The following is a 57671-nucleotide window of genomic DNA, read 5'->3' as shown; positions in this document are numbered from 1 at the left end:
GAGCTGATCGACGCCGAGGTCCGCAAGATCGTCGACGAGTGCTACGCCGAGGCGCTCGAGCTGCTGCGCGCGCACCGGGCCCAGCTCAACTCGCTGGCCGGCAAGCTGCTGCAGAGCGAGACGCTGGACGAGGACGACGCGTACGCCGCGGCCGGCATCGACCGCGACACCGCCCCCGGCGCGGTGGCCCGCGGCGAGGCACCCGGCACCCACCCGGCGCCGGGGATCCCCGCGGCGCCGGCGTTCCCCGAGTCGGCCGCGCCCGCCCCGAACGGCACCGGCCTGCCCACGCCGTAACCGTCCCGCGAAGGCCCGCCCGCGCCGAACGGTGGCCCGCGGCGAGGCGCCCGGCACCCACCCGGCGCCGGCATTCCCCGCGGCGCCGGCAGTCCCCGAGTCGGCCGCGCCCGCCCCGAGCGGACCGCAGTGAACCGCCCGCCCCGGACGGCACCGTGCTGACCGCGCGCTGGTCGTGCTGGACAACGCGGCCGACCCTGAGGAGGTGCGCCTGCTGCTGCCCGGCGCCGGCAAGCTGCTGCCCGGCGGCAAGCTGCTGCCCGGCGCCGGCGAGTCGGCCGTCCTGGTGGGCCTCGACGCGGCGCCGCCGGTGTCGCTCGCGGCGCTGGGCGACGGCGACGCGGCGCTCCTCTTCGCCGGGCGGCCGGGCTCGGCCACGCCGAGGATGCCGCGCTCGGCGAGGTGCTGCGCCGTAAACGTCCCGCGAAGGCGCCCCGCGTCCCGTTCCGTGTCGGCTCTGCGGACGGAATAGCCGGCCAGAGGGGTGAAAGGCCGGGCCGTTTCACCGTCGCGGTGCCGGCGCGCGGGCGGCACACTGCTGGACCGTGCTTGATCACGTACGGCGTCTTGGTGCTTTGGCTTTGGTGTTTGCTGCCGCCGCGTGCGGGACGGGCGGCGGCGGGCTGGAGTCCGACTTCGCCGCACGGGACGGCTCGGCGTCCGCGCCGGCCGCGTCGGACCTGCCCGACCTCGCGGCGGTGAGCCCCTCCGCCTCCGCTTCGAGCGGCGCCTCGCCCTCGCCCTCGGGCAAGCCCTCCACCAAGCCCTCCCGGTCGTCGTTCTGGGGTGACCCGACGGCGGTCGAGAACTTCGACGGGCCGCTTTCCGGCAAGTGGGGCAAGTACGACACCCCGGACGCCAGCCCGCCGCGCAGCGGTGACCAGGTGTCCGTCTCCGGCGGGCAGCTGCACCTGACCGGCGGCGTCAACGCCCGGCTGGGCAAGGACGTCGGGGCCGGCGTGATGTTGCTGCACGACCAGAAGTACGGCCGGTGGGAGGTGCGCTTCCGCGTTCAGTCCGGCGCCGGCTACGCCCCGGATGTGCTGCTGTGGCCGAAGAACAACAGCGACTGGCCGGCGGCCGGCGAGATCGACCTGGCCGAGATGAACAGCCCGCAGCGCTCCGGCTTCGGCAGCTTCCTCCACCACGGCAAGGACAACAACATCGTCGGGCACGACACGAAGGCCGACTTCACCAAGTTCCACACGATCGCCGTGGACTGGCTACCGACCCGGGTCACCTACTACCTGGACGGCAAGAAGATCTTCAACGTCACCCCGGGCGACATCAGGACCGGCCTCCCGACGGAGTCGGTCATGCACCTGGCGCTGCAACTCGACCAGGGGTGCAGCGAGTTCATCCCGTGCCGGAACGCGAGCACGCCGGCCAAGGTCGTGATGGACGTCGACTGGGTGAAGGTCTACGCGGCGCCGCTGTAGTACTGGCACAGGCAGAACTCGTGGTCCTCGGGATCGGCCATGACGACGACCACGCCCTCGTCGTAGTCGTGGCGTTCGCCGGTGAAGCGGCCGCCGAGCGCGATCGCCTGGGCCATGCCCTCGTCGATGTCGTCGACGATCACGTCCAGGTGGATGCGCACCTTGCCCGGGTGTGGCTCGGGTACCGGCTGGAAAATCAGGCGCGGCAGCAGGTCGCCACGCCGGCCGAGGTAGACCCACCCCGCGGGGGACGGGCCCGGCTCCCGGCCGAGCAGCGCGCTCCAGAACCGGGCCACCCGCTCCGGGTCGAGACAATCGATCGTGACGCCGCCCCACACGTTTCCCATGCGCCGATTCTGCCCTGGGCGGGACGGGCCGCCGCTCCGCAACCGCCGCGCACCCCGGCGGCACCTTCCCGGCAACTGGCCGACCCGACAGTGTGCGCATGTCACGTCAGGTACGGGTAACGCTGCTCGGCGCGGGTCTGGTGGTCACCCACTTCCTCGCGCTGCGGTTGCTGCCCGCCGGCTCGCAGGCCGCGACGAACGTCAGCGTCGGGATGCTCATCCTCGGCGCGCTGATCGCCGCGGCCAGTGCCGTCCGCACCGCCCGCCGGTGCGCGGGCCGGGCCCGTTACGGGTGGGCGGTCCTCGCCGTCGGCATGGTCGGCTGGGCGTTCGGCGAGTCGGTGTGGGCCTACTACGTGACGTTCCGGGAGGGGAACGCGCCGTTTCCCAACCTCGGCGACTTCGGCTTCCTGACGATGGTGCCGGCCGCCGTCGCCGGCCTGGTGGCGGTCCTGGGCGTACGCCGGGGTCTGCTGAAGGTGATGCTGGACGGGCTCGTGATCGCCGGCTCCCTGCTTTTCCTCAGCTGGGTGTTCGTCCTGGAGGACGTGTACCGGGACGGCAGTCTCACGGCCGGGGCGAAGGCGGTGTCGCTGGCGTATCCGCTCAGCGACGTGCTCCTCGCCTCGGTGGCGCTGATCCTGCTGCGGCGGGCGGCGGCCGGGCACCGGATGACCGCGGCGCTGATGCTCGCCGCCGCTGTCGCCCTGAGCGTCGGCGACCTCGGGTTCGCGTACCTCAACCAGCACGCCACCTACAACTGCGGCAACCCGATCGACACCGGCTGGGTCGCCGGGTTCATCCTCATCGCCCTGGCCGCGCACCGCGCCCCGGCGAGCCGGCGCGGCGACGCCGGGCAGAGCGTGCCGTTCCTGCCGTGGCTGCCCTATGTGCCGCTCGCCGCCGCGGTCCTCGCCGCCGTCGAGCTGCTGGCCCGGGGCGAGAAGATGACCGCGTTCCTGGCCGTCCTGCTCGGCACGGTGATCCTGCTGGTCCTGGTCCGCCAGATGGTGGCGCTGCGGGACAACACCGCGCTGAGCCGCGACCTGCGCCGCGTCGTGGCCCAGCTGCGCGCCCGCGAGCAGGAGCTGCACCACCTCGCCTACCACGACGCGCTGACCGGCCTGGCGAACCGCGCCCTGTTCGTGCGCAGCGCCGAGGAGGCCCTCGACGGCCCCTTCGCGCTGCTGTACCTGGACCTCGACGGCTTCAAGCCGGTCAACGACCAGCACGGCCACGCCGTCGGCGACGCCCTGCTCGTCGAGGTCGGCCGCGTGCTGCGCGCCGAGACCCGCGAGGGTGATCTGGTCGCGCGGCTCGGCGGCGACGAGTTCGCGGTTCTCATGCCCGGCGTCACGGACCGCGCGGAGGCCGAGGAAGTCGGCGCCCGCCTGGCCGTCGGCCTCGCCGAGCCGTTCACGATCTCCGGTCGTCGCGTCGTGATCGGCGCGAGCGTCGGCGTCGCCGTGCGGGCGCCGGACGACCTGGACCTGGACGCGGTGGTGCGCCGCGCCGACGCCCAGATGTACGCGGTCAAATCCACCCGCCCCGGCCGCCGGCCGGTCCTGGACCCGGCGTAACAGTCACTCGACGAGAACGACGGCACCCGCCCTGGCGACCTCGACCGGGCCCGGAAAGCCGGCGGCGGCGACCGCGGCCTCGGGCGGCGTTCCCGGCATCAGGTGGGTGAGCAGGAGACGGCCGGCACCGGCCGCCGCCGCGTCCCGGCCGGCCTGACGCGCGCTCGACAGGTAGGCCCGCGAGTCCTCGGGCACCTCGTCGACGTAGCTGGCCTCGGCGATCAGCAGGTCGGCGCCGCGGGCCAGCGTGACGATCTCCGGGCTGGGACCGGTGTCGCCGGTGTACGCCAGCGTGGCGCCGCCGGCCGTCAACCGGATGCCGGCGTTGGGCACCCAGTGCGGCAGCGGCCGGGTCTCCACCCGGAACGGGCCGACCGCGGGCTCGAACGGGCGCAGGTCGTAGTCGAGCATCCTGGGCCGGTCCAGGGCCAGCACCGCGTCGAGCGCGCCCGGCGGCGCGTACACCGGGAGCGGCGGCGCGGGGGAGTCGCGCAGCGAGCGGGAGCGCAGCAGCGGGTTGAGGTCGGCGCAGTGGTCGGGGTGGCCGTGGCTGATGATGACGGCGTCGACCGTCTCGGGGGAGGGTAGCCGCGGCATCGTGGCGTACCCGAGGTCGAGCACCAGGCGGAACCCGTCGTGCTCGACCAGGAAGCCGCTGCAGGCCGCGCCCGGCGACGGCCACGCCCCGCACGCGCCCAGCACGGTGAGCCGCATCAACCGGCCGCGGTCTCGGCGGGCCGGCGCGACCACGCGTGCAGCGCCCACCACCAGCGGATCGTCTCCAGCACCGGCAGGCCCTCGGCCGGGGTGCCGAAGCCGGTCAGGTCCTGCAGGCGGCGCAGCCGGTAGCGGACCGTGTTCGGATGCAGGTGCAGCGCGCCCGCGGTCAGGTCGAGCCGCTGCCCGTGGTCGAGGTAGGCGAGCGCGGTGGCGACCAGCCCGCGGTGGAAGTCGTCGGCCGGGTCGAGCGCGCCGAGCAGCCCGCTGCTGAGGAAGCCGGCCAGCATCGGCTGGGCGCCGAGCGCGGTCTCGCCGGCCAGGTCGACCACGTCGCAGATGCCGGTGGACTCCCGGGACCGGGCGGCGTGCAGCGCGGTGCGGCACAGGCGGTAGGCGTTGCGGGCCTGGTCGAGCGTGACCGGCGGGGTGGTCACCACCAGGACGGACGGGTCGAGCGCGCGCCCGGGCGGCACCCGCGGCGTCAGGCCGCTGAGCCGGCCGCCCACCGGGGCGAGCACGCCGCCGCATCGGGTGAAGGCGTCCTCCAGCGACCGTACGCGGGCGGGATCGGCCACGTCGGTGACGACACAGTGGTACGTGCCGCTCGCGTGCAACCCGAAGCGGGCCGGGTCTTCCTCGGGGGCGGCCGGGGCGCCGTCGTCGTCGAGCAGCAGCCGGCGCAGCACCCGGATCCGTGCGGTCCGGTCGTCCCGGTTCAGCTGGCGCTCGGCCTGCCGGTAGCCGTCGATCACGTGGCGTTCCAGCTCGGTGCCGTATCGGTCCAGCTGGAGCAGGGCCTGCAGGAGCTCGTCGTACGGGATGCCGGATTCGCGGCCGCGGTTGATGGCGATCTCCAGGAGGCGGCTGCGGCCGCCGTGCACCCCGGCCATCAACCCCGCCACGGGTACGCCGAGGGCCGCCCGCTCGGCCCCGAACCGGCGTGCCTCGCTGAAGTCGAGATCGGACCCGAACTCACCGTCGGCCGCGGCCCGTTCGAACGCCGCGAACCCGGCGGCCAGCAGCGCCGCGACATGCCGCCGGCTCTCCGCGAACGGCAGCCGGGCGACCTCGGGGAACTGGGCCCGGGCCGAGGCGACGACGTCGTCGACCAGCTGCTCGTCCTGGGACATGTCGTGCACCAGGGCGGCGACCGTCCCGGTCAGCACGGTCGGTCCGATTGTCGCCCGACCACAAGGTGACGCTGCGGCATTGGGTGCTGCCCTCTATCGATGTCGATCGCTGGCTTGTTCCCATGGTGTTACCGAAAGGTAACAGTATCGACCCTGGCAGGGGAACCCGTCATGAGCGTACACATCGGACTTTTTAAAGGCGCCCTGGCCGCGCTGCTGGTCGTCGCCGGCACACCCACCGCGGCGCCCGCTGTTCAGGAAGTCATGTTCGTCGGCAACAACTGGGACGGCACCGTCGACGTGATCCACTCGAGCGGCGACTTCGCCAAGATCGGGCGGATCAACGTGGTGCCCGACAAGACCCAGCGGCTCCTCGAGATCTACCTCAACCCGATCAAGCTGGCCTACTACCTCGGCATCCAGCAGGGCCCGGGGGAGGGGCACGACCAACTCGTCGACGACATGTACACCACGCCGGCCGGGGACGCGCTGGTCGTCTCCCGGCCCAGCTTCGCCGACGTGGTCTCGATCGACCTGGCCACCGGCGCCGAGAAGTGGCGGTTCGCGGTCTCCGGCTACCGGGCCGACCACATGGCGGTCTCGCCGGACGGCACCAAGGTCGCCGTCTCCGCCTCCACCTCGAACACCGTGCACGTGCTGGACATCGTCACCGGCAAGCAGCTGGGCTCGTTCGGGGCCGGCGACAAGCCGCACGAGAACATCTTCACCAGGGACGGCAGATATCTCTGGAACATGTCGATCGGCGAGGTGAACACCTCGCTGGACGACCCGTCGATGGACTGGACCAAGGGCGACCGGCACATCACGGTCGCCGACGCCAAGACGTACCAGGTGGTCAAGACGATCGACATGCGGCCGCGGCTGGACGCCTTCGGCCGGTCCGACCTGTCCGACGCGGTCCGGCCGGCGGTCTTCACCCCGGACGAGTCGAAGCTGTACTTCCAGGTGTCGTTCTTCGCCGGCGTCGTCGAGTACGACGTGGCCACCGACAAGATCACCAGGGTCAAGGAGCTCCCGCTCAACCCGGCCACCAACCCGGACCGGACCACCTGGGTGAACGACTCCCGGCACCACGGGCTGTCGATGAGCCCGGACGGCTCGAAGCTCTGCGTGGCCGGCACGATGGACGACTACGCGACCGTGCTCGACCGGGCGACGCTCGCCCCGGGACCGCTGGTCACCGCGAGCAAGCCGTACTGGGCCACGGTGAGCGGGGACGGCCAGGACTGCGTGATCTCCGAGTCGGGCGCCGACCAGGTGACCGCGATCAGCTTCGCCACCGGGCAGAAGGTGACCTCGGTGGCGGTCGGCGATCACCCGCAGCGGGTCCGGATCGGGCACGTCCCGACCGGCTGGACGGCACCCTGAGGCAACCGTAGGCACGGCCGGCCGGTCGCTTTCCGGCCGGCCGTTCCTGTCGTACCGCTCTGCCATCCTCTCTGCCATGACTGAGCAGCGGGTGGCGGTGGTGACCGGCGCGAGCCGGGGCGTGGGCAAGGGGATCGCGCTGGCGCTCGGCGCGGCCGGATACGTCGTGTACGTGACCGGCCGGTCGACCGGCGATCGGGTGACCTTTCCGGTGCTGGGCGGCACGGTGGAGGAGTCGGCCCGGGCGGTGACCGCGGCCGGTGGCACCGGCGTGGCCGTGGCCTGCGACCACACCGACGACCGGCAGACGGCCGCACTGTTCGAGCGCGTGCGGGACGAGCGGGGCGGGCTGGACCTCTTGGTCAACAACGTGTGGGGTGGCTATGCGTCCTACCACGAGGACCGCCCCGCGGATATGCAGGGCCCGTTCTGGGAGCAGCCACTACGGGTGTGGGACGACATGTTCACGTCGGGGGTGCGCGCACACTATGCGGCGACCGTCCTCGCCGTGCCGGTACTACGGGCCGGCGCGCTTGTCGTCACCGTGTCGTTCTTCCCCGGCAGCTACCTCAACGGGACCGACCAGGTCGCCTACAGCGTGGCCAAGGCGGCCGACGACCGGATGGTCGCGGTGACCGCCGCGCAGCTGACCGCCCGTGACGTCACCGCGGTCGCGTTGTATCCCGGGTTGGTGCGCACCGAGAGCGTGCTGCGGGCGGCGGAGTTCTTCGACCTGTCCAACTCGGAATCCCCCGAGTTCGTCGGCCGGGCGGTCGCGGCGCTTGCGGCCGACCCCGACGTGCGGCGTCATACCGGCCGCTGCGTGGTCGCGGCCGAGCTGGCCGAGGTGTACGGCTTCACCGACGTGGACGGCTCACGACCGTCGTCGATCCGGCCGCACTTCACCGATCCCGTCTCGTGAAGCCCTTGGCGGGCAGCAATGGGCCGCCCTCCCCCGTGGAAGGGCGGCTCATTGCTTTCGGTCAGGAAACTCCGACCAGTTCCGGCGTTTGCTCTTCCTCGGAGGAGACGGCGCGGGGCCGCAGGAACCGTGGCGCCCACCAGTTCGCCGGGCCGAGCAGCGTCATCAGCGACGGCAGCACGACCGCCCGGATGATCGTCGCGTCCAGCAGGATCGCCGCGGCCAGGCCGACGCCCAGCTGCTTCATGTCGATCGTGCTGAGCGTCGCGAAGATCGAGAAGACGGCGACCATCACGATCGCGGCGCTGGAGACCGTGCCGGCCGAGCCCGTGATGCCGTCGGCGACCGCCTCCCGGGTCGGCACCCCGCGGCCGACCGCCTCCCGGATCCGGCTGACCACGAAGACGTGGTAGTCCATCGACAGCCCGAACAGGACCACGAACAGGAACAGCGGCAGCCAGCTGACGATCGCGCCGGTCGAGGTGAAGCCGAGCAGGCCCTCGGCCCAGTGGTTCTGGAAGACCAGGACCAGCAGGCCGTACGCCGCGGCCGCGGACAGCAGGTTCAGCAGGATCGAGGTCAGCGCGATGACGACCGACCGGAACGTCCACGCCATCACCAGGAAGGTGAGGGCGAGCACGAAGGCGGCCACGATCGGCAGGGTCTGCCAGACGTGCTTGGCGTAGTCCTCGTTCTCGGCGACGCCGCCGGCCACCGCGTACTTCGCGCCGGTGATACCGCCGAGCGCCGCCGGGGCCAGCTTCTGCCGCAGCTCGTGCAGCGAGTCGGCGCCCTTGTCGCTGCGGGCCGAGAACGGCGTGGCGATGTCCAGCACCGCGACCGTCTTGTCGGCCGACACGTCGATCTTCGGGCCGGTGGTCTCCAGCGGCGCGAACAGCGGGTCGCCCTGGGTGCTGTGGGCCAGCTTGGTCAGCGCCGCCTTGACCGCGGTGGCCTGGCTCGCCGGGGCCTCGACCGCCACGACGTGGGTGGTGCCGTTGCTCGGGTACGCCGCGGCCAGCCGGTCGTACGCCTGCATCGCCGGCGTGGTGCGGGGCAGGTCCTCGGTCCCTGGGAACTTCAGCTTCATGCCGAGCGCCGGCGCGGCCAGCGCGAGCAGGGCCAGCACGCTCACCGCGAGGGTGATCGCCGGCTTCTTGAGCGCCGGGGAGAGGATCTTGCGCCACATCCGGCCCTCGCCGCCGTTGCGGTTCAGGCGCCAGATCAGCGGCACCCGCGGCCGGTCCACCCAGCGGCCGAGCTTGGCCAGCAGCGCGGGCAGCACGGTCAGCGAGCCGATCACGGCGACCGCGACGACCAGGATCGAGCCGGTCGCCAGGGAAGAGAACGTCGAGTCGCCGGCCAGGAACAGCCCGGCCATCGCGATGATCACGGCGGTGCCGGAGACCACCACCGCGTGCCCGGAGGTCTCCGCCGCGATCTCCACGGCGTCCACGTGCCCGCGGCCCTTCGCCCGTTCCTCGCGTTCCCGTCGCACGTAGAACAGCGAGTAGTCGACGCCGACGGCCATGCCGATCAGCAGGATCACACTGCCCGTGGCGTCGCCCATCGGCACCAGGTGCGAGGCAAGTGTGGACAGGCCCATCGCGGCGACCACCGAGGAGAGCGCCAGCAGCACCGGCACGCCGGCCGCGATCAGCGCGCCGAAGGCGAGGATCAGAATGGCGAGGGTGACCGGGAGGCTGAGGATCTCGGCCTTCTGGAAGTCCTTGCCGAGGGTGTCGTTGAGCGCCTTCTCGATGGACGGGCCGCCGACCTCCTCCACCCGCAGCGCCGGGTACTGCGCCTGCACCTCGGCGGTGGCCGCGCGCAGCGGCTCGACGCGGTCGGGGGCGGTGTCCGGGTCGCCGGTCATGGTGATCGGGACGAGCAGCGCCTGCCCGTTGCTGGACGGCACCGGGTCGCCGACCTTCGCGACGCCGGTGACCTCGCCGAGCTTGGCCTGCGCGGCCTTCGCGGCCTTGGTCGCGGCGGCGACGTCGAGCTTGCCGGACATCGGCGTGATCAGGACGTTGTCCACGGCGGGCTCGTCGGCGAACTTGCCGTGCTCGATCATCACGTACGCCTGACCGGACTCGCCGATCGCGTCGTCCTGCGCGGTCGCCTTGTGGGTGCCGGCCATGTTGCCGCCCACGAAGCACACTGCCACGAACACCACCCAGAGCGCGATCGCGCGCCACGGGTGCTCGGCGCTCCACCGCGCCATGCGAACCGTCATCGGCCGCTTCCCCATCTTGGGGCCCCCTTCTCAGCTTTTCTGTGTCCTAGCTGAAATTAGGCAGAGCGGCCGCTGGGAACATCCGGGCCAGACCCCGGTCGCCCCCCGGTCCGTTTTGCCCAATCGGGTGGCGGGCACTCGGGGCTTCCCCCTAGGACCTCCAGATCAGCTTCGCGCCGGGCCCCGGGCGGTGTGAGGACCGACACGGTCGGTTCCGGACCAGGTTGGTCGGTAACGGACTACGATGGTCCGCATGCCGCGCCCCACCAAGCAGCAGATCGAGGACGAGATCCTCGAGACCGCGGCGACCCTTTTCGCCCGGCACGGGTTCAAGGAGACGTCGATCCAGCGGGTCGCCGACGCCGTGGGGTATTCGAAGACCGGCCTGCTGCACCGCTTCCCGACCAAGGAGGCGCTGCAGGACGCGGTGGTCGACCGGGCGCTGACCGACATGCGGGCGATCGCCGCCGAGGCCGAGGGCCTGCCGGTCGGCCCGGCCCGCGACCGGGTCGTGATCGCCGGTGTCGCGCGGCTCGCCCTGGCCCGGCCGGGCGCCGTCGCGCTGCTGCTCAGCGGCCTGATGAGCGCGCCCGACAGCGAGATGCTGCAGCAGGTCGGCGGGGTGGTCTTCGCGGCCTTCGGCGTCGACGACCAATGCGTCACCGAGGTCGAGCTGCCTCGCCTGCTGCGCATCGTCGGTGCCCTCGGCGCGCTGGCGGTGACCGCGGTCGCCCTGCCGGAGAAGGTGCACCTCGACGCGCTCGTCGAGGTCAGTTACGACGCGCTCGGCCACGGGCGCTGATCACCCACCCCTTCACAGAGGACCAGACCCTCATGGCAACCCTGCTGCATCGCCTCGGCCTGGCGGCCGTCCGGCACCGCATCGTCGTCACCGTCGCCTGGCTGGTGGCGCTGGTCGCGGTCGGCGTCGGCGCCGCCACGCTCTCCGGCCCGACCGTGAACTCGTTCTCGATTCCGGGCCAGGAGTCGACGATCGCCCTCGACCTGCTCAAGCAGCGCTTCGGCAACGCCTCGGCCGGCGCGACCGCCCAGGTGGTGTTCGAGGCCCCGGGCGGCGGCAAGATCACCGATCCGGCCAACGCGGGCCAGGTGGCGCAGGCCGTCGCCGCGTTCGGCAAGCTGCCCGGCGTCGTCGCGGCGACCAACCCGCTGGACCCGAAGTCGCCGATCGTGTCCCGCGATCAGACGGCCGCGTACAGCACGCTCAGTTACGGCGTACAGGCGTCGGAGATCACCGCCGACGAGCGCGACGCGCTGACGGACGCGGTCGCCCAGGCCCGCACCGGCGGGCTCACCGTCGAGGTGCGCGGCGACGCGACCAAGGAGTCGGGCGCTGACGTGGGCGGCCCGGCCGAGGGGATCGGCGTGGTGGTGGCGCTGCTGGTGCTCGCGCTGACCTACCGCTCGCTGGTCGCGGCCGGGATGAACCTGCTCACCGCGATCGTCGGCGTCGCCATCGGCGCGCTCGGCATCGTCACCCTGACCGGCTTCGTCGATCTCCAGTCGACCACCTCGATCCTCGCGGTGATGCTCGGCCTCGCGGTCGGCATCGACTACGCGCTGTTCATCTTCACGCGCTTCCGGCAGGAGTTGTGGCGGGGCCTGCCGGTGCCGGAGGCGGCGGCCATGGCGGTCGGCACGGCCGGCTCGGCGGTGGTGACCGCGGGCCTGACCGTGGTGATCGCGCTGGCCGGCCTCAGCGTGGCGGGCATCCCGTTCCTCACCGAGATGGGCCTGGCCGCGGCCGCCACGATCGTCATCGCCGTGCTGGTCGCCATCACCCTGGTCCCCGCGGTTCTCGGCCTGATCGGGCTCAAGGCGCTCCCGCGCAAGCGGCGGACCGTGCCGGAGCCACCTCGGCCGGAGCGCGGCTTCTTCAAGGGCTGGGCGAACCTGGTCACTCGGCGCCACTGGCTCAGCCTGGTCGTCGCGGTGGCCGCGCTCGGCGTGATCGCCATCCCGGTCACCAGGATGCAGACCTCGCTGATCCTGAAGCAGGTCCCGGGCAGCACCCAGGCCAAGGCCGACGCGATCATCGCCGAGCGGTTCGGCCCGGGCTTCGCCGGTCCGCTGCTGGTGCTGGTGGACGGGCCCGGCTCCGGCTCCTGGGCGAGCTCCGTCAGCCGGCAGGTCGCCACCCTGCCCGGCGTGGCGGTGGCAACCCCGCCGCGCCCGAACCAGGCCGGCGACGCCGCGCTCATCACGATCATCCCGGCCAGCGGCCCGGACTCCCCGGCCACCGTCGACCTGGTCCACGCGGTACGTGACAAGGTCAACGACGGACCCGGGGCCAAGGTGTACGTGACCGGCCAGACCGCGATCAGCATCGACGTGTCGCAGAAGCTGGACGCGGCGCTGCCGGTCTACCTCGCGCTCGTCGTCGGCCTCGCGTTCCTCCTGCTGGTGCTGGTCTTCCGGTCGATCCTGGTGCCGGTGGTCGGCGTGCTCGGCTTCCTGCTCACGATCGGCGCCGCGTTCGGCGCCACGGTCGCGGTGTTCCAGTGGGGATGGCTCTCCGATCTGGCCAACGTCCAGGTCAATGGGCCGCTGCTGAGCCTGTCACCGATCATCATCGTCGGCATCCTGTTCGGCCTGGCGATGGACTACATGGTGTTCATGGTGTCCCGGATGCACGAGGCGCACGCGCACGGCGCGGCGCCCCGGGTCGCGGTGGTCACCGGCTTCCGGCAGGCCGCACCGGTGGTGGTCGCCGCCGCCACGATCATGTTCTCGGTCTTCGCCGGCTTCGTGCCGCAGGGCAACGACACGGTCAAGCCGATCGCGTTCGCGCTGGCCATCGGCATCCTCTTCGACGCCCTGGTGGTCCGCATGATCGCGATTCCGGCGGCGATCTCGATCATGGGCAAGGCCGCCTGGTGGCTGCCGCGCTGGCTGCGGAAGCTCCCGGCCCTCGACGTCGAGGGCGCGGCGCTGGAGCGGGAGCCGAAGGAGCCCGTCCCGGTCGGCTGACCTGGTAAGATCGCCCGCTTCCTGGATAAAGCCGGGTTTATCCGGAAGGAAGCGGGCGAATCACCAGCGTGACGGCCGTCCGACTTGCTGCAATTGACGGTATGTGGCCGGATCATGCAGCGGAGCGGGGCGGGCAACCCGACGGCGAGGTCCGGGCTGCGCTCGAAACGTGGCGCGACGGGCTCGTCGACCTCACCGACGCCAACCGTCTGCTCAACTTCGGCCGCACTCCGTCGGACGCCGTGGAGATCACCGGCCCGTCGCCGAAGATGCTGATGAAGGTGCTGCAGGACGACGGCGGTTTCGGCTTCCCCGGCGAGGACACGGACCAGTACCGGCCGCTGCTGCACACCGGACTGGCCGAGCACGACCTCGGCGCGCTGCTGCACCGGTTCTACCGGCGGTCCCGGCAGGAGATGCTCGACCGGGGCGTGTCCTCGCTCTACCTCGCGGTCGGGATGTTGCACTGGACCGACTACCGGAACATCCCGTACCAGAGCCCGATCCTGCTGGTCCCGGTCGAGATCGACCCGGCCGGTCCGGTGCTGCGGGCCCGACACGACGACCCGATCGTGAACCCGGCCCTGGCGCTGCGGATGAGCGCGCTCGGCATCGAGCTGCCCGCGGTGGGCGCGCTCGCCGACCTCGACGTGACCGTGCTCTGGGCGCACATCGACGTGGCCATCGGCGAGCGGCCCGGCTGGTACGCCGACGAGGCCGTGGTGCTGTCCACCTTCGGCGTGCACCGCGAGGCGATCCACGCCGACCTGATGGAGAGCGAGCCGCACATCGTCGAGCACCCGATCGTGCGCGCGCTGGCCACCCGGGACGCGGCCCGGCGGTTCGCCTTCGAGCCGCCCGACCCGACCCGGATCGACGAGATCGCCCCGGCCGAGGACGTACCGCTGCTGCTCGACGCCGACGCCACCCAGCGCGCCGCGATCGCCGCCGCGATGGCCGGGCACAGCTTCGTGCTGGACGGCCCGCCGGGCGCCGGCAAGTCGCAGACGATCGCGAACCTGGTCGGCTGCCTGCTGCACGCCGGCAAGCGGGTGCTGGTCGTCTCGGAGAAGGCCGCCGCGCTCGACACCGTGCAGCAGCGGCTCGCCGAGTCCGGGCTCGGCAACTACCTGCTGCCGCTGCACAGCAACTCGACCGGCCGGCGGGAGGTCGCGCGAGCGCTGGCCGACGCGCTGGACACCGACCCGGCGCCGCTGGCCACGATGGACCCGATCGACCGGCGCGCGACGCGGGAACGGCGGGAACGGCTCTCGGCGTACGCGGAAGCCATGAACCGCATCCGGCAACCGCTCGGCCGCAGCCTGCACGAGATGATCGGCATCTGCGCCACGATGCACGCCGTGCCGGCCGCGCCGGTGCCGTACGAGATCCCGGCCGAGCTCACCACGGACGGCCTCGACCAGATCCGGGCGGCCGTCGGCCGGCTCGGCCGGCTGCGCAGCGAGACCTACCTGTGGCGGGACGCGGTCGAGCGGGAGCCGATGGAGGGCGCGCTCCAGCAGGCGCTGACGGCGCTCGGCCGGCTGGCCGAAAGCGTCGTCGCCAACTCCACCCTGGCCGACGCGTTCGACCTGCACGAGCCGGCCGGTGCGGGCACGCTGGCCGCGCTGGCCGCGCACGCCGCCCGGCGGCCCGCCAAGATCATCGAGGAGTGGCTCACCACCGCCGCCCTCCAGCCCGTGCGGCAGGCCGCCGCCGAGCTGACCGAGCACCTGGCCGCCCTGCGCTACGGCGGGATCCCGTGGACCGAGCTGCCCTCGGCCGCCGACCTGGGCAGCATGCCCGACCTGTCGCACCTGCGGCCCGAGCCGATCGACCTGCTTCCGCTGAACGTCGCGCAGGCCGAGCACCTGGCCAACAAGTTCGCCGAGGAGGCCGACCTGCTGGAGTCCCGGCTGGAGGCGCTGGACCGGGTCACCGCCCGGCTCGGTCTGCCGCCGGTGGTCGACTTCCCGGACGCCGCCCAGGTGATCACCATCGCCGGCCTGATCGCCCGGGACGCCAAACCGGAGGCGGCCTGGTTCGCCGAGGGCGGGATGGCCGCCGCGCACGCCGCCGCCCGCGCGCTGCGCCGGGCCGTCGAGGCGGTCAACGACGCCGAGGAACAGGCCCGCCTGCACTTCGACGAGGGCGTGCTCAACGAGCCGATCGCGGAGATGGCCGAGCGGCTCGCCGCCCGGCGCGGCCCGCGGAAGCTGCTGCTGGGCACCCGGAAGGCCCGGAAGGCCACGATCGAGGCGGCTCTGCCCGAGGTCAGCGCGGAGGAGGCGCTGGCGAACGTCGAGGACGCGGCGGCCTGGAAGGTGGCCCTCGACCACCTCGACGACCTGGCCGAGGAGCACGCCGAGATCCTCGGCCGGCACTGGGACGGGCTGGACACCGACTTCGCCGCGATCCAGGAGGCGCTGCGCACCGCGGACGACGTGATCCGCGAGACCCCGGCCGAGGCGCTCGCCGCGGTCGTCGTGCACGTGACCGCGCCCCGCCCGAACGGCGCGCTGCTGCGCATCGTCGGCGAGGCCCGCGACGGGTTCGACCGGTTCCGCGCCTCGTTGCGGGAGGCGCCGGCCCGCGCGCCCCGGCCCGAGCTCGGCGAGGGGTCCATTCAGGACGCGGTGACCTGGCTGCGGGCGCACGTCGCGCCGCTGCGCGCGGCGGCCGAGATGCTCCGGGCGTACGGCGGGCCGACCGGCCGGAACGATCTCACCCTCGCCGAGGCGGTCGAGATCGCCCAGCAGCGGCAGGCTGCGGTCGAGGCCGAGGCGGCGATCTGGGCCAGCGCCCGGCCGCACGCGGCGGTGCTCGGCTCGATCTACCGCGGTACCAAGACCAACGACGTTCTGATGAACGAGATCCTCGACTGGACCGCCGAGGCCCGCCGGCTGCACCGCGGGCACGACGCACCGCTCACCGTCGAGCAGGCGCACGCGCTGGCCGAGGCGGAGCCGAGCGACGGGCTGGTCGACGCGGTGGCCGGCTGGGAACACGCCCGCGAGCAGGTGCTGGCCGCGTTCGCCCCGCGGCGGCGGATCGAGCTGACCGGCCACCTCGGCGACTACGACACCGCCCGGGACCTGCTGGTCGATCTGCTGCACGACTCCGCCGGGCAGCAGGAGTGGTTCGTGCACCAGGACGCCCGGGACCTGATCCTCGGCTACGGGCTGAGCGATGCGATCGAGTTCTGCGCCGCCCGCGAGGTCGCCCCCGAGAGCATCTGGCCGGTGCTCGAGCGGGCCCTGTATCGCGGCTGGATCGACCAGATCCTGCGCACCGACCAGGGCCTGATGCCGGTCGACGCGGGGGACCGGGTGCATCTGGTCGAGGTGTTCAAGCTGCTGGACAGCGAGCTCAACTCGGCGGCGCTGGCCGACATCGTGTACGCCGTGGAGGCCCGCCGCCCGTCGTCCACGACGACCGGCGAGCCGGCGCTGATCCGCCGCGAGGGCAGCAAACGGACCGGTCATCTCGCCGTACGCGAGCTGATCGCGCAGGCCCGGCATGCGGTGCAGGCACTGAAACCGTGCCTGCTGATGTCCCCGCTCGCGGTCAGCCGGCTGCTCCCGCCGGAGATCGAGTTCGACGTGGTGATCATCGACGAGGCGTCCCAGGTGACCACCGCCGACGCGATCAACTGCGTGTACCGGGGGAACGCGCTGATCGTCGTGGGCGACGAGCGGCAGCTGCCGCCGACCAGCTTCTACGACCACGTCGAGGACGACGTGCTGGACTACCCGTCGATCCTCGACCTGGCTCGGGAGACTTTTCCGGTCCTCGGGCTGTGGTGGCACCACCGCAGCCGGCACGAGGCGCTGTTCGCCTTCGCCAACCTCGCGTACTACCACGGGCGGCTGGTCAGCCTGCCGCGCGCGTACGCCCGAGAGCCCGACCACGGCGTGCAGCTCTACCACGTCGACGGCGTCTACCACCGGACGACCACTTCGGACAACCCGATCGAGGCCGAGGCGGTCGCCGCCCGGGTGCTGCACCATCTCACCCACCGGCCGGGCCGGACGCTCGGCGTGGTCACGCTGTCGGTGGCCCAGGCCGACGCGATCGCGGCGGCCGTGCAGGACATGATCAGTGAGCACCCCGATCTGGAGCACCTGATCGACGACGCCGACCGGCTGGACGGCTTCTTCGTGAAGAGCCTCGAGGCCGTCCAGGGCGACGTCCGCGACGTGATCATCCTGTCCGTCGGCTACGGCTACGACGAGAACGACAAGATCAGCACCAACTTCGGCGTGCTCAACCGCCCGCAGGGCTGGCGACGGCTGAACGTCGCGATCACCCGGGCGAGGCAGCGCATCGAGGTGGTCTCGTCGATCCGCGCCCCCGACGTCCAGGACATGGGCAACGAGAGCATCCGGCATCTGAAGGCGTACCTCGAGTACGCCGAGCGGGACGCGGCCACCCTGGGCCGGGAGGTCACCGACCGAGAGGGGATGACCGCGTTCGAGCAGTCCGTACTGGACACGATCAAGCAGTGGAACTTCGCCGTACGCCGGAAGATCGTCGCCTCCGGCCAGGCGATCGACATCGGCGTCCTGCGCCCGGACCACCCCGACGAGGCGTACGCGCTGGGCATCGAGTTCGACGGCCCCGGCTACCGGGAGATCCCCTCGACCCGGGACCGCGACCGGCTGCGCGAGCAGGAGCTGCGCGATCTCGGCTGGCACCTGCACCGGGTGTGGTCGACGCACTGGTACGCGAACCAGGCGGAGGAGGCGGGCCGGCTGCTGACCGCGATCCAGCGGGCGATCACCGACCCGGCGCCCGCCTTCGACCGTCTGCCGTCGCGCCGATCGGGCACGCCCTACCGGCCGGTGGTCCGCGAGCTGGTTCGCCCGTCACCCGAACGGGTGCGGGGCCGCCATGCGCTGCCCGACGACGACGACCGCTGACCCGGCGTGCGGGGCGGACTACGTCATCCCCGGTACGCCCGGGCCACCCGCCGCGACTCGATGGCGACCTGACGAAGCATCCCGCCCAGGGTGACGTCGTACCCGACGAAGAACAGGCCGGGCCGGGCGGGCGCCCCGCCGTGCACCAGCGGCACGCCGGTCTCGTCGAACAGCGACGGGTCGTCGAACAGCTCCCGCAGTCCGGTCCCGTACCCGGTGGCCGCGATGACCACGTCCGGCCGCAGGGTGGAACCGTCCGCGAGGCGCACCGAGTCCTCGGTGAAGCCCTCGACGGCGGCGACCGGGCGCACCCGGCCGGCCACCACGTCCCGGACGATGCCGACGTCCTGTACCGGGACGTAGCGGTGGGTGCGCAGGCGGGTCTTGAGGCCTTCGGACGGGCGGGCGATCCCGTACCGGCGGAGATCGGGCATCTCCAGCCGCGCCATCGCGGCGGAGAGCGTGTTGAGGGCCGGCTCGGGCAGGCGGCCGAGCAGCAGGCCGTTCATCTGGGCCGGCCAGCCGGCGGTCTCGCGGCGCACGATGTGCGGCGGGGTGCGGATCGCGAGCCGCACCGCGGAGGCGCCGCCCTCGGCCAGATCGGTGGCGATCTCGGAGCCGCTGTTGCCGGGGCCGACCACGAGAACGTCCTTGCCGCGGAACGGCTCGGGGTTGCGGTAGTCGGCCGAGTGCAGCAGGGTGCCGGTCCACTTCTCCTGCCCGGGCCACTGCGGCACCACCGGGGTGTGCAGGTAGCCGGTCGCCACGATCAGGGTCCGGGTGGACAGTTCCGTGCCGCCGCCGATCTGCAGCGTCCAGCCGTCGGCGCCGGGCTTGACCCGCTCCACCGGCGTGCCGGTCCGCACGTCGATGCCGAACCGCTCGGCGTACGTCTCCAGGTAGCGCACCAGGTCGTCCCGGCCGACCCAGCGGCCGTACCGGCGGGGGATGGGAAAACCGGGCAGGCCGGACAGGCTCCGGATGGTGTGCAGGTGCAGCCGGTCGTAGCGGCCGCGCCAGCTGGTGGCGACGCCCGGGCCGCGCTCGAGCACGACGCAGTCCACGCCGCGCGCTTTGAGCTGCCGGGCGACGGCCAGCCCGGCCGCACCGGCCCCGAGCACGATCACCTGATCCATGCGTGCAGTGTGCCCTGCGGGACGCATCGGCGGAATGCCGTCAGCGGTCGCGGCGCCGGCCGCGCCCGAACGGGCGCAGGAAGATGAAGAAGAACAGGAACCCGGGCAGGACGAAGTGCGCGCCGGTGAGCGCCCACACCCCGACCAGAGCGATCACCCCCAGCACCACGGCGGCGACCAGCGCGGCCTTCCGGCGCCGGTCCCGGACGACGGCCGTCCTCGCCGCTTTTCTCGCCGCCGGCAGGTCGGCCAGCGCGTACCGCCCGTTCTCGGGCAGGTCGGCGGTCAGCTCCGCCAGGTCGTCGCGGTGCACGGCCTGGTAGACCGCGCCCAGGCGTTGTTCGCCCTCGTCCAGGGTGAGCCGGCCCTCGCCCATCGCGGTCCGCAGGATGTGGGCCACCTGCTCCCGCTCGGCATCCGAGGCGCGAATCCGTCGTCCGTCGAACCCGGGTGTCTCCTGCGATGCCATGCATCCAGCATGACACCGAGCGACCCGACGGGCCCCGCTCGGCGTGCGCCGTCGCCCGGTCCAAACCGGCTCCGGTAGCCGAACCGGGCTACCGGAGCCGGGCGGCACCGCGACCTCAGCCCACGGCCGCCTTGGCGCCGGGCAGCACGTGGATGCCCGCGCCGAACTCGACGATCTGCGCGTTGGTCCAGCCGCTCGCGTCCCAGATCTGCACCTGCAGCCAGACGCCGTTCTTCTGCTGCACCCACAGGTTCTTGGTCTGACTGTCGTCGATCGTCGCCGGCCGGCCCGTGCCCGGACCCGACGGGATGACGTGCGCGGGGGCGTGTTCCGGCTCGTTGATCACCCCGTGCAGGCCGCCCACCTGGACGTCCGTGCCCTTCGGCGTCCGGTGGTCGTCGGCCGACTGGAGCCCGATCGCGATCTTCCCGACGAAACTGTTCGGGTCCCGGTCCTTCTCGCCGATCGGGGCGATGGTCAGGACGGTGGCGTCGACACCCTGGACCTCCCAGCCCGCCGGGACCTTGTCGATGGTGAAACCGGCCGGCTGCTTACCCTCGTACGCGACCAGCCTGGCCTGCTTGACCGAGGCCGAACCCGGGGCCGGCGCGGACGTCGCCGGGGCCGGCCGTGCCGTCGGCTGCTGCGGCTTCGCGGCCGACGCCGTCGAGGCCACCACCACGGCGGCCGCCGCGGCCACCGCGAACACCGACGCGCCCGTACCCAGCGCGGCACGCCGGCGACGCAGTGCCCGCCGTCCGCGGGCCAGGTCGGCGTCCGCGTCGGCGGGGCTGACCCGCACCGCGGGACCGGCGATCAGATCGAGGCGATCACGAAGCTCCATCACTGCACGACTCCAGTCAGGGTGGGAAAGTCTTTCAGCGACACGCGCAGGCGGTCCAAGGCCCGCGCGGTCTGGGATTTCACAGTTCCGGCCGTACAGCCCAACGCGTCGGCGGTGTCGGCGATGTCGAGGTCGTAGAAGTAGCGGAAGACCACGGCGGCGCGCATCCTCGGCGGCAGGTCGCGCAGCGCCGCGCGCAGGGCGTCGTCCACGTCGTGCTCGGCCGGCGCGTCGGCGCCCGGCCGGTCGGGCAGCGCCGCGACCGGGCGTTCGTGCCGCCGCCACCAGCGCCGTCGCTCGTCGGTCAACGCGTTGACCAGCGTCCGGCGCAGATAGCCGTCCGGATTGTCGGCTCGGCGGAAGGCGGGCCAGGCCACGTACAGCTTGGTCAGCACCGACTGCACCAGGTCCTCGGCCAGGTGTCCGTCACCGGCCGTGAGCAACGTGGCGGTCTGGACCAGGGAAGCCCGGCGGCCGAGCACGAAGCTGTGGAACTGCTCGTCACGCTCTGTTCTCATAAGCACTCCTCTCACTCTCACCCCCATGACGATCGCGGGGAGCGCGAGGTTGCATGGTGCCGCACGGCGTTTCGAGCGGGCGGCGAGGACCCCGGTCAATGGACGACGGGGCAGGGCGACGGTGCGGATGCCCGGCCCGGCGGCCGCCGCCGGCGCAGGATACCGGCCGTGCCGGAGGTTGTCCCGGGAATCGCGGTCACCGCCGGATCCCAATGGGCGCGATCTATCTTGGCGTTTGTCGGGGCGTGACAGCGACGTCGGAGGGCCGGACATGAACCTCGCCGCGCGGACCAGCAGGCGGACCTGGCTGCGGGGGGCTGCGGCCGCCGTTGTCGTCCCGGCCGCCGCGACCGCGTTCGGCCACGACCCGGCCGAAGCCGGCCGGGCCAAGGGGCGTACGGCGATGCCGCCGCCGTCCAAGGACTACACCGCGAACCGGATCGGCAGCACACCGGACGACTTCTCCCGGGTGGGTTTGTCCCCGAGCTATTACCAGCAGTGGGAAGACGGGTTCCGCACCGCCGCCGTCAACGACGACCCCGACGCGTACGAATGGTGGTATTCCGAGTTCACCGGTGACGACGGCACCGTCGTGTCCCTCGCCCTGCGGACCCGGCCCGGCAACGGGTTCGAGCCTGACACCACCGAGGCCGAGCGCGTGCCGGGGGTCAGCCTCGTCGTCGCCGACCCGGACGGCGCCGCCCACTCCATCGTCCGGGACTACACCTGGGACGACTTCGCCGCCGGCACCGACCGCTGCGACGTGCGGGTCGGCCCGTTCACGCTCACCGGCGACCTCAGCACCTACCGCATCCAGGGCGTCGACGGCGATCTCGCCCTCGACCTCACGCTGGTCAACCGCGTGTCGCCGTTCCGGCCCGGTACCGGTTTCCTCTACCTCGGCGGGACCGACAAATACCAGGCCTGGTTCGCGGCCGTGCCCGCCGGGATGGCGTGGGGCACCCTCACCGTGAAGGGCAGGCGACGGCGGTTCGCCGGCCGCGGATACCACGACCACAACTGGGGCAACACGTCCTTCGCCAACTTCGTGGACCACTTCCGCTGGGGCCGCGGCACCGTCGACCGGTACGCCGTCATCGCCCTCGACCTGCTCCTGCGCCCCGAGTTCGACTCCACGTCCCAGCCGGTCCTGCTCGTCGACGACACCTGGACCGGGCAACGGCTGATCGCCTCGTTCGATCCCGAGGCGATCAACGCCACCGAGTACGAGCCGCGGCCGCACCCGAACCCGGACTACCCGGCGAACTACTACGCCACGGTGGACTGGCAGTACACCAACGGCACCGACAACGCCCGGGTCACCATGACCGACACCGAGCTGATCGGTTCCCACCGGTACCTCACCGACCCGAGCCCGGCCCAGCAAGCCACCCTGACCAGTCTCGGCATCGACCAGATCTGGCACACCCGCTACGCCGCCACGATCGCGTTCGGCTTCGACGCCGCCGGCCGTACCGCGACCGGCAACGGCGCGGGCACCTTGGCGAACGCCCAGTTCGGCACGGGTAGTTCCCCGCCGAAGAACACCCCCACATCCTCGTCCCGCTGACCGAACGCCTCGTTCGAAGGCGCAGCCCGAAGCTGCTCGGGTACTATTACCTCATTAAGGGAAAAATGGCTCTAAATTGCGGCGGGGCACGCCGGAGGGGCCACGTCGGCGGCGGGCGAGGCGTCCCTTTGCTTGACACTTGCGCGAAGAAGACGATGCATGCAGACCTTGCGGCGAGTTCGCGCGGGAGCGCGGCTCAACGGCCTGTTCGGCCTCGTCGCGCTGCTGTTACTCATCATGATCGGCGTTGCGGTGGTGAGCGTGCTCGCGCAGCGCAAGGCGGACCTGCAGGTCACCCAGTCCGACGGGTTGCTGCGTGACGCCCTCACCGCCAAGTACCGCACCGCCGACTTCAACGGCTGGCAGACCGGGTACGCGTTCGACACCATCCGAGGTGTTCCGGGCGCCACCGAGGACGCCGTCGGGCAGCGCGCGCAGTTTCTCGCCTCGACGGCGGCCTTCCGCGAAGATCTCGCCCGGATCAGCGCCTACCCGCTGACCCCGGACCAGCGGCGGCTGCTGGCCACCGCCGAGGACGCCTTCGCCCACTTCATGAACGTCGACGCCCAGATCGTGGCCGGGTACCGGTCCGGAACGCCGGAGGCGATCGCGGCCGCCAACGCGCTGGTCGCCGGCGAAGAGCTGCAGTGGTTCGACAAGGCGGCCTTCGCGGTCGACCAACTTGCCGCGCAGGCCAAGGCCACCGCCGACGCGGACACCGCGGCGGCTCGGGCGATGAGCTCCCGGGCGCTGATCATCCTGCTCGTGGTCGGTGCGGCGTGCCTGCTGCTGGCCGTGGCGCTGGCGGTGCTGGCGACCAGGGCGGTCGCCGCCGCGGCGCGACGCAAGGCGACGCTGGCCGCGATTCTCGAACAGTCCGCCGATGCCACCTTCGCCCTCACCATGGACGGGATGATCTCCGCTTGGAACAGCGGCGCCGAGCACATCTACGGCTACACCCGGGACGAGATCATCGGCCGCTCGGCGTCGACCCTCCTGTTACCCAACCGCCAGGGTGTGCTCGCCAGCGTGCTCAGTGGGATCGGCGAGGGCCGCCAGTTCCACATCGACGAAGCACCGCGCCGGCGCAAGGACGGCAGCCGGATCTATGTGTCGACCATCGTGTGGCCGCTGCGCAACGACGAGGGACTGGTCATCGGTGGCGCGGCCACCGAACGCGACATCACCGCCCGCAAGCAACGCGAGGCCGAGCAGAGACTGGCCGACGAGACCGCGGCCCGCACCGCTCGCCTGGAGAGCCTCGGCCAACTCGCCGGCGGCGTGGCACACGACTTCAACAACCTGCTGGCCGTCATCCTCAACTGCGCCGAGCTGATGGCCGAGGAAGCGGGCGACCACGCGCCCGAGGATCTCGCCCGGATACGCGCGGCCGCGCAGCGCGGCCAGGACCTCATCGGCCAACTGCTGCTGTTCGCCAAGCGGGATTCCAGCCAGGCCGAGGTCGTCGACCTCAACGAGGTCGTCGTCGAGGCAACCGGCCTGCTGAGTCGCACCATCGGGCCCGGCATCACCCTGCTCTGCCGCACCCGCCCCGGAGTCGTGGCGGTGTGCGCCAACCGCGGCCGACTCGACCAGATCCTGTTCAACCTGGTCATCAACGCCCGCGACGCGATGCCGCAGGGCGGTGCGATAACCGTCGAGACCAGCATCGCCCGGCTGCCCGAGGACGCCGGCCATCCGCTGCCCGCCGGCAGCTACGCCCAGCTGACCGTGACCGACACCGGCACCGGGATGAGCGCCGAGGTCAAGGACCGCATTTTCGAGCCCTTCTTCAGCACGAAGCCGGAGGATCGGGGCACCGGGCTCGGCCTGGCCACCGTCTACGGCATCGTCGGTGATGCCGGCGGCACCATCACCGTGGAGTCCACACCCGGCATCGGCACCACCTTCCGGATTCAGCTGCCCACCGCCGACACGCCACCGGACGCCGAATGTCGCCGGCCGCCTGCGGCCGAAGCGGATGCGCGTCAGTCCTGACCGGGGATGGGCAATCACCCGTCCGTGTCTGTCCACCGGGAACGCGAATGGCGGACTTAAAGGACGAAACGTACATTGCGGAGACCTGACCCGACCGAGAAGGATTCCGCATGCTGAAGTCACTGGCCACCGGAGCTGCTCTGCTCGCCTCGCTTGCCGCGACCGGCGTACCCGCATCGGCGTCGCCGGCGGCCGGGCCGAGCGACTCCATGGTCATCGACGTGGCCGCGGCGAACGGCTCGGGTTGTCCGCTGGGCACCGCGGAGGTGACGGTGTCGCCGGACAGCAAGGCGTTCACCGTCACCTACAGCCAGTTCACCGCGCAGGTCGGCCCGGGTACGAAATCGACCGACTTCCGCAAGAACTGTCAGCTGGCCCTGAACGTGCACGTCCCGCAGGGCACCACGTACGCGATCGCCGGCGCTGACTACCGGGGCTTCGCCCATCTCGAGCGCGGCGCTTACGGGGCGGAGACCGCGAACTACTACTTCCAGGGTGAGCCGCAGTCCACCCGGATCCAGCACGGCTTCAGCGGGCCGGTGGACAGCGACTGGCAGCACACCGACAGCGTCGCGATCGGCTCGCTGGCCTACCTGCCCTGCGGTGAACAGCGCTACCTCAACGTCAACACCGAGCTGCGGGTCGGTCAGGATCCGTCCGGCCCGAAGGCCGTCAGCTTCGTGACCATGGACTCGACCGACGGCCGGCTCGACACCACGTATCACGTCGCCTGGAAGAAGTGCTGACGCCGTCGGCCGAACGGCCGATCGCTTGATCATCCGCGGAGCATCGTCGACCAGCCACTAAGGCGAATTCCTTATAACGCGCTTAACGGTTGGAAAGTACATAACGGACGCGTGCCGCCCGGATGACGAACCCAACGGAGAGGGATCACCATGCTCAAGCCTCTGGCCACCGGCTTCACCCTGCTCGCCGCGCTCGCCGCGACCGGCGCGCCGGCCTCCGCGGCCCCCGCCCCCGGACCGCGCGACCACATGGTCATCGACGTGGCCTCCGCGAACGGCTCGGGGTGCCCGCTGGGCACCGCGGACGTCACGATGTCGCCGGACAACAAGGCGTTCACCGTCACCTACAGCCAGTTCACCGCGCAGACCGGGCCGGGCGCGAAACCGATCGACTTCCGCAAGAACTGCCAGCTCGCGCTCAACATGCACGTGCCGCAGGGCTACACGTTCGCGATCGCCGGCGCCGACTACCGCGGCTACGCCCACCTCGCGCGCGGCGCGAGCGGTACGGAGAGCGCGAACTACTACTTCCAGGGCGAGCGGCAGTCGACCCGCATCCAGCACAGCTTCACCGGCCCGGCCGACAGCGACTGGCAGCGCACCGACACCGTCGGCATCGCTTCGCTGTCCTTCCTGCGCTGCGGCGAACGGCGCTACCTCAACGTCAACACCGAACTGCGCGTCAACCGTGGCCTGTCCAGCTCCTCGGCCACCAGCTTCCTGACCATGGACTCCACCGACGGCCGCATCGACACCACGTACCACGTCGCCTGGAAGAAGTGCTGACGCCGGATCGAGCCGAAAGCCGGCCGCGGGCCCGGAAAGGGGCCTCGGCCGGCTATTCCGGGTGCCGCGGCCAGGCGAGGTCGTCGACCGCGAGCCAGGGTTCGCCGGCCACCGTCGCCGGGGTGATCCCGGTGCAGGCCATGACGTCGCGATGCAGGTGGGACTGGTCGGCGTAGCCGCACTCGGCCGCGACCCGGGCCGGTGCCGCACCCGCGGCGAGCCGGTGCGCGGCGTGGTCGAAGCGGACCAGCTCCGCGGCGCGTTTCGGCGGCAGCCCGATCTGCGAGCGGAAACGGCACCACAGGCGCTTACGGCTCCACCCCACCTCGGTCGCCAGCCGGTCGATCCGGAGCCGGCCGCGCCTGGCCATGATCCGGCTCCACGCCCAGGACACCTCGGGGTCCACCGGCGAGGCAGCCGCCCGCCGCCCGGCGAGCACCGCGTCGGTCAACGCGAACCGCTCCGCCCAGGACGAGGCCTCGCTCAGTCGCTCCCGGACATCCGACGCCGACCGCCCCCACAGGTCGTCGAGGGTCGCGACGGCGCCGTTCAGGTCGGCGGGGGAGACGCCCAGCACCGCGTGCGCGACCACCGGGGACAGGCGCACCTGCACCGCCTCGAAACCCTCGCCCCGGACCCGGAGCGCGCCGAACCCCAGGCCGGCCACCAGGCTTCCCCGCTGCGCACCGACGGCCTCATCCGGCGGGGACTGAGCACCGCCTTCGCGCCCGGATTCACGGCTCCGCAGCAGGTCGTCGACGATGCCCGGGCCATGACGTACCACGCCCTGATCGCCACCTCGCGCGCGGCCGAGGACTACCTCGGGCAGCGTCCGCTCCCGGACCGGCTCGCGCCGCTCGCCAAGCCGCTGCTGGTGATCTTCGGCGAGCGGGACCGGAGATGGCGAGCCTCGTCCGCCGAGTCGTACCGGGCGGTCGCGGGCGCGCGCGTGGAGGTGATTCCCGGCGTCGGGCACTCCCCGATGCTGGAGGATCCGCCGCGGACCGCCGATCTGCTCCGCGCCTTCGCCGGTTCCGGGCCCGTCCAGAAAATTCTCGAGGGTCGTGTCGATCGGGGGCCGGGCCGTTCGACCTTGCCGTGAAAGGGTCGGAGAGGACCCCACTGACGAGGAGAGACGACCATGGCGAAGTACATGCTCATCATGCGCGGCACCGACGAGACGAACGCCAAGATGATGGCGACGCCGTTCGAGGACATGCTGGCGACGGTGGGCCGCTTCAACGAGGAGCTGATCCGGGCCGGGGTGCTGGTCGCCGCCGAGGGCCTCGACGACCCGTCGCAGGGCGTGGTGGTCGACTACTCGGGCGAGACGCCGGTGGTGACCGACGGGCCGTACGGGGAGACGAAGGAGCTGTTCGGCGGCTTCTACATTCTCGACGTGGCCTCGAAGGAGGAGGCGATCGAGTGGGCCAAGCGGATGCCGGCCTTCCCGGGGTCGAAGGCCGAGATCCGGCGGGTGCCGGCCATCGACGAGTTCCCGCAGGACAACGAGTGGATCGTCAAGGAGCGGGCGTGGCGCGAGCGCACGGGTCAGCTCTGAGAACGGTCGAGGCGGTCTGGCGGATGGAGTCGGCCCGGATCGTCGGCGCGCTGGCCCGCTACACCAGGGACTTTCCGCTGGCCGAGGACGTGGCGCAGGAGGCGCTCGCCGAGGCGCTGGTGTCCTGGGAGCGGGACGGCGAGCCGGCCGACCCGGTGGGCTGGCTCCTGGCCACCGCCCGCCGGCGCGCGATCGACGCGTTCCGGCGGCGGTCGGCCCTCGACGAGAGGTATCGCCAGATCGCCGAGAGCGACGAGGTCCACGAGGAACTGCCGTGGGATCCGGATCGGATCGACGACGACATCCTCGCGCTGATCTTCATCGCCTGCCACCCGGTGCTCTCCGCGGAGGCCCGGGTGGCGCTGACCCTCCGGACAGTCGGCGGTCTGTCCAGCGAGGAGATCGCCCGCGCGTTCCTGGTGCCGGTACCGACGATCCAGGCGCGGATCACCCGGGCGAAGAAGACGATCGCCGCGGCGAAGGTGCCGTTCGAGCTGCCGCCGGCCGGTGAGCGCCGGCAGCGGCTCGGCGGGGTGCTCAGCGTGCTCTACGTGATCTTCACGGAGGGCTCCCAACTGCTCAAACCCGAGCTTGCGTACGAGGCGATCCGCCTCGCCCGCATGCTCGCCACGCTGCTGCCCGCCGAGCCCGAGGTGCACGGCCTGCTCGCCCTGGTCGAGCTGACCGCGGCCCGGTTCCCGGCTCGGACCGGCCCGGACGGCGAGGCGATCCTGCTGGCGGACCAGGACCGGCGCCGCTGGGACTTCTCGGCGGTCCGCCGTGGCCTGGCCGCCCTCGGGTATGCCGCGAAGGCGGGGCGCGGCCTGGGCCCGTACGGCTTGCAGGCGGCCATCGCGGCCTGTCACGCCGCGGCGCCCTCCGTCGAGGAGACCGACTGGGAGCGCATCGTCCTGCTCTACGAGGCGCTCGGCCGGGTCGCGCCCTCGCCCGTGGTCGAGCTCAACCGGGCGGTGGCCGTGGCGATGGCGACCGGCCCGGCGGAGGCCCTCCGGATCGTCGACGAACTGGACCTGCCGGGCTCGCACCTGCTGCCCACCGTGCGCGGCGAACTGCTGATCCGCCTGGGCCGCAACGACGAGGCGCGCGCCGAACTCGAGATCGCCGCGCGCCTGTGCCCAAACGTACGGGAAAGGTCAGTTCTTCTCGGGAAGGCTCGTCGCCTGCGCTGACTCGCGGGCGCGCTCCTTCTCGGGAAGGCTCGCCGCCTGCGATGACTCGCGGGCCCGCTCGAACGGGTCGCCCCACTCGTGGATGGCGAGCCGCCCGAAGGCCTGCTGCTCCGTCGCCACCCGCTCGGACCGGCCCCGGCCCAGGAAGCTGACCGCCCAGTGCAGCACCGCGGTCACCCGGTTCTTGAAGCCGACCAGGTAGAACAGGTGCACCCCGACCCAGATCAGCCAGGCCAGGAAACCGTCCAGCCGCAGCTTCCCGACGCTCGCGACGGCCGAGAACCGGGAGATCGTGGCGAGGCTGCCCTTGTCGAAGTACTTGAACGGCCTGCCCGCGGGCTTGCCGGCCAGCCGGTTCTTGATGGTGCCGGCCGCGTACTTGCCGCCCTGGATGGCGACCTGCGCGACGCCGGGCAGCTGCTGCCCCTTCTCGTCGTTCAGGTTCATCATGTCGCCGAGCGCGAAGATCTCCGGGTGGCCCGGCACGGTCAGGTCGGGCTCGACGAAGATGCGCCCGGCCCGGTCGGTCTTCGCGCCGGTCGCCTCGGCCAGCCTGCGGGCCAGCGGGGGAGCGGCGACGCCGGCCGCCCAGACCTTGGTCATCGACGGGATCCGCTCGTGGCCGCGCTCGGTCTCCACCTCGATGCCGGTCGCGTCCATGCCGACAACCTTGGTGTTCAGCTCGACCTCGACGCCGAGCAGGTGCAGCTGGCGCAGCGCCCGGGTGGACAGGTGGTCGCCGAACGTGTTGAGCACCGCCGGCAGCGCGTCGACCAGGATGATCCGGGCGCGCCGCGGGTCGATGTGCTTGTACTGACCCGGCAGGTTGCGGTGGGCCAGCTCGGCGATCTGGCCGGCCATCTCGGTGCCGGTCGGGCCCGCGCCGACCACCACGAAGGTGAGCCAGCGGTCGACGTCCTCCGGGTCGGTCTGCAGATCGGCGATCTCGAACGCGCCGAAGATACGGGCGCGCAGCTCGAGCGCGTCGTCGATGTTCTTCATGCCGGGCGCGAACTCGGCGAAGCCGTCGTTGCCGAAGTAGGACTGCGTGGCGCCGGCGGCGACGATCAGCGTGTCGTACGGGACCTCGTAGTCGATACCCGGGCCGTCGACCTTCACGACCTTGTGCTCGACGTCGATCTCGCGGGCCCAGCCGAGGCGTACGTCGACATTCTTCTGTCGCTTGAGCACCTCCCGGATCGGCGGCGCGATCTCGCCCTGCGACAGGATGCCGGTGGCGACCTGGTACAGCAGGGGCTGGAACAGGTGATAGGCCGTTCCATTGATGAGGGTGATGTCGACGTCGGCCTTCTTGAGCGCCTTGATCGCGAACAGACCGCCGAAGCCCGCGCCGATGACCACCACACGATGCCGCTGCATCATCACTCTCCAAGTGCTCGGTGTTCCGGCATGTACAGCGCCCTGATCAGGGTGATTATGCCGTGACTCCGAGCACCTGGAAGGGCCCGGAGTGCAACGTCACTCCGGGCCTTTCCCTAGATCACGCCGTCCACACCACGTTGGGGTTCACGTGGCCGGTCCAATCGAAGATGGCCATGTTGTCCCAGCCGTCGCCGGTGCCGTTGATGTTGGCGGGATCCCAGCCGTTGCCGGCTATCGCGTACCAGGTGGGCTCCCAGTAAAAGACGCCGACCGCACCGGCGTTGCGGGCGGTGTTCTGTATCCAGGTGAACTCCGTCGCCTGGCCGGCCCAGGTCGCCGGGTTGTTGTCGCAGAGGGTGGTGCCCGGCACGGAGTTGCTCGTGCTGTCCGCGTTGGCCGTGGTGAACATGTACGCGGTCTCGGCGATCACGACGGGCTTGCCGTAGCGGGACTTCACGTCGGCGATGACGTTGTACAGGTTCGACAGCGAGCCGTGCCACATGCAGTAGTAGGACAGCGCGGTGACGTCCCAGGAGACGCCCTGCGCCTTGATGCCGTCGTAGAACCAGCGGGCGTTGGCGTCGCTGTCCGCGTCGGCGGTGTGTATCCACACCTGGGTGGAGCTGTTGCACGCCTTCGTCGCGTTGTAGCCCTGCTTGAGCAGCGCGGCGAGGGGCGCGAAGTTGCTGCTGACCACCTGGCCCTTCGGCCACAGCATGCCGACGTTGATCTCATTGCCGATCTGCACGCTGTCCGGCGTCGTGCCCTGGGATTTCAGGGCGGTGCATACGTCGTACGTGTAGTTGTAGACGTCGGTCTGCAGCTGGCTGAGCGAGTGCGAGGCCCACGCCGCGGGCGGATACTGCTTGCCCGGGTCGGCCCAGGTGTCCGAGTAGTGGAAGTCGATCAGCAGCTTGAGGCCCTTGGCCTTGATCGCCTTGGCCTGCTGGAGGACCTTCGCCTTGTTGTTGTAGCCGCTGGCCGGGTTGTTCCAGATGCGCAGCCGCATGTAGTTGGCGCCCGCGGACTTGAGGATGTCGTACGGGTCGGCCGCGGTCCCGGACTTGTTGTAGTACTTCGCGCCGAGATCGAGGCTGCGCTGCAGCGACGAGACGTCCGCACCGAGCATGGTGAGGCTGTTCGCCGCGTGGGCGGGGGACGAGATCGCCAGTGGGACCGCGAGGACGATCGCGGTCACGACGGCGGCTTTCAGGGACGGTTTCATGGCGCTCCTTGGGTAGGGGAAAGAGCGTTTGGTGCATAACCGAAATATCAGGAATATCAGGCGCGCCAGCGCCGGATATTCCGTGATGCGGGCCGGGGAGGGCCGGGGGGACGGGCCGGGGAGGGCCCTAGACCGCGGGCGAGGAGTCCCGCAGGACCAAGGAGGTGGGCACGGTGATCGAGAGCGGGGTACGCCCGGCGATCACGTCGGTGAGGAGGCGGACCATCTCCTCGCTGATCCGGTCGAGCGGATGCCGGACCGTGGAGAGCGGCGGGTCGAGCGTCGCCGCGAGCCCCGAGTCGTCGAAGCCGACCACCTGGACGTCGCCGGGGACCTGGCGGCCGGCGTCGCGCAGCACCGGCAGGGCACCGGCGGCCATCGCGTCCGAGGCCGCGAACACGCCGTCCAGGTCGGGCGCCTGCTCGAGCAGCCGCCGCATGCCGGCCGCGCCGCTGGGCCGGCCCCAGTCGCCGGGTACGATCAGCGCCGGGTCGACCGGCAGGCCGTGCGCGAGCAGCGCGTCCTGGTAGCCCTGCAACCGGTCGACGCCGCCGACCATGTCCTGCGGGCCGGTGATCGTGGCGATCCGGCGGCAGCCGGCCGAAGCGAGGTGGTCGACCGCCGAGCGGGCGCCGGAGCGGTCGTCGGCCATCACCGAGCTGATCGACTGCTCGTAGCCGAGCACCCGGCCGCAGGCCACGATCGGCACCTCGGCCTGCACCAGGTGGCTGAGCAGCGGGTCGCCGGAGTGCGGCGAGACCAGCAGCACGCCGTCGACGTGGCCGCCGGAGAGGTACGCGATCGTCCGGTTCCGCTCCTCGGGGGTCGACGCGATCATCAGGATCAGCGTGAGCTCCCGGTCGGAGAGGGCCTGGGCGACCCCGCGCAGCAGCACGGAGAAGTTCGGGTCCTCGAAGAGCAGGTGTTGCGGCTCGGTGAGCAGGAACGCGATCGAGCCGGACTTGCCGGTGGCGAGGGAGCGGGCGTGCGGGTTCGCCGTGTAACCGGTCCGGGCGATGGCCTCCCGGACGGCCCGGACGGCCTCGGGGCTGACCCACTCCCGGCCGTTCAGGACGCGGGAGACGGTCGCGTAAGAGACCCCGGCCTCGCGCGCCACGTCGCGGATGGTGGGCCGCTTGCGCCCCGTACCGGGCGGTGTCGGCACGTGGGGGATCATAGTGCTCATCAGGCCTTCACCGCGCCCGCGCCCAGGTCGACGCGCCAGTAACGCTGCAGCGCGAGGAACAGCACGACCAGCGGCACGATCGACAACAGCGCGCCGGTGACCACCGAGATGTACATCGAGGGCTGGTTCGCCCCCTGGTTCAGCAGGCCGTTGAGGCCGACCGTCAGCGGGTACAGCTTGTCGTTGCCGAGCATGATGTAGGGCAGCATGAAGTTGTTCCAGATCGCCACGAACTGGAACAGGAACACCGTGATCAGGCCGGATCGCATCATCGGCACCGCCACGGTGACGAAACTCCGCCAGTCGCCGGCGCCGTCGATCCGGGCCGCCTCCAGGACCTCGGTCGGCACGGCCGCGGCCGCGAAGATCCGGCAGAGGTAGATCCCGTACGGCGTGATCATGCTGGGCAGGAGCACGGACCAGTACGTGTTGGTCATCCCGACCTTGGCCAGCAGCAGGTACTGCGGGATCGCCAGGATGACGCCGGGCACCAGCACCCCGGCCAGGATCAGGTTGAACACGAACCGCTTGCCCGGGAACGTGTACTTGGCCAGCGCGAACCCGGCCATCGCCGACACGACCGTGGACGCGAAGGCGCCGACCCCGGCGTACAGGGCGGTGTTGGCCATCCACCGCCAGTACAACCCGCCGCGATAGTGGGACAGGTCGCGGACGTTGTCGACCAGGTGGCTGCTCGGCGCCAGCGTGAACGTGCTGAACAGCTCGCCCGAGCTCTTGGACGAGGCGATCACCACCCAGAGCACCGGGAACAGGCAGTACAGCGCGCCGAGCAGCAGCAGGACCGTGGCGGCCGGGCTGATCCGGCGGTTGCCCCGGCCGCGGGCGTGTTCCCGGGCGGGGGACTGGGCGGTGGCCGGGACGGCCGGCACGACGGTGGAGACGCTCATGTCAGTCCTCCTGGTTGAAGGCCCGGTTCCCGACGAGCTTGAGGAACCCGAAGGACAGGACGAAGGTGGCCAGCGCGATGACCACCGAGGTGGCCGCCGCCGAGTAGACGTCGTTGCGGGTGAAGGCGTCCCGGTACACCTTCATCAGCGGGGTCCAGGTGGTCGAGATGGTGTTGCTCAGCGGCCGCAGCGTCATCGGCTCGGCGAAGACCTGCAGGGTGGCGATCAGCGAGAAGACGAACGTCATGATCAGCGACGGCAGCACGATCGGGATCTTGATGCGGACGGCGATCTGGACGTCCGACGCGCCGTCCAGCCGGGCCGCCTCGAACAGGTCGGTCGGGATGGCCCGCAGCGCGGTGTACGGCACGATCATGTTGAAGCCGGTGCCGCCCCACACCGCGATGTTCGCCACCGCGTACAACACCCAGGAGTCGGAGAGCAGGTCGGGCGGGGTGATCCCGAGATGGGTGACCGCGTCGCTGAGCGGGCTGACCCGGGGCAGGTAGAGGAAGCCCCACAGCAGCGAGGCCACCACGGCGGGCACCGCGTACGGCAGGAAGATCGCGGTCCGGGCGAACGTGCCGACCCGGGTGCGGCCGGCGTCCAGCAGCAGGGCCATCAACAACGCCAGGCCGAGCATGGTGGGCACGACGATCATCCCGTACGCGAGGACGCGCTGGACGCTGGGCAGGAAGTCCGGGTCGGTCAGCGAGCGCACGTAGTTGCTCAGGCCGGCCCACACCTCGTGCCGGGAACCCGCGCCCAGGCCCAGGCCGGTGACCTTCGTGCGGCGCAGGCTCAGGTACGCCGAGTAGAGGATCGGCGCGAGGAGGAACAGACCGAACAGGACCAGCGCCGGCGCCAGGAACAGGTACGGCGCCCCGGCCTTCCGGCCACCGCGGGACTCGACGCGAGGCGTACGCGTGGAAGTGGGAAACACCGTCAAAGCCGTCACCTTCCGTCCGGAACGTGGGGGCGCGGCGCGGGCCGCGCCCCCGGTGGGTCAGATCAGCCGGCGACCTTGAAGCCGGTGTTCTTCATGTCGTCGACCGTGGTCTTCTGCATGGTGACCAGCGCCGCGGGGAAGTCCGCCGCCTTCTTGGACTGCGCGGCCTTGCCGAACGCGTCGTTGTAGCTGGAGTACGCGACGTTGACGTTCGGCCCGTAGGTGAACGGCTTGGTGATCTTCGCGGACTCGGCGGCGATCGAGTAGAAGTCGGTCTGGTCGGCGAGGAAGGCCGGCGGCGAGGTCAGCGCGGCCGAGGAGTCGACGCTGGCCGGGTAGACGTTGGCCTGGGTGACCAGCGCCTGGATGCCCGCCGGGTCGGTGTTGAGCCAGGCGATGAACTGGGCCGCCTCGGCCTTGTGCTTGCTCTGCGTGGTGACGCTGGTGGCCGACCCGCCCCAGTTGCCGTTGGCCGGGCTCGCGGCGTCCCACTGCGGCATCAGGGCCGCCTTCCACTTGCCCTTGGTGTTCTTGGCGCTGCCCTCGAGCACGCCCGGCCCCCACACCGAGCTGACCCAGCCGACCTGGGTGCCGTCGTTGAGGGCGGCGTTCCACTCGGGCGTGTACATCGGCTTGTTGTCGATGACGCCCTCCTGCACCAGGCCGCCCCAGTAATTGGCGACCTTCTGCGTGTTCGGGTCGTTGATCGCGACCGACCAGGTGTCGCCGTTGATGCCCCACCAGGACGCGCCGGCCTGCTGGGAGAGGCCGGCGAACCAGCCCGCGTCGGTGGCCGAGAAGGTGCCGAGGTACTGCTTGGCGTTCGCGGCGTGGATCTTCCGGGCGGCCGCGGCGTAGTCGTCCCAGGTCTTCGGCGCCTGGAGGCCGAGCTTCTGGAAGACGTCGGTGCGGTAGTAGAACATCATCGGGCCGGAGTCCTGCGGTACGCCGTACAGCGCCTCGGAGCCCAGGGTGACCGCGTTCCAGGCGGAGTCGGGGAACTTCGCCTTGAGGCCGCCGGACTCCTTGCTGATGTCGGCGACCGCGTTCGCCGAGACCAGGGTGGGGATCTTCTGGTACTCGGCCTGCATGATGTCGGGGGCGCCGCTGCCGGCCTTGATCGCGGTGAGCAGCTTGGTGACGGCCGGGTCGCCGCCGTCCTGCTTGTTGACGGTCACGTGGATGTCGGGGTGCGCGGTGTTCCAGCCCTCGACGACCTTGTCCATGTTGGGCGCCCAGGTCCAGTAGGTCAGCTCGACCTTCTCGGCCGGCTTGGCGCTGCTGCCGGAGGAGGCGTTGTCGTCGGAGCCGGAGCAGGCGGTGGTCATCATCAGCGCCGCCGTCAGAACCCCGGCGAGCGGCAGGAATGTCTTCTTCATGGATCCTCCTCGATCGGACGGCCGCGGGAGGGATGCGGCCGCGGTCGCTGCCGGGGGAGACGTGCGTCACCGAACAGGACCTGTGACCGGTTACAGTGCTGCCCGGCCTGGAAATTGTCAAGCCCTTGCGTCGCGGCGGTTAACAGCCTGTATCGTGCGGAGCCAGGCGCCTGTGACCGGTTACAGTCGCTCGTCGCGCAACCGAGGAGTCACCGTGCTGAACGTCGCCCACCATGACTGGTCGTCGCCCCTGCGCCGGCCCGCGATGAGCAACGACGAGGACGCGCGGCCCGGTGTCTCGCTCACCAGCCGCTACCTGACCCGCCACGGGGTGCCGGTCATCCCGGTCTCCGGCGAGATGCACTACAGCCGGATCCCGCGGGCCCGCTGGCGGGAGCGGCTGCGGCAGCTGCGCTCCGGCGGCGTCACCGTGGTGTCCAGCTACGTGTTCTGGCTGCATCACGTCGAGCACCGCGGCGAGCCGCGCTTCGACGGGAACCTCGACCTGGCCGCGTTCTTCGACCTCGCGGTCGCCGAGGGCTTCGACGTGATCCTGCGGATCGGGCCGTGGTGCCACGGTGAGTCGCGCAACGGCGGCTTCCCCGACTGGGTCCAGCAGGCTCCGGTGCGCCACCGCACCGACGACCCGGGCTACCTTTCCCTGGTCCGGGAGTGGTTCGGGCAGATCGCGCAGCACCTCGACGGGCGCCAGGGGCTCGGCATCCAGCTGGAGAACGAGCTCTACGACCAGCCGGGGCACCTCGTCACGCTCAAGCGGCTCGCCCGCGAGGCCGGGATGTCCGCGCCACTGTGGACCGCGACCGCCTGGGGCAGCGCCGATCTGCCGGCCGAGGAGGTGCTGCCGCTCTACGGCGGGTACGGCGACGGCTTCTGGGTCGACGCCGACGCGCCGTGGGACCCGACCTTCCGCGACCACTACTTCTTCTCGCACGTCTGGGACGACCCCGGGATCGGGGCCGACCTGCGGCGCCTCCAGCTCCAGGGGATGCGCGCGGACCGGTCGCATCCGCGTACCCCCTCGGAGCTCTTCCCGCCCGCGACCTGCGAGCTCGGCGGCGGCATGGCCACCGCCTACCACCGCCGGCCCCGGCCGGCGGCGCTCGACATCGCGGCCATCGCGCATTGCAAGATCGGGAACGGGTCGGCCTGGCAGGGCTACTACATGTACGCCGGCGGGACGAACCCGCCGGGCGAGCAGGGAACGCAGGAGTCGCACGCGACCGGCTATCCCAACGACATGCCCCGCCTGGGATATGACTTCCACGCGCCGGTGGGCGAGGCGGGGGTGCCGGCCGGGAGCCACGCGGCGCTGCGGTCGCAGCACGCGTTCCTGGCGGCGTTCGGGTCGTCGCTGGCCGAGATGCCGTCCAGCCTGCCGTTCGTCCGGCCGAGCGGGGTCGAGGACGCGCAGACGCTGCGGTGGGCGCTGCGCAGCGACGGGAACAGCGGGTTCCTGTTCATCGCCTGGCATCAGCCGCACGTGCCGCTGCCGGTCTACCGGGGTGCACGGTTCTCGGTCCGGCTCGACTCGTCGACGGTGGAGCTGCCGGCTGCGCCCGTCGACATTCCGCCCGGGACCCTCGCCCGGTGGCCGCTGCGGTTGTCCCTGGGCGGGGTGCGGCTCGACTGGGCGACCGCGTCGGCGCTGACCGTGCTGCCGGGCGAGGTGCCCACGCTGGTGCTGGTCGCGGAGGCCGGCATCGAGGCCTCGTACTCGGTCGGCGGCTGCGTCGCCACCGTCGAGCCGGGCCTGACGCCGGTCCGGCTCCGGCCGGGCGGCGGCGAGCTCGACCTGCTGGTCCTGCCGGCCGCCGTCGCCGCCGAGATCTGGGTCTGCCCGGACGGTCCGGAGCGGCGCCTGTTGCTCTCCCCGGACGAGCTCGCCTGGGGTCCCTCCGGTCGGATCGAGTCGTCCGGGCCGCGGGTGCAGGTCTACGACCCGGCCGTACGAGGCTTCCGTCAGCTCACGCTGGAGGCGGCTCCTCCCGCCGACCGCGTCCACAAATCGGATTTGTCGGTCATCGGGGTTCGGCCCGCCGGGACGGCCGTCCCCGTCGCGTACGGCAAGTTCGACGGCCGGCAGTCGGCGCCCTCCCCGGCGGCCTTCGACGAGCTCGCCGCCGTCTACCAGGTCCCGTTGCCGTCCTGGGCCGCCGACGGCTCGGTCGACGCGTTCCTGCACCTGCGCTGGGCCGGCGACGTCGGCCAGCTGCGGGTCGACGGCCGCCCGGTCACCGACCGCTTCTGGGACGGCTCCGAGTGGATCGTCAACCTTCGCGACGCCGGCGTGCGCCCCGGCGTCACCCTCACCCTGCACCTGCTGCCGCTGGCCGCCGGCTCGACGATCGCGCTTCCGCCGGACGCCCGCGACCGCCTCGCGACGGCCGACGGCCAACTGCTGGCGATCGACTCCGTCCGGCTCCGCGGCCGCGCGGTCTGGCGGGAACCTCATCCCGTACGCCGCTCCGCGCGCCGCATGCCCGACGGCCGCGAGATCGTCTACTTCGACGACACGCCGCCGTTCCGCGACCGCGAGGCCGTCGACCTGCGCTCCCTGCCCCCGGCCGCGGCCGCCCCGGAGATGCGCCGCGACCCGCTCACCGGCGAATGGGTCACGATCGCCGCGCACCGCAACGACCGCACCTTCCTCCCGCCCCCCGACCAGGACCCGCTGGCGCCCACCGCCCCCGGCGGCTTCCCGACCGAGATCGCCGAGCCCGCGTACGACGTGGTGGTCTTCGAGAACCGCTTCCCGTCCTTCTCGCCGCGTGCCGGGGGCTCGCCGGACCTGGTCGACGGCGATCCCCTGTGGCCGGTCCGGCCGGCCGCCGGGCGTACCGAGGTCGTGGTCTTCTCGTCGGCGCCGCAGGGGTCGTTCGGCAGCCTGACCCCGCACCGCGCCCGCACCGTGATCGAGGCCTGGGCCGACCGGACCGCCGTGCTGAACGCGTCACCCGACGTCGAGTACGTGTTCCCGTTCGAGAACCGGGGCCGCGAGATCGGCGTGACGCTGCCGCACCCGCACGGGCAGATCTACGCCTTCCCGTTCGTGCCGCCGAAGGCCGCCCGCATGATCGAGATGGCGTCCGCGCACCCCGGCGGCAACCTCTTCGGCGACATCCTGGACGCCGAACGGCGGGCCGGCACCCGGATCGTGGCGACCTCCGCGCACTGGACCGCCTACGTGCCGGCCGCCGCCCGCTGGCCACTCGAGGTGCACCTGGCCCCGCACCGGGACGTACCCGACCTGCCGGCGCTGACCTCGGCCGAGCGCGACGACCTGGCCCTGATCTATCTGGACCTGCTGGGCCGCCTCGACCGCTACTTCCCGGGCGTCGAGATGCCGTACATCTCGGGTGTCTTCCAGGCCCCGGCCCACGCCTCCCGTGACCTGTTCCGCCTGCACCTGCAGGTCTTCTCGATCCTGCGCACCCCCGCAAAACTGAAGCACCTGGCCGGCGTCGAGTCCGCAATGGCCGCCTGGATCAACGACACCCGCCCCGAAACAGTCGCCGCCCGCCTACGCTCCCTGGCCTGACTCCCGCCGCTCCGCCGCTCCGCCGCTCCGCCGCTCGCGCCGCTCCCGCCCCCACTCTCCCTCTCGCGATCTTGAAGGAAGGGGGTTCGGGGCGGACGCGAAGTCATCGCTGTTGCCGCGCCTTGCCCGATCTTGGTGACTTGGCGCGCGGCGGGCACGACCTGCTGGGCGATAAACCCGAAATGTCGCCGCGCTTAGCCGAAGCTGGCCGAGCTGAGGGGAGGAGCGTCGCGGCGGTGCGGGTGGGGCGTCCGGCGGTGCGGGTGGGGCGTCCGGCGGCGCGGGCTGGGGCGTCCGGCGGTGCGGGTGGGGCGTCCGGCGGTGCGGGTGGGGCGTCCGGCGGTGCGGGTGGGGTGGCGGCGGTGCGGGTGGGGGCGCCGGCCGGAGCCATCGCCGGCGCCCCGTTTCCTCCGGCGGTCAGCCGGTGATCTTTCCGGTGCCGGCGCCCGCGGTGACGATGGACTTCACGGAGGCGGCGGTGTCGACCGTATAGGAGTAGGGGATCGCGGCCACCGAGCCGCTGGTCAGCACCGTGCCCGAGTTGACCAGGTAGTTGTTGCGGGCCACCACGCTGCCGGCCGAGGAGTCGCCCTCGCCCAGGTGGACCGGGTCGGTGATGTTCTCGAAGTAGTTGCTCTCGACCAGGATGCCCGCGTTCTCGGTGCTGGCGATCGCGTAGCTGTAATCGAAGGTCTGGCCGTTGTAGTAGTAGTTGTTGTACACGTGCACCGGGTTGGCGAAGCGGACCCGAGGGTTGCGCTCGGCGCAGTTGATGAACGCGTTGTGGTGGTAGGTGACGCGCAGGTGCCCGGTGTCCTCGGAGGAGTTGCTGTCGCTGTGGCCGACGAGCGAGCACTTGATGTGGTCGTGGATCCGGTTCCAGGACACCGTGATGTAGTCGGCGGCGTGGGTCAGGTCGAGCAGGCCGTCGTAGTAGTCGGTGCCGTGGCTGGTGTCGCTGGACAGGTCGTTGTGGTCGATCCAGATGTGGGTGCCGCCGTCGACGTGGATGGCGTCGCCGTTGCCGTTGCCCGCGAGGACCTTGCTGATCTGCAGGTTGCGGACGATGACGTTGTTGACGTCCTTCATGTTCAGGCCGCAGCCGGTGAGGCCGGAGCCCGAGCCGACCCCGATGATCGTCTTGTTGGCGGCCACCCGCACGTCGTCGGAACAGCTGAAGTTCCCGCTGACCCGGATGGTCTGGGTGGTGGTCGCCTTCGCCTGGGTGGTCAGGTCGGCGAGGCTGGTGACGGTGACCGTGGAGCCGCCGGCGCCGCCGGTGGTGCCGCCACCCTGGGTGGCCCAGCCGACGAGGCTGTTGTCCGCGGGCGGGTTGCTGGTCGGCGACGTGGTCGGTGACGTGGTGGGCGAGGTGGTCGGCGACGAGGTGGTTCCGCCGCCGCCGCCGTTGTCCACGACGACGTCGTCGAAGCGGCCGGCCGCGTGTTCGGTCAGCAGGCCGATCCGGCCGGCGCTGATCGTGGTGTCGGTGGCGCTGCCCACGCTGGTCCCGTTGATCGTGCCGCTGATCGTGCTGCCGTTGAGGGTGAGCTTGAGCGTGTAGAAGGTGCTGGTCGAGATCGTCTGGGAGAGTGATCCGAGTACGGTGATCGACGAGCCGTTCATGGTCTCCAGCTGCACCTTGTTGCCGCCGGTCAGCGACAGCCGGTACATCTTGGTCGAGCCCGACGCACGCGCGGTGAGCGCGACGACGCCCGCGGTGGAGGCGAACGAGGTGGCCTTGACCCGGGCCTGGACGGAGTAGTTGGTCCAGCTCGTGTCGCCGGCGAACTCGCGGGCCCGCTCGCTGCCGGAGTCGGACTGCTGGAAGACCTGGCTGCCGTCGGTGACGATCGACCAGGTGCCGCCGGACTTCGACCAGCCGCTGGTGCTGCCGCTCTCGAAGTCCGCGCTGAAGACGGTGGCCGCCTCGGCGTTCGTGACGGTGACGAACAGGCCGGCGGCGACCACGGTGGCCAGGCCGCCGGCGAGCGCCAGTCGTCGCAGGCGTTTTGCGGGTGCCATGCGCATTTCTCCTTCTCGCAATTCGGGGAACCGCCCGGGGGAGCGCCTTTGCCAAAAGAGGACGCGCTGATTCGCCGCGCGGGACAGCACGGGGGACTCGGCTGACCCGTACGATTAAATGGTTTTCGGACGGTTGGGTTATGGCGAATGTCCCACCGGCCATAAACGAGAGTCAATGAATCCTATTTGCAGGTTTGTTGCAGAGCGCGCTCGAACCGGGCCTGGTCCCAGCCGCCGGCCACGGCCTCGCGTACCAGATCGGCCTGGGTTTTCGGGGCCAGGCCGCCGACCGGCTGATGGGTGTCGAGGTTGGTGGGGAAGGCGTAGCCCTCGGCCGACGCCGCGATCACGTTGTCGACGGAGCCGCGGTAGTGCCGCAGCACCGGGTAGAGCACGCGCAGCATGGCCGCCCGATCGACCGTCTCCATGGCCCGGCCGAACGCCGACGACACCTGGAGCAGGTTCGCCATCCGCCGGACGCCGGCCGAGCGGTTGGCGCCGGCGCCGTGGAACAGGGCCGGGTTGAAGAACGCGGCGTCACCCTTGGCCAGCGGCAGCTGCACCCGGTGGCGATCGAAGTAGGCGGTGAACTCCGGCTGGTGGTAGGCGATGTACCCGGCCCGATACCGCTGCGAGTACGGCAGGTACAGCGTCGGCCCGGTCTCCACCGGCATGTCCACGTGCGCCACGGCGCCCTGCAAGGTCAGCACCGGTGACAGGGCGTGCACGTGGGCGGGGTAACGCTGCGCCTGCGCACGGGACATGAACCCGAGGTGGTAGTCGCGGTGCGCCACCTGCGCCACGCCGCCCGGGTTGACCACGTTGACCTGCGAGGTCATCTGGTACGCGGCGCCCAGCCAGGCCCGGCAGATCAGCGCGAGAGTGTCGTTGTCGTAGTAGGCGGCGAACGCGGCCGGGTCACGCAGCGCGAACTTGTCCAGCGCGCCCCACACCCGGTCATTGGCGCCGGGCTTCGCGAAGTGGTCGCCGCCGGTCACCCCGGCCGCCTTCTGCACGGCGATCAGATCCTCGAAGACCGCGGTCGCCCGATCGACCACGGCCGCGTCGAAGGCCCCTCGGAAGACCACCACGCCGGGCCCGTCCATCAGCGCCCGCACCAGCTCCGACTGGATCTCGAGACCCTCCGGAAGCCGGCCGGGGTAGATCAGCACGTGGTCGGCCACGTCGATCGCGTGCGGGTAGTCGCTCAGCTCCGTCTTCTGCTCGCAGACCGACCGAAAGTCCTCCAGGTCGGCGTCCGCGGCGGTGAACCAGGTCGTCATGCCGTCACGCTAGGTCACCTCGGGGCATCGAAGAACCTTGAAAAACCCTCAAAACAACCTCATCGTGTACGAGTGAAGCACCCGTACCGGATCCGCGAGATCGCCGCCCAGGCCGGCCTCAGCGAGGCCACCGTGGACCGGGTGCTGCACGACCGGCCCGGCGTGCGGCCGAGCACCGCACGCGAGGTCCACCAGGCGATCGCCGACCTCGACCGGCAACGGACGCAGGTCCGACTCGCCGGTCGTACCTTCATGGTCGACGTGGTGGTGCAGGCGCCGGCCCGGTTCTCGGCGACGATCCGGGCGGCGCTCGAGGCGGAGCTGCCGGGCCGGCGGCCCGCCCTGCTCCGCGCCCGGTTCCACCTGCTCGACGGGGCCTCGCCGCGGGACACCGTGGCGGTCCTCGGCCGGGTGGCCAGGTCGGCGTCGCACGGGCTGATCCTGAAGGCTCCCGACGTACCGGACATCGTGGCCGCGGCCCGCCGCGTGCCGGTCCCGCTGGTCACCCTCGTCACCGACCTGCCCACCGCCCCGCGGATCGCCTACGCCGGGCTGGACAACCGCGCGGCCGGCGCGACCGCCGCGTACCTGATCCAGCAGTGGCTCGGCGACCGGCCGGGCGACGTGCTCGTGGTCCGCGGCCGCGGCGAGTTCCGGGGCGAGTCGGAGCGGGCGGCCGGCTTCCGCGCCGAGCTGGGTGCGGGCCGGCGGCTGCACGAGGTGATCGACGCGCCGGACCGCCCGGACGCGATCGGGCCGGTGCCGGCCGCGGTGCGGGCCGTCTATTCGATGTACGCGGGAGCCGGCGGCAACCGGGCCGTCGTCGCGGCGTTCGAGGGCCGGAGGTACGACGTGTTCGTCGCGCACGATCTGGACGCCGAGAACGTGGCGCTGCTACGGGAGCGGAAGATCTCCGCCGTGCTGCACCACGACCTGCGGGTCGACCTGCGCCGGGCATGCCACGCGATCCTGCAGGCGAACGGCGTGCTGCCCGGCCCGGTGCGGACCAACCCGTCGGCGATCCAGGTGATCACGCCGCACAACGCGCCGCCGGTCGAGTTCTGACCCACACCGGATCTGCGCAAGTCCGCCGGCCGAGTGGTGATCCGCACCAGATCTGCCGGCCGCCTCGCTGGTGCACACCACGGCGGTGCGGCTGCTCTGCTTCGCCGGCGCGGGACTGGTGGCGGCCGCGTTCGTCGTCCGCGACTACTCAGGTTCCCTTGGGTAGGTCGAGAGCCACCGTCTCGGCCCGACCTTAGTCCCAGCGTCAGCCCCGGCGACGTAGCGGGCGCCGAACCCGCTGAGTGGCCCTGGTGAATCGCGCCTGGCCCGGCAGATATCGCTGGGACCGTCGGCGATGCCGGAAGGGCACCGGCTCGCGCGGCGGCTCGTAACGAGGCGGCGGCCCGCCCCGGAAGACCACCGGACCCGGAAGGCGGTACTCCCTCAGCTGCGGCATGAGAATCATCTGCACGTCCTCGATCGTGTCGGGACGGCAGCTCTCGCGCTACCGAGTTATCGCCCACCCGAATGTCGACGGGGCCACCGCCATCAGTAACCGGTGCCGGCGTCACCGGTACCGCCGCCGGACAGTAAGACCGCCACCACGATGGCCGCGATCAGGGCCGCGGCGATGGCGATCCACATGACGACTCGTCCACGGGTCACGAAGGACATTGTTCATCGTCTTCAACCGTCGGTCGCCGGCCCGGGAGCGAAATTATCCGCGGCTGAAAGGACGCCTTCGTTCCATACTTGCCGCGTGAGTTTCGAGGAGCCCGTCGGCGTCGTGGAGACGCCGCTTCCGGCGGGGAGGATGACACCCGGAATCACTCGGCGCGGCGGACAACTTCTGCGGCCGATGGGCCCGTGGTCCGGCGCCGTACATGACTATCTGCGGCACCTGGAGACGGCCGGGTTCTCCGGTGCGCCGGCCTTCCTGGGCACCGAAGGAGAACGCGAGGTGCTCGCCTACCTCGACGGCGACGTGCCGGCCGATCCGCAGTGGCAGCCCGGACGGGGGCATCGGCTGCCCGCCTATGCGCGCACCGAGACCGCCCTCGTCGCGGCCGGCGAATTGACCAGGCGGCTGCACGAGGCCGCCCGGGGCTTCCGGCCGGCCGACACCCGGTTCCGCTTCGACCCGCGCGCGCCCCGGGCGGGAGAGATCATCTCGCATGGCGATCTGGGCCCCTGGAACACCGTCTATCGAGACGGCGTGCCGGTCGCCTTCATCGACTGGGACGCGGCCGGCCCGGTCGAACCGCTGGTCGAGCTGGCGGCCGCGGCGTGGGAGTTCGTTCCGCTCGCCCCGCCGGAGCAGCTGCGCGAGGCGGGGTTCGCCGCCATCCCCGACATAGTGGAGCGACTCCGGCTCTTCGTGGACGCGTACGGTTTGAGCGATTGGCGCACCGTTCTGCCCGCCCTGCAGCGATGCCGGCTGCTCGCGGCCGAACGCATCAAGTATGCGCCGGTGAGCCCCGCGGGAGCCGCCGACGGCCTCGAACACCACGCGCGCGAGCTGCGGTGGCTACATTCCTTCCTCGCGCGCCTCGACCGCCGCTGAGCCGCCGGACGGCACCGCGGCCGCGGTTGCCCGCTCGGTTCGCCGCGCGCTGCTCGGTTCGCCGCGCGCTGCTCGGTTCGCCGCGCGCTGCTCGGTTCGCCGCGCGCTGCTCGGTAGGCCGCGCGCCGCTCGGTAGGCCGCGCACCACCCGGCTGCCCGCTCGCTGCGCCGCGCGCACCCGACCGCCGACCCGTCGCGTGCGGCGGCGGATCGGCGGTCGGGCGGCGCGGTTCAGGCTCCCTTACGGCTGGCGATGGCCTGCAGGAAGATGTCACCGATCTTGGCCGGGTCGGTGGCGATGAAGACGCCGCCGGAGCCCGCCGCCTTGGTGATCGACTCCAGCTCGCCGCGGTCGATCGCGGTGCCCATGCCGATGATGATCATGCGGATCGGGCGCTTCGGGTCGCGCAGCTTGGTCATCTTGTCCACCAGCTGGTCGATGGTGAGGCCGCCCGGGTTGTCGTTCTTCCCGTCCGTGTAGATCACCACCGAGTTCGACACGCCCGCCTGCCAGCCGTGCTGCACCGCCTGGTACGCGGCGAGCGCGGTGTCGTACAGGCCGGTGTCGCCGCCCGCCTTCGGGGTGATCTTCTCGATCGCGTTCGCGATGTCCTGCCGGTGGGCCGCGACGGTCGAGATCGGCAGGTTCTCCTTCCACGGCCGGGTGCCGACCATGTTGGTGGAGAACGTCCAGTTACCGACCGACCAGCGGTCGTCGAGCAGCGCCAGCCCCTGCCGGGCCACCGCCCGGGTCACCTCGGCCCGGGTGATGCCGCCGGCGGTCGGCACCTTCGCGTTCATCGAGGCCGACACGTCGAACACCGCCAGCATCCGGCCCGGCTGGGTGATCGCCGTCCAGCTGCCCAGCAGCTGCCCGATCGCGGCCGAGACGGTCGCCGGGTTCTGCGCGGCCGGCGGCGGCACGGTCGCGGGTGCGCTCTTCGGCGCGGCGAAGCCGGTGCCCTCGGTGCCGTCGGCCCCGCGTACGCCCGCCTTGGCCAGGCCGTTCTTGTACGCGCTGGTGGTCAGCGCGCCGCGCAGCGCCTTCGCGACGTCCGCCTTCTGCGGGTCGACGCCCGGCATGACCGCGAACGGGTAGTCCAGCACGACCGCGGTCGGCTTCGCGTAGAGCGCGGCCAGGCCGATCGCCGGCTGGTTCCGGTTGTACGCGATCACGTCCGCCTCGGAGAGCGGGGCCAGCCCGACGCTGGTGCCGACGGCGTCCGCCGCCTGCGGGAACTTCTGCAGCATGTCGCTGCGGATGCTGGAGCTGTTCGAGGACAGCGCCCGCATGATGCCGACCTTCAGCGTGGTCGCCGAGGCGTCGGTGCCCGCCGCGCCGGCCAGCGCGAGCAGGCCGGACAGCCCGGTCGCGTCCCGCGCCGGATCGACGATCGCCGGGCGTACGCTCTTGTCGGTCGCCAGCTTCTTGGCAAGGTCCGTCAGACCGGGGGTACGCGCGGGCCAGCCGAGCGCCGTCGCCGTGGTCTCCGGCACGGCCAGCACGATCGGGCTCTCCGCGATCGAGCCGAACGACTCCGGCGTGAACCCGGGCGCCTCCGCGGCGATCCGCAGCAGCCAGGTGCTGGAGTCCGGGATCCACACGTCCACGTCCGCCGTGACGTTCTTGCCGAGGGTGCCCAGGTTGACCCCGTGCCGGGTGCCTACCGCGGCGGCCATCGCGGCCGGATCGGCGGCACTCACGTCGACGGCGACGCAGGCGTTACCCACCTTGGCGTCCTTGCTCCAGGTCGCCGCGGCGGCGGTGACCGCCGGCGCGACCTCGGGGGCGGCGGCGACCCTCAGGCGTTCGGTCGTGGCGCAGCTGTCACCGGAGAGCGCGCGATAACCGGCCCACGACCCGCCGGCCACGACGGCGACGGCGGCCGCGGCGGCGGTGACGATGAGTCCGGTGCGGTGAAGTTGACGATGTCGGCCAGGCACCGAGCCATGATGATCGGCCGAACCCCCGGTTGCCTACTGATGAGACGTTAAGAAATTTCACAAAGACTGCGAATAGCCTGCCGTGTCCGATTGATCGCCGGACACGCCCCATCCGTACACCGACCGGACCAGTGTGTGTCTAAGATCACTGCCGGCGTGCCAGGCGGCGCATGCTTCCCACGTTATGGCTGGTCCAACTCCAGGGCGGAATGCAGCTTCGGTACGTCCGCGAGCAGTCGTTTCGTGTACTCGTGCCGCGGCTGGAAGATCACCTGGTCGGTCGGGCCCTGCTCGACCATCACCCCGTGCTCCATCACCAGCACCCGGTCGGCCAGGTAGCAGGCCTGCCCGATGTCGTGCGTGATGAACAGGACCGTCATCCCGAGCTCGTCGCGCAGGTCGGTGAGCACGTTGAGGATGTTCACCCGCAGCGACGCGTCCAGCATGGAGGTGGCCTCGTCGGCGATCAGCAGGGTCGGCCGCATCATCAGTGCCCGGGCGATCATCACGCGCTGGCGTTGCCCGCCGGAGAGCTGGTGCGGGTAGCGGTCGAGCACGTCGAGGTCCATGCCGACGTGCCCGAGCGACTCCTCGAGGCGCTGCCGGCCGGCCTGCTTGCCGACCAGCTGCATCGACCGGTTGAGCAGTTTGCCGACGGTGAAGAACTGGTTGAACGAGGAGAACGGGTCCTGGAAGACCGCCTGCACGTGCCGCCAGTACTCGGCCCGGTCCCGGCCCTTGAGGTTGGTGACGTCCCGGTCCTGGAAGGTCAGCTTTCCGGAGGTGATCGGCAGCAGGCCGAGCAGCATCCGGGCCACGGTCGACTTCCCCGAGCCGCTCTCGCCGACGATCGTGGTGATCTGGCCCTCTTCGAGCTCGAACGAGACGTCGTCGACGGCCCGGACCTGGTTCTTGCCGCGTCCGAAAACTTTGGTCAGGTGCTCGGCGCCGAGGATCATGAGTGGATCACCGCCGGCGCGTCGAACGACGTACGGTCGAAGCCGCTCATCCCCTCGATCCGGATCTTCGAGTACTTGGGCTCGGGCGTGAGCACCGAGCTCATCAGCGCCTTGGTGTAGGGATGCTCGGGACGGTCGACCATCAGCCGGGTCGGCCCGCGCTCGACCACCCGGCCCTGGTACATCACCGCGATCTTGGTGGCCACCGTGCGGAGCACCGGCAGGTCGTGGGTCACGAAGATCACCCCGGACATGATCTTCTGGTCGAGCATCTCGAGCAGCATCTCGATCAGAATTTTCTGGCTGGAGACGTCCAGCGCCGAGGTCGGCTCGTCGGCCACCAGCAGCCGCGGGTTCAGCAGCGTGCTGATGATCGTGACGACCCGCTGCTTCATGCCGCCGGAGAGCTGATGCGGGTACGCGTCCAGCACCCGGGCCGGCAGGCCGAGCGTGGTGATCCGCTCCCGGGCCCGTTCGAGCGCGACCTCCTTGGAGATCCGGCGGTCGTGCGAGCGCATCACGTCCCACACCAGGTGGCGGACCCGCTTGGTCGGGCTGATCGAGTTCATCGCGCCCTGGGGCAGCATCGACACCACCGAGCCCCGCCAGGTCCGCGCCACGCGCGCGTCGCCGCCCAGCTCCTGCACCTTGCCGTCGATCTCCAGGGTGCCGCGCTCGACGTGCAGCGGTGGCCGGGCGATCAGCGAGATGATCGAGCCGAGCGTGGTCTTGCCGCTGCCCGACTCCCCGGCCAGGCCGAGCACCTCGCCCTCCTCGACCCGCAGAGACACGTCGTCCACGGCGACGACGTCCTTGCCGCCGGTGTAGTAGACCCCGCGGATGTTGCGGGCGTCGACGAGGGTGCCCATCAGACGTGCTCCGTTCCGGAGATCGGTGTTTCGAGCAGGCCGGTCGCGCCGACCGGCTCCGGCTGGATCTCCTGGGTGACCATCCGGCGGCGGGCCGCCCGGCCCCGGCGCAGCCGCGGGTTGAACACCTCGTTGAGGCTGGACTGCAACAGCAGCAGCCCGAAGACGATCAGGGTGAGCATCAGCGTCGGCGGCACGAACGCCCACCACGCGCCGGTGCGCACCGAGCCCCACGCGATCGCCCAGTAGAGCATCGTCCCGAGGCTGGTCGCGTCGCCCGGGCCGAGACCGAGCAGGCTCAGCGTCGACTCGAACAGGATGGCGCTGGAGATCTGCAGGACCGCCGCCATCACCACGTACGAGAGAAGGTACGGCAGCACGTCGCGGGCCAGGATCGACCAGAACCCGGCGCCGGAGAGCCGGGCCACGTCGATGTGTTCCCGCTCCCGGACGCTGCTCGACTGCGCCCGCACGGCGCGGGCCACCCAGAACCACGCGGTCAGCCCGATCACCATGGCGAGGGTGTAGATGTTGCGTTTGGGCAGCGACACCGAGACCAGGATGATCACCACGATCGCCGGGATGGCCAGGCCAACGTTGGTGATCGCCGACAGCACGTCGTCGATCCAGCCGCCGCGGTAGCCGGAGATCAGGCCGACGAACAGCCCGATCACGGTGGCGATCGTCCCGGCGACCAGACCCACGATCAGCGACGTACGCGTCCCGTAGACCAGGTTGGCGAGCACGCTCTGGCCCTCGTTGTCGGTGCCGAGCAGCAGTTTGGTGCAGCACTGCGGCGGGTCGTACAGGCCGCCGACGGTCGCGTTCGGGTCGGTTCGGACGATCAGCGGGCCGAGCAGGCCGACCAGCACGACGAAGGTGACGATGCCGGCCGCGACCCAGAAGCGCGGCGACAATCCACGAAAGCTCATCAGCGTTCTCCGCTCTGCGCGGCCCGGATCCGCGGGTCGATGAACCCGGTGAGCACGTCCACGGTGAAGTTCGCGAGGAGCACCGCGAGGGTGATCAGCAGCGTGATCGCCTGGATCACCGGGTAGTCGTTCTGCCCGATCGCGTTGAACAGCAGCGTGCCGAGGCCGGGATAGGAGAACACCAGCTCGGTGATCAGCCCGCCGGTGATCAACCCGGCGATGGCCAGTCCGAGACCGGTGAACTGCGGCAGCATGGCGTTGCGGAAGATGTACCGGATGGTGAAGCCGTCCCGCACGCCGAGGCCGCGGTTGTAGTTGACGTAGTCGGTGCCCAGCTCGTACACGGCCATCGAGCGCATGCCGACCGCCTGGGTGCCGATGAACACCAGGACCAGCGACCAGAACGGCAGCCAGAAGTACGTGATGGCGTCGCCGAAGAAGGCCATCGAGAACTCCGGCGTGAGCCCGAACGAGTACGCGCCGCCCACCGGCAGCACCCCGCCCTTCACCGCCACCGCGAACAGCAGGATGATCGCCAGCGCGAACGGCGGGACGCTGGAGAAGAACAGCGACCCGACGAACGCGCCCCGATCGAGCCACCCGCCCTTGAAGGCGGCCAGCGCACCGAGGATGTTGCCGACCACCCAGCCGACGATGATGGCCGGCAGCTGGATCGCGATGCTCCACGGCAGGGCCTGGCCGATCAGCGAGTTCACCGAGGCCGGGTAGTTGCCGAACGAGGTGCCGAAGTCGCCCTGCAGCACGTGCCCGACGTAGATGAAGAACTGCTCCCACAGCGGCTTGTCGAGGCCGAACTCCTGCATGTAGTGCTCATGGATCTTCTGCAGCTGCTCGCCGCCGGCTCCCCCGCCCGCGGCGATCTGGCCGACGATCGCGTCGACCGGGTTGCCCGGGATCAGGCGGGGGAGCATGAAGTTCAATACCAGGGCCACGAAGAAGACCACGATGGTCCAAGCCAGCTTGCGGCCGAGATATTTTGCCAGCGCCATGATGGCTACGAGCCGACTTTCTTGATCTTGAAGAGCCACTCGATGCCGGCGCCCTGCCACATCGGCGGCGCGTACGGGTTCGCGTCGGTCGGGAAGTTCGTCCAGCTGCTCTCGTTGAACTCGAAGAACTCCAGCGGGCGGTACATCAGCGGGATGACCGGGATGTTCTTCCGGTAGATCGCGTCGAGCTTGTCGTACGCGGCCTTGGCGTCCGCGTCGGACTTCGCGCCGGCCGCCGCGTCCAGCAGGGCGGGCGCCTCCGGGTCGGTGAACCGGTTGTAGTTCCAGAACGCGGTCTTGCCCACCGGCGGCACGCCCCGGTTGTCCAGCGCGTCGCGGAACCGGATCCACGGGCTGGCCGGGCCGACGCCGGTGTAGTTGAACATCGCCAGGTCGAAGTTGCCGTTCTGCAGCGCCGCGAACATCGTCGGGAACTGCGGGAACTCGGTGGTGATGCCGATGCCGACCTCCTTGGCCGACTTGGCGACGATCTCGCAGGTGGTGTTCCAGTCGGTCCAGCCGGTCGGCGTGACCAGCTTCCAGCCGCCCAGCTTGGTCCCGTCCGGCAGCACGTAGATGCCGTCCGAGCCCTTCTTGGCCTTCAGGTCCTGCTCGAGGATCTGGATGGCCTTGTCCTTGTTGTAGGTCCAGCCGTCGGCCTGCACCGCGCCCGCGTCGTAGTACTTCGACTCGTAACCGGTCGGGATGATCAGGCTGGCGTTGGCCGGCACCGAGTAGTCCGACATGGCGGTCGTCGCGATGTTGGGGTAGTTGATGGCGTACGCGATGGCCTGCCGGACCTTGACGTTGTTGAGGCCCTTCCTGTTCAGGTTGATGATCAGCAGGGGCAGGTTGCCGGGCAGGTGGTAGGGCTTCTGCTTGAGCCAGGTGCCGACCGGCTTGCCGGCCTCCCACATCTTCCAGATCTGCGCGGTGAACTGCTGGCTGGCGTCGACGTCGCCGCTCTCCAGCTTGAGGTCGCCGTCGTTGTTGGACTTGAAGATCGGGTGGTTGATGGTGGCCATCGGCGGCTTGCCCCAGACCGCGGTGCCCCAGTAGTTGTCGTTGCGCTTGAGGTTGACCTGGGTCTGGTCGTACTTGTCCAGCAGGAACGGCCCGGAGCCGACCGGCTTGAGGTTCGGGTCGGAGGTGACCTTGTCCCCGGACAGCTGGCTGAAGACCGCCTTGGGCACGATGTAGGTGGCGCACAGGAAGTTCTTCACGAAGCCCGGGTTGTACGGCGAGGACTTCAGCTTGAACTCGACGGTCTTGGCGTCGACCGCGGTGACCGAGTCGATGTAGTTCCACACCGTGGAGTAGGTGACCGACGCGGTCTTGCCGAGCCCGAAGGTGAACGCCACGTCGTCGGCGGTCAGGTCGGTGCCGTCGGACCACTTGGTGCCGTCCTGCAGGGCGAGCTTCATGGTGTGGTCGTCCGGCTGCTCGATGCCCTTGGCCAGGCCCGGGTGCAGCGACCCGTCGCGCATGTCGAAGCGCAGCAGGGTCTCGTAGATCAGCTGGCTCTGGAACTGGGCGGTCGGCCAGTCGGGCGAGGCGGCGAGAGGGTTGAAGCTCTTCGGCGGTCCCCATTGGAAGCCGGCCACGAACAGGGTTTCCCCGGAGGCGCCCGGGCGGCCTTTGCCGGTGCTGGTGTTGTTGTTGCCGGTTTTCGCCGTTCCGCAGCCGGCCGCGCCGACCCCAAGGACGACGCCCGTCGCGGCTAGTCCGCCCAGCGTGAGGAAGCTCCGGCGGCTGGCCAACCACTGGATCGGGTCGGCCGATGAATCGGATTCAGGAGTCATGGTCTTGCCCCCAAAACGGGTTGAGGCGGCTGAGACGTGAGACCAACATCACATCCGGCTACGATCTCGTCAATAGATCGAAACATGGACATCTTTTGATCTTGTTCAGGAGCGCTGCTGCGCCATCCACTGCCAGATGTGGGTGCCGTTGATGCTCGGGTCGTTGCGGGCCACATAGATCCATGACCAGTGGCCGGGGAACTGGTGACCATCGCGGATCACGTGGTCGTACAGCGTGATCAGGGAGTGGGGGATGAGGTCGTGCGCGTGGATCGTGTTCGCCTGCGGGTCGACCGTGTCGTCGTCGAGCGAGGCGACCAGCCACGTCGGCGTGCCGATCTCGACCAGCGAGGAGTCCGGCACCAGCGGCGGCCCGCCCGGCGTGAACGGCGCGACCACCCCGCAGATCGGCACCGACGCCGCGAACAGGTCCGGATAGACCGTGGTCATCTCGATGCTCATGTAGCCGCCGTTGCTGCAGCCGACGACCAGAATCCTTTTGAGATCAATTGCTTGCCGGCGTACGAGATCGCCGATGATCTCGCGGATCTGCGGCGCGAACCGCGGGCCGTCCTCGATCCAGTACGACGTGCTCTGCGGCGCGACCACGTACGCCCCGCCGAAGATCCGCTGCGCCTCGGCGGTGGCGAAGCCGAGCGCACCGCGGTTGGCCCGCAGCGTGGTCTCGTTGTCGTAGTAGTTGTCCGGCAGGGACGCGCCCTCGCCGCCGCCGTGCAGCCAGACGATCAGCGGACGCCGGCCGTGGCAGCCGCGCGGCGAGTAGAGCCGGTATTTCAGGCCGCCGCCGACGTGGTAGCTGAACGCGTCCACCTCCGGGTTGGCCAGCCGTCCCTGCACGAAGCCGCCGATCGTGACCGGGCCGCCGTGCCGCCGCCTCAGCGGCGCGTTCTGCGTGATCGTGTACGTGAGATCCAGCCGCACGTTGCGGCCCTTGCTGAGGATGTAGCCGAGCGTGCCGCCGCCCAGTTGGCCCTCCGCGTACGACAGCTCGAGCACGATGTTCCCGTGCCGGTCCAGCCGCGCCGCGGTGACCGTACGGTCCAGGTCGTACTCGCTGAAGATCTGGTCGCCGGGGGCGATCGGGATCGGGCTGGTCGCCTTGGCGTGCACCGAGAAGGTGCCGGTGGTGAGACTGGCCGGGTCGATCGGCCCGAGCCGGCCGGTGTCCAGGGTGACCGCGATGACCTGCTCGCCGCCGTCGAGCGTCTCGGCATTGAGGACGAAGCCCACGGTCGTGGGGTGGCCCCCGCCCGCGTGGGCGGCGGCGCCGGGCAGAGCGAGCGTGGCGGCGGCGCCCGCCCCGGCGGCCAGAACGGATCGACGGCTGATGAGCGGTTCCATACGGACTCCCTTGCTCGATCTTCCGTACGGCGGTTGCCGGCGGCGAAGCCGAGACCTGCAACGCCGATCGATGTATGTCTACCGCCCCTACGAACCGCTCAGTCGGTTTCGTTATCCGCTTGTTACCAGGAGATCAACACGTGAACGAGACCGACCTGCTGACCGGCGCCGGCTTCTGGACCACCCGCGCGGATCCGGCGCTCGGCCTGCGCTCGCTGGTGCTCTCCGACGGGCCGGTCGGGGTCCGCGGCGAGCGGTGGGAGGAGCGCGGGTCGGCGGTCCTGCCGTCGCCCACGGCCTGGGCGGCGAGCTGGGACGAGGCCCTGGCCACGGCGCTGGGCGGGCTGCTCGCGGCCGAGGCGCGGCGCAAGGGGGTGGACGTGTTGCTCGGGCCGACCGTGAACCTCCACCGGTCGCCGGCGGCCGGGCGGCACTTCGAATGCCTCTCCGAGGACCCGCTGCTGACCGGGCGGATCGGGGCGGCGCTGGTGCGCGGGGTGCAGGCCGGCGGGGTGGCGGCCACGGCCAAGCACTACGTCGCGAACGACTCGGAGACCAATCGGTTCACCGTCGACGTGCGGGTCGGCGAGCGGGCGCTGCGGGAGGTGTATCTCGCGCCGTTCGAGGCCCTGGTCGTCGACGGCGGGGTGTGGCTGGTGATGGCGGCGTACAACCGGGTCAACGGGGTCACCATGACCGAGAGCCCGCTGCTGGCCACGCCGCTGGTCACCGAGTGGGGCTTCGACGGGGTGGTGGTGTCGGACTGGTTCGCCACCCGCTCGGTCGTCGATTCCGCGCTGGCCGGCCTGACCCTGGTCATGCCCGGTCCCGGCGGCCCGTGGAGCGCCGGGCTCGCCGCCGCGGTCTCGGCCGGCGCCGTACCCCGGCCGGTGGTCTCCGACAAGATCGACCGGCTGCGGCGGCTGGCGTCGCGTGTTTCCGGCAAATCCCGTCTGCCCGGCCGCGGCGGCAGCCTGCTTCGCCGGGCCGCCGCGGACGGGATGGTGCTGGTCCGCAACACCGCGGGCGCTTTGCCGCTGCGGGGCGTGCGCCGGGTGGCGCTGCTCGGGCCGAACGCGGCCGACCCGGCGATCCAGGGTGGCGGCAGCGCGGGGCTGACCCCCTCGTACACGGTGACTCCGCTGGACGCTCTGGCGTCGGTGGTCGACGTCGTGCACACCGCCGGGGCCTATCGCGGGCCGGGCCTCACACCGATGGCGGCCGACCTGCACGTGCGCTACCTCGACCCGGCCGGTGCGGAACTGCGCGCCGAGCACCGCACCACCGGACGGCTCGTCTGGAGCGGCGACGACATCGTGCCCGGCACCACCGTCGAGGTGTCCGGCACGTTCCGCGCCCCGGCGGCCGGCGACTGGCGGATCGGGTTCGCCGGCGTCGGCGAGTTCACCCTGACCCTCGACGGCTCGCCGGTGCTGACCGAGACCGTCGGGCCCGACGACGACAGCTTCGCGGCCGGCTTGCTCGACCCGCCGCAACGCTGGGTGACCCGCCGGCTGGGCGCCGGCGACCTGCTGAAGGTGCAGGTGAAACACCTTCCCGCGTACGAGCTGGGAGCGGCGAAGCTGGTCGTCGGGGTGCAGCCGCCGCGCCGCTCGGACGAGGCGGAGCTGGCCGCCGCGGTCGAGGCGGCCCGGGGCGCGGACGCGGCGGTCGTGGTCGTGGGCACCGACGACCGGGTGGAGAGCGAGGGCCGCGACCGGGCCGGCCTCGGCCTGCCGGGCCGCCAGGACGACCTCGTCCGGGCGGTCGCGGGGGTCAACCCGCGGACGGTCGTGGTGGTCAACTCCGGCTCGCCGGTGCTGCTGCCGTGGCGCGAGCAGGTCGCGGCCGTGCTGCTGACCTGGTTCCCCGGGCAGGAGTTCGGCAACGCCCTCGCCGACGTGCTGCTCGGCGAGCGGGAGCCCGGCGGCCGGCTGCCCACCACCTGGCCGGCGAGCGAACGGGACGTGCCGGTGCTGTCCACCCGTCCGGACGGCGACACCCTGCACTACGCCGAGGGTCTGCACATCGGCTACCGGGCGTGGCTGCGGTCGGGCGCCACCCCCGCGTACCCCTTCGGCCATGGTCTGGGGTACACCACCTGGGAGTATCTCGGGCTGACCGCCGAGGGCCCGGCCATCAGCGTCCGGCTCCGCAATGCCGGCGACCGGTCCGGCAAGGAGGTGGTCCAGGCGTACCTCTCGAAACCGGAGTCGTCGATCGACCGCCCGGCGGTGTGGCTCGCCGGGTTCGCGGTCGTGCGGGCCCGGCCCGGCGAGACGGTCACCGCGACGATCGCCCTGCCGGAGCGGGCGTTCCAGCACTGGGACGGCGGCTGGCGCACCGAGGAGGGCGACTACCTGCTCACCGTCGGCCGGTCGGTGGCCGATCGCCCGCTCGCCGCGGTGATCAGCGGGCGATCACTCGGCGTACGCCCGCGATGAAGTCGGCGAAGACGGCGGCCATGTCCACCTGGTCCGGGTTGAGCACCCACTGCACCTGCAGGCCGTCCATCATCGCGATGATCTCGGCGGCGACCGCATCGCAGTCCACCTCGGACCTGATCTCGCCCGACTCGATACCGGCCCGCAGCGCCGCCGAGATGTTGGCCCGGCGGCGCGGATAGCGGTCGCGGAACCACTCGCGCGCCGGGTGGCCGTCGCCCACCGACTCGCCCATCAGCACCGTGTACGCCTGAACCAGCCCCGGCACCATCGCGTTGTGCTGCACCAGCTCGGCCAGCCGGTCGAGCGCGGCCAGCCCGTGGAAGCCGGCCAGCTGGAACTGCGCCCCGTCCAGCCGGTCGCGCTCGGCGAGCACCGCCACCAGCAGGTGCTCCTTGCTGGGGAAGTGATGCAGCAGCCCGGCCGTGGTGAGCCCGGCGTCGGCGGCGATCGCGGCGAGGGCGGACCCGCGGTAGCCGTTGGAGGCGATGGCGCGCAACGCCGCCTGAAGCACGCGCTCCCGGGACGCGTCGGCTCGGGTCGAGGCTGACATGGACCCTCCGAGTTGCGGAAACATAACGAGACCGACCAATTGGTCGGACCCGTGCCTATAACCTACATTGACCGCCGTGTCTCCCCGGGAAGGGGCAAGCCATGTTGCGCATCGTCTCTCTCGCCGCCCTCGTGCTCACCTTCGGCCTCGTGCCGGGAGCGGAGGCCGCGCCCAGGGCGCCGCAGGCGGCGGGGTCCTGTTCCGCCCTGGCCACCTTGGACCTGAGCGGGATCGGGACCTCTTCGCTGGCCGCCGCCGAGGTCACCCGAGAGGGGCACGCCTTCTGCTCGGTGACCGGGTACATGACGCCGCAGACCCGCTTCGAGGTGCTGCTGCCGACCACCACCTGGGCCGGGGACTACCTCCAGCAGGGGTGCGGCGGCTTCTGCGGCGCCGTCGGGCTGTCGCTGACCGACCCGTCCCGCACCAGCGGCTACCAGGCTTCGTACCCGCCGCTGGCCAACGGGCAGATGGTCGTCGCCGCCGACGACCAGGGCCACGAGAGCACCACGAACATCGACACCCTCTGGGCCCGC

At 71.2% G+C, this 57671-nt stretch carries 46 protein-coding genes (2 of these 46 cut by a window edge); 21 read left to right on the top strand and 25 right to left on the bottom strand.

What is annotated here, in order from left to right:
• From ftsH to ODJ79_RS14925, 3 genes are all read left to right on the top strand, one after another.
• Positions 1-297: the 3' end of an ATP-dependent zinc metalloprotease FtsH gene (gene ftsH, locus ODJ79_RS14935; RefSeq protein ID WP_263024029.1), read on the top strand. It extends 1776 nt beyond the left edge of the window; 297 of the gene's 2073 nt are visible here — the last part of the coding sequence; its start codon lies beyond the left edge, outside the window; the stop codon is at positions 295-297.
• A 175-nt stretch (positions 298-472) separates the two neighbouring features.
• Positions 473-769: a hypothetical protein gene (locus ODJ79_RS14930; RefSeq protein ID WP_263024028.1), complete on the top strand. Its 297-nt coding sequence runs from the start codon at positions 473-475 to the stop codon at positions 767-769.
• Positions 770-881: 112 nt separating this feature from the next.
• The gene (locus tag ODJ79_RS14925) at positions 882-1736 is read left to right on the top strand and encodes a glycoside hydrolase family 16 protein (RefSeq protein ID WP_263024027.1); all 855 of its coding nucleotides are present in this window, start codon (positions 882-884) and stop codon (positions 1734-1736) included.
• On the opposite strand, the gene ODJ79_RS14920 is transcribed toward ODJ79_RS14925, so the two are convergent.
• Positions 1718-2083, bottom strand: a complete 366-nt coding sequence (locus ODJ79_RS14920; protein ID WP_263024026.1) for a VOC family protein — start codon at positions 2081-2083, stop codon at positions 1718-1720. The two genes, ODJ79_RS14925 and ODJ79_RS14920, sit on opposite strands and share 19 nt — an antisense overlap.
• Before the next feature lie 98 nt (positions 2084-2181).
• Here ODJ79_RS14920 and ODJ79_RS14915 point away from each other — a divergent pair, with 98 nt between their 5' ends.
• The gene (locus ODJ79_RS14915; RefSeq protein ID WP_263024025.1) at positions 2182-3663 is read left to right on the top strand and encodes a GGDEF domain-containing protein; all 1482 of its coding nucleotides are present in this window, start codon (positions 2182-2184) and stop codon (positions 3661-3663) included.
• Positions 3664-3666: 3 nt separating this feature from the next.
• On the opposite strand, the gene ODJ79_RS14910 is transcribed toward ODJ79_RS14915, so the two are convergent.
• Together ODJ79_RS14910 and ODJ79_RS14905 are read right to left on the bottom strand one after the other, a co-directional pair.
• On the bottom strand, positions 3667-4431 hold the full coding sequence (locus tag ODJ79_RS14910) for an MBL fold metallo-hydrolase (RefSeq protein WP_263024024.1): 765 nt from the start codon (positions 4429-4431) through the stop codon (positions 3667-3669).
• On the bottom strand, positions 4377-5549 hold the full coding sequence (locus ODJ79_RS14905; protein WP_263024023.1) for a helix-turn-helix domain-containing protein: 1173 nt from the start codon (positions 5547-5549) through the stop codon (positions 4377-4379). Before ODJ79_RS14905 ends, ODJ79_RS14910 begins: the two co-directional genes overlap by 55 nt.
• A 135-nt stretch (positions 5550-5684) precedes the next feature.
• Between ODJ79_RS14905 and ODJ79_RS14900 the strand changes: the two genes are divergently transcribed.
• Together ODJ79_RS14900 and ODJ79_RS14895 are read left to right on the top strand one after the other, a co-directional pair.
• Positions 5685-6902 carry a YncE family protein gene (locus ODJ79_RS14900; RefSeq protein WP_263024022.1) on the top strand — a complete coding sequence of 406 codons (1218 nt, stop codon included), beginning with the start codon at positions 5685-5687 and terminating at the stop codon, positions 6900-6902.
• A gap of 76 nt (positions 6903-6978) precedes the next feature.
• Positions 6979-7824 (top strand): SDR family NAD(P)-dependent oxidoreductase, encoded by an 846-nt coding sequence (locus ODJ79_RS14895; RefSeq protein WP_263024021.1) that lies wholly within the window; start codon positions 6979-6981, stop codon positions 7822-7824.
• Between the two features lie 61 nt (positions 7825-7885).
• On the opposite strand, the gene ODJ79_RS14890 is transcribed toward ODJ79_RS14895, so the two are convergent.
• Positions 7886-10078, bottom strand: coding sequence for an MMPL family transporter (locus ODJ79_RS14890; RefSeq protein ID WP_411267317.1), 2193 nt, complete (start codon positions 10076-10078; stop codon positions 7886-7888).
• 238 nt (positions 10079-10316) lie between these two features.
• On the opposite strand from ODJ79_RS14890, the gene ODJ79_RS14885 reads away from it, so the two are divergent.
• The 3 genes from ODJ79_RS14885 to ODJ79_RS14875 all read left to right on the top strand — a co-directional run bounded on the left by ODJ79_RS14885 (position 10317) and on the right by ODJ79_RS14875 (position 17976).
• On the top strand, positions 10317-10865 hold the full coding sequence (locus tag ODJ79_RS14885; protein WP_263024019.1) for a TetR/AcrR family transcriptional regulator: 549 nt from the start codon (positions 10317-10319) through the stop codon (positions 10863-10865).
• A 32-nt stretch (positions 10866-10897) separates the two neighbouring features.
• On the top strand, positions 10898-13054 hold the full coding sequence (locus tag ODJ79_RS14880) for an MMPL family transporter (protein WP_263024018.1): 2157 nt from the start codon (positions 10898-10900) through the stop codon (positions 13052-13054).
• Between the two features lie 101 nt (positions 13055-13155).
• The gene (locus ODJ79_RS14875) at positions 13156-17976 is read left to right on the top strand and encodes a DUF4011 domain-containing protein (RefSeq protein WP_263024017.1); all 4821 of its coding nucleotides are present in this window, start codon (positions 13156-13158) and stop codon (positions 17974-17976) included.
• Positions 17977-17999: 23 nt separating this feature from the next.
• Here ODJ79_RS14875 and ODJ79_RS14870 read toward each other — a convergent pair whose 3' ends face one another.
• From ODJ79_RS14870 to ODJ79_RS14855, 4 genes are all read right to left on the bottom strand, one after another.
• Positions 18000-19112: a flavin-containing monooxygenase gene (locus ODJ79_RS14870; RefSeq protein ID WP_263024016.1), complete on the bottom strand. Its 1113-nt coding sequence runs from the start codon at positions 19110-19112 to the stop codon at positions 18000-18002.
• A gap of 40 nt (positions 19113-19152) precedes the next feature.
• Positions 19153-19581 (bottom strand): DUF1707 domain-containing protein, encoded by a 429-nt coding sequence (locus ODJ79_RS14865; RefSeq protein ID WP_263024015.1) that lies wholly within the window; start codon positions 19579-19581, stop codon positions 19153-19155.
• A 115-nt stretch (positions 19582-19696) separates the two neighbouring features.
• Positions 19697-20425 carry a hypothetical protein gene (locus ODJ79_RS14860; RefSeq protein WP_263024014.1) on the bottom strand — a complete coding sequence of 243 codons (729 nt, stop codon included), beginning with the start codon at positions 20423-20425 and terminating at the stop codon, positions 19697-19699.
• Complete coding sequence (locus ODJ79_RS14855) at positions 20425-20943, bottom strand: SigE family RNA polymerase sigma factor (RefSeq protein WP_263024013.1); 519 nt, start codon at positions 20941-20943, stop codon at positions 20425-20427. The genes ODJ79_RS14860 and ODJ79_RS14855 overlap by 1 nt, the downstream gene beginning before the upstream one ends.
• 271 nt (positions 20944-21214) lie before the next feature.
• Here ODJ79_RS14855 and ODJ79_RS14850 point away from each other — a divergent pair, with 271 nt between their 5' ends.
• From ODJ79_RS14850 to ODJ79_RS14835, 4 genes are all read left to right on the top strand, one after another.
• Positions 21215-22513: a hypothetical protein gene (locus tag ODJ79_RS14850; protein WP_263024012.1), complete on the top strand. Its 1299-nt coding sequence runs from the start codon at positions 21215-21217 to the stop codon at positions 22511-22513.
• Between the two features lie 159 nt (positions 22514-22672).
• Positions 22673-24511 carry a two-component system sensor histidine kinase NtrB gene (locus tag ODJ79_RS14845; RefSeq protein WP_263024011.1) on the top strand — a complete coding sequence of 613 codons (1839 nt, stop codon included), beginning with the start codon at positions 22673-22675 and terminating at the stop codon, positions 24509-24511.
• A gap of 110 nt (positions 24512-24621) precedes the next feature.
• Positions 24622-25257, top strand: a complete 636-nt coding sequence (locus ODJ79_RS14840; RefSeq protein WP_263024010.1) for a DUF4360 domain-containing protein — start codon at positions 24622-24624, stop codon at positions 25255-25257.
• A 150-nt stretch (positions 25258-25407) separates the two neighbouring features.
• Entirely contained in the window at positions 25408-26043 is a 636-nt protein-coding gene (locus ODJ79_RS14835; RefSeq protein WP_263024009.1) for a DUF4360 domain-containing protein, read from the top strand.
• 52 nt (positions 26044-26095) lie between these two features.
• On the opposite strand, the gene ODJ79_RS14830 is transcribed toward ODJ79_RS14835, so the two are convergent.
• Positions 26096-26710, bottom strand: coding sequence for a helix-turn-helix domain-containing protein (locus tag ODJ79_RS14830; protein WP_263024008.1), 615 nt, complete (start codon positions 26708-26710; stop codon positions 26096-26098).
• Between ODJ79_RS14830 and ODJ79_RS47145 the strand changes: the two genes are divergently transcribed.
• From ODJ79_RS47145 to ODJ79_RS14815, 3 genes are read left to right on the top strand one after another with little or no spacing between them, the layout of a single operon-like run.
• Positions 26624-27145, top strand: a complete 522-nt coding sequence (locus tag ODJ79_RS47145) for an alpha/beta fold hydrolase (protein ID WP_263024007.1) — start codon at positions 26624-26626, stop codon at positions 27143-27145. The two genes, ODJ79_RS14830 and ODJ79_RS47145, sit on opposite strands and share 87 nt — an antisense overlap.
• 39 nt (positions 27146-27184) lie before the next feature.
• On the top strand, positions 27185-27604 hold the full coding sequence (locus ODJ79_RS14820) for a YciI family protein (RefSeq protein WP_263024006.1): 420 nt from the start codon (positions 27185-27187) through the stop codon (positions 27602-27604).
• A gap of 23 nt (positions 27605-27627) precedes the next feature.
• On the top strand, positions 27628-28794 hold the full coding sequence (locus tag ODJ79_RS14815) for an RNA polymerase sigma factor (protein ID WP_263024066.1): 1167 nt from the start codon (positions 27628-27630) through the stop codon (positions 28792-28794).
• Here ODJ79_RS14815 and ODJ79_RS14810 read toward each other — a convergent pair.
• The 6 genes from ODJ79_RS14810 to ODJ79_RS14785 form a co-directional block, all read right to left on the bottom strand.
• On the bottom strand, positions 28759-30177 hold the full coding sequence (locus ODJ79_RS14810) for an NAD(P)/FAD-dependent oxidoreductase (RefSeq protein ID WP_263024005.1): 1419 nt from the start codon (positions 30175-30177) through the stop codon (positions 28759-28761). The genes ODJ79_RS14815 and ODJ79_RS14810 overlap by 36 nt on opposite strands.
• A gap of 118 nt (positions 30178-30295) precedes the next feature.
• On the bottom strand, positions 30296-31402 hold the full coding sequence (locus ODJ79_RS14805; protein ID WP_263024004.1) for an arabinogalactan endo-beta-1,4-galactanase: 1107 nt from the start codon (positions 31400-31402) through the stop codon (positions 30296-30298).
• A 127-nt stretch (positions 31403-31529) separates the two neighbouring features.
• The gene (locus ODJ79_RS14800) at positions 31530-32567 is read right to left on the bottom strand and encodes a LacI family DNA-binding transcriptional regulator (protein ID WP_263024003.1); all 1038 of its coding nucleotides are present in this window, start codon (positions 32565-32567) and stop codon (positions 31530-31532) included.
• A gap of 20 nt (positions 32568-32587) precedes the next feature.
• Positions 32588-33496: a carbohydrate ABC transporter permease gene (locus ODJ79_RS14795; protein WP_263024002.1), complete on the bottom strand. Its 909-nt coding sequence runs from the start codon at positions 33494-33496 to the stop codon at positions 32588-32590.
• Between the two features lies 1 nt (position 33497).
• The gene (locus ODJ79_RS14790) at positions 33498-34439 is read right to left on the bottom strand and encodes a carbohydrate ABC transporter permease (RefSeq protein WP_263024065.1); all 942 of its coding nucleotides are present in this window, start codon (positions 34437-34439) and stop codon (positions 33498-33500) included.
• 68 nt (positions 34440-34507) lie between these two features.
• A complete protein-coding gene (locus ODJ79_RS14785) occupies positions 34508-35824 on the bottom strand; it encodes an ABC transporter substrate-binding protein (RefSeq protein ID WP_263024001.1) in 1317 nt (438 codons plus the stop codon).
• Between the two features lie 214 nt (positions 35825-36038).
• On the opposite strand from ODJ79_RS14785, the gene galT reads away from it, so the two are divergent.
• The gene (gene galT / locus ODJ79_RS47005) at positions 36039-39383 is read left to right on the top strand and encodes a galactose-1-phosphate uridylyltransferase (protein WP_317620667.1); all 3345 of its coding nucleotides are present in this window, start codon (positions 36039-36041) and stop codon (positions 39381-39383) included.
• A gap of 417 nt (positions 39384-39800) precedes the next feature.
• On the opposite strand, the gene ODJ79_RS14770 is transcribed toward galT, so the two are convergent.
• Together ODJ79_RS14770 and ODJ79_RS14765 are read right to left on the bottom strand one after the other, a co-directional pair.
• Complete coding sequence (locus ODJ79_RS14770) at positions 39801-41408, bottom strand: polysaccharide lyase family 1 protein (RefSeq protein WP_263024000.1); 1608 nt, start codon at positions 41406-41408, stop codon at positions 39801-39803.
• Positions 41409-41590: 182 nt separating this feature from the next.
• Complete coding sequence (locus ODJ79_RS14765; RefSeq protein WP_263023999.1) at positions 41591-42691, bottom strand: phytanoyl-CoA dioxygenase family protein; 1101 nt, start codon at positions 42689-42691, stop codon at positions 41591-41593.
• A 72-nt stretch (positions 42692-42763) separates the two neighbouring features.
• On the opposite strand from ODJ79_RS14765, the gene ODJ79_RS14760 reads away from it, so the two are divergent.
• Complete coding sequence (locus ODJ79_RS14760; protein WP_263023998.1) at positions 42764-43756, top strand: LacI family DNA-binding transcriptional regulator; 993 nt, start codon at positions 42764-42766, stop codon at positions 43754-43756.
• A 700-nt stretch (positions 43757-44456) separates the two neighbouring features.
• Complete coding sequence (locus tag ODJ79_RS14755; protein WP_263023997.1) at positions 44457-45260, top strand: phosphotransferase; 804 nt, start codon at positions 44457-44459, stop codon at positions 45258-45260.
• A 231-nt stretch (positions 45261-45491) separates the two neighbouring features.
• Here ODJ79_RS14755 and ODJ79_RS14750 read toward each other — a convergent pair whose 3' ends face one another.
• The 7 genes from ODJ79_RS14750 to ODJ79_RS14720 form a co-directional block, all read right to left on the bottom strand.
• Positions 45492-47204 carry a substrate-binding and VWA domain-containing protein gene (locus ODJ79_RS14750; RefSeq protein ID WP_263023996.1) on the bottom strand — a complete coding sequence of 571 codons (1713 nt, stop codon included), beginning with the start codon at positions 47202-47204 and terminating at the stop codon, positions 45492-45494.
• Positions 47205-47386: 182 nt separating this feature from the next.
• A complete protein-coding gene (locus ODJ79_RS14745; RefSeq protein ID WP_263023995.1) occupies positions 47387-48163 on the bottom strand; it encodes an ABC transporter ATP-binding protein in 777 nt (258 codons plus the stop codon).
• Positions 48160-49032, bottom strand: a complete 873-nt coding sequence (locus tag ODJ79_RS14740; RefSeq protein WP_263023994.1) for an ABC transporter ATP-binding protein — start codon at positions 49030-49032, stop codon at positions 48160-48162. The genes ODJ79_RS14745 and ODJ79_RS14740 overlap by 4 nt, the downstream gene beginning before the upstream one ends.
• Positions 49032-49964 (bottom strand): ABC transporter permease, encoded by a 933-nt coding sequence (locus ODJ79_RS14735; protein ID WP_263023993.1) that lies wholly within the window; start codon positions 49962-49964, stop codon positions 49032-49034. Before ODJ79_RS14735 ends, ODJ79_RS14740 begins: the two co-directional genes overlap by 1 nt.
• On the bottom strand, positions 49964-50974 hold the full coding sequence (locus ODJ79_RS14730; protein ID WP_263023992.1) for an ABC transporter permease: 1011 nt from the start codon (positions 50972-50974) through the stop codon (positions 49964-49966). Before ODJ79_RS14730 ends, ODJ79_RS14735 begins: the two co-directional genes overlap by 1 nt.
• Positions 50975-50979: 5 nt before the next feature.
• On the bottom strand, positions 50980-52776 hold the full coding sequence (locus ODJ79_RS14725) for an ABC transporter substrate-binding protein (protein WP_263023991.1): 1797 nt from the start codon (positions 52774-52776) through the stop codon (positions 50980-50982).
• A gap of 105 nt (positions 52777-52881) precedes the next feature.
• Complete coding sequence (locus ODJ79_RS14720; RefSeq protein WP_263023990.1) at positions 52882-54138, bottom strand: prolyl oligopeptidase family serine peptidase; 1257 nt, start codon at positions 54136-54138, stop codon at positions 52882-52884.
• 140 nt (positions 54139-54278) lie between these two features.
• Here ODJ79_RS14720 and ODJ79_RS14715 point away from each other — a divergent pair, with 140 nt between their 5' ends.
• Positions 54279-56582, top strand: coding sequence for a beta-glucosidase family protein (locus ODJ79_RS14715; protein ID WP_263023989.1), 2304 nt, complete (start codon positions 54279-54281; stop codon positions 56580-56582).
• On the opposite strand, the gene ODJ79_RS14710 is transcribed toward ODJ79_RS14715, so the two are convergent.
• Complete coding sequence (locus ODJ79_RS14710) at positions 56548-57135, bottom strand: TetR/AcrR family transcriptional regulator (RefSeq protein ID WP_263023988.1); 588 nt, start codon at positions 57133-57135, stop codon at positions 56548-56550. The two genes, ODJ79_RS14715 and ODJ79_RS14710, sit on opposite strands and share 35 nt — an antisense overlap.
• Before the next feature lie 101 nt (positions 57136-57236).
• On the opposite strand from ODJ79_RS14710, the gene ODJ79_RS14705 reads away from it, so the two are divergent.
• Positions 57237-57671 carry the 5' portion of a tannase/feruloyl esterase family alpha/beta hydrolase gene (locus tag ODJ79_RS14705; RefSeq protein WP_263023987.1) on the top strand. The gene runs 1173 nt beyond the window's last position, so 435 of the gene's 1608 nt are visible here — the first part of the coding sequence; it begins with the start codon at positions 57237-57239; the stop codon falls past the right edge of the window.

This window comes from Actinoplanes sp. KI2, from assembly GCF_025630775.1.
Taxonomy (GTDB): domain Bacteria; phylum Actinomycetota; class Actinomycetes; order Mycobacteriales; family Micromonosporaceae; genus Actinoplanes.
Note: the sequence above shows the minus strand (reverse complement) of the source record. Positions and strands in the feature narration are given on the sequence as shown.

What these genes read in the sequence shown, in the direction of transcription:
- ODJ79_RS14920 (WP_263024026.1), bottom strand. Translation starts at nt 2,083, where the DNA reads ATGGGAAACGTGTGGGGCGGCGTCACGATCGATTGTCTCGACCCGGAG.
- ODJ79_RS14915 (WP_263024025.1), top strand. Translation starts at nt 2,182, where the DNA reads ATGTCACGTCAGGTACGGGTAACGCTGCTCGGCGCGGGTCTGGTGGTC.
- ODJ79_RS14900 (WP_263024022.1), top strand. Translation starts at nt 5,685, where the DNA reads ATGAGCGTACACATCGGACTTTTTAAAGGCGCCCTGGCCGCGCTGCTG.
- ODJ79_RS14895 (WP_263024021.1), top strand. Translation starts at nt 6,979, where the DNA reads ATGACTGAGCAGCGGGTGGCGGTGGTGACCGGCGCGAGCCGGGGCGTG.
- ODJ79_RS14890 (WP_411267317.1), bottom strand. Translation starts at nt 10,078, where the DNA reads ATGGGGAAGCGGCCGATGACGGTTCGCATGGCGCGGTGGAGCGCCGAG.
- ODJ79_RS14885 (WP_263024019.1), top strand. Translation starts at nt 10,317, where the DNA reads ATGCCGCGCCCCACCAAGCAGCAGATCGAGGACGAGATCCTCGAGACC.
- ODJ79_RS14880 (WP_263024018.1), top strand. Translation starts at nt 10,898, where the DNA reads ATGGCAACCCTGCTGCATCGCCTCGGCCTGGCGGCCGTCCGGCACCGC.
- ODJ79_RS14875 (WP_263024017.1), top strand. Translation starts at nt 13,156, where the DNA reads ATGTGGCCGGATCATGCAGCGGAGCGGGGCGGGCAACCCGACGGCGAG.
- ODJ79_RS14870 (WP_263024016.1), bottom strand. Translation starts at nt 19,112, where the DNA reads ATGGATCAGGTGATCGTGCTCGGGGCCGGTGCGGCCGGGCTGGCCGTC.
- ODJ79_RS14865 (WP_263024015.1), bottom strand. Translation starts at nt 19,581, where the DNA reads ATGGCATCGCAGGAGACACCCGGGTTCGACGGACGACGGATTCGCGCC.
- ODJ79_RS14860 (WP_263024014.1), bottom strand. Translation starts at nt 20,425, where the DNA reads ATGGAGCTTCGTGATCGCCTCGATCTGATCGCCGGTCCCGCGGTGCGG.
- ODJ79_RS14855 (WP_263024013.1), bottom strand. Translation starts at nt 20,943, where the DNA reads ATGAGAACAGAGCGTGACGAGCAGTTCCACAGCTTCGTGCTCGGCCGC.
- ODJ79_RS14850 (WP_263024012.1), top strand. Translation starts at nt 21,215, where the DNA reads ATGAACCTCGCCGCGCGGACCAGCAGGCGGACCTGGCTGCGGGGGGCT.
- ODJ79_RS14845 (WP_263024011.1), top strand. Translation starts at nt 22,673, where the DNA reads ATGCAGACCTTGCGGCGAGTTCGCGCGGGAGCGCGGCTCAACGGCCTG.
- ODJ79_RS14840 (WP_263024010.1), top strand. Translation starts at nt 24,622, where the DNA reads ATGCTGAAGTCACTGGCCACCGGAGCTGCTCTGCTCGCCTCGCTTGCC.
- ODJ79_RS14835 (WP_263024009.1), top strand. Translation starts at nt 25,408, where the DNA reads ATGCTCAAGCCTCTGGCCACCGGCTTCACCCTGCTCGCCGCGCTCGCC.
- ODJ79_RS14820 (WP_263024006.1), top strand. Translation starts at nt 27,185, where the DNA reads ATGGCGAAGTACATGCTCATCATGCGCGGCACCGACGAGACGAACGCC.
- ODJ79_RS14815 (WP_263024066.1), top strand. Translation starts at nt 27,628, where the DNA reads ATGGAGTCGGCCCGGATCGTCGGCGCGCTGGCCCGCTACACCAGGGAC.
- ODJ79_RS14810 (WP_263024005.1), bottom strand. Translation starts at nt 30,177, where the DNA reads ATGATGCAGCGGCATCGTGTGGTGGTCATCGGCGCGGGCTTCGGCGGT.
- ODJ79_RS14805 (WP_263024004.1), bottom strand. Translation starts at nt 31,402, where the DNA reads ATGAAACCGTCCCTGAAAGCCGCCGTCGTGACCGCGATCGTCCTCGCG.
- ODJ79_RS14795 (WP_263024002.1), bottom strand. Translation starts at nt 33,496, where the DNA reads ATGAGCGTCTCCACCGTCGTGCCGGCCGTCCCGGCCACCGCCCAGTCC.
- ODJ79_RS14785 (WP_263024001.1), bottom strand. Translation starts at nt 35,824, where the DNA reads ATGAAGAAGACATTCCTGCCGCTCGCCGGGGTTCTGACGGCGGCGCTG.
- ODJ79_RS14770 (WP_263024000.1), bottom strand. Translation starts at nt 41,408, where the DNA reads ATGGCACCCGCAAAACGCCTGCGACGACTGGCGCTCGCCGGCGGCCTG.
- ODJ79_RS14765 (WP_263023999.1), bottom strand. Translation starts at nt 42,691, where the DNA reads ATGACGACCTGGTTCACCGCCGCGGACGCCGACCTGGAGGACTTTCGG.
- ODJ79_RS14745 (WP_263023995.1), bottom strand. Translation starts at nt 48,163, where the DNA reads ATGATCCTCGGCGCCGAGCACCTGACCAAAGTTTTCGGACGCGGCAAG.
- ODJ79_RS14740 (WP_263023994.1), bottom strand. Translation starts at nt 49,032, where the DNA reads ATGGGCACCCTCGTCGACGCCCGCAACATCCGCGGGGTCTACTACACC.
- ODJ79_RS14735 (WP_263023993.1), bottom strand. Translation starts at nt 49,964, where the DNA reads ATGAGCTTTCGTGGATTGTCGCCGCGCTTCTGGGTCGCGGCCGGCATC.
- ODJ79_RS14730 (WP_263023992.1), bottom strand. Translation starts at nt 50,974, where the DNA reads ATGGCGCTGGCAAAATATCTCGGCCGCAAGCTGGCTTGGACCATCGTG.
- ODJ79_RS14725 (WP_263023991.1), bottom strand. Translation starts at nt 52,776, where the DNA reads ATGACTCCTGAATCCGATTCATCGGCCGACCCGATCCAGTGGTTGGCC.
- ODJ79_RS14720 (WP_263023990.1), bottom strand. Translation starts at nt 54,138, where the DNA reads ATGGAACCGCTCATCAGCCGTCGATCCGTTCTGGCCGCCGGGGCGGGC.
- ODJ79_RS14710 (WP_263023988.1), bottom strand. Translation starts at nt 57,135, where the DNA reads ATGTCAGCCTCGACCCGAGCCGACGCGTCCCGGGAGCGCGTGCTTCAG.